Genomic DNA, 48,693 nt, shown 5'->3' with positions numbered 1-48,693 from the left:
AAGTAGCGAAAGCGGATTGTGAATGTCCGCTTTCGTAATAAGGAAAGCTGTAAAATAGAAATGGTGAGATGATATCACCGGTCTGTTTTACAGCTTTTCTTGTTTAAAACTTCCTGCCTTTTGTTTTTTTATCAATGCTTTTTGCAATGCCGGAATGCAGACCGTCAGCGGTCAGATCCGGGTTTGAATTGCTGTCAGAAGATCCTCCGGAGTGGTACCGGTGGTCTGCAGGGTATAAATCGGCTCATGGATTGCGTTCAGATCATGGGCATCGGAGCTGCACAGGTGATTGCAATGCTGCAGATAGGGGAATTGTTGCTGAAGCAATGGCCAGTCCGCATCATTTTTTGTTTCTGCACAGGAAAAGCGACTGTCTTCCGGAATAAAACCAAGATTTCCGAGAAGACTGGTACTTGGTTTGTTAATGTGAGCAGGAACCATAATGCCGTCAAACTGCTGTACCAGATCATATACGGAAGAGAAAGGAATATCCGTGGCTGAGATTAGCAGACGATTTTCCTGCCCCAGTATCTGATCTTCTTCATCGCAGATGCGTTGTTCGCCAAACAAAGCCGGTTTGTTTGGAATGTGTGGCAGATGTGATGATACATAGGAATCAAAATTCATGGCTGCATTCAGCTGTGGAAAATAGCACAGTACATGAACTTCTTCTGCAGTGGTCAGTTCCATTCCAGGCAGAAAAAGAATTCCGTACGCATTCGCTGCTTTCTGGATTGCAGGACAGTTTTTGCATGAATTGTGATCTGTCAGTGCAATCAGATCCAGACCAATGATTTTTGCCATGCCTGCAATGGTGGCAGGAGTCATTTCATTGTCTCCGCAGGGGGACAGACAGGAGTGGAGATGCAGATCATAAGTCAGGGTTTTCATGCAGTTTTTTATAAACCTCCAGGGCAGTAGTGAAGATTGGTTTTGCTGTTCGGAGTACATTCATATTTTCACTGACCGCTTTCAGCTTCATGTTTTCATCAATGGAAACGTTGTGACAGAGAATTACGCAGGCACATTCCGTTAGAGAGGCCACTGCCAGGGTGTTCATGTTGCTCATAACAGTGCACCAGGCAGAAGCAGCCGGTGCATTTCCCATGGCAATACTGAGAAGATCGCAACAATACGGTTCAGAGATTACAGCCTCCGGATTACCAAGATGTACGATTTCATAATTGTCCGTAAGGGTCAGTTCTTTTACAGTCATAGTTCTTTTTCCTCCTTTTTCCCGGTGTGCTTTTTCCATTGTTCCCGCATCAAATAGATACAGTCTTCCTTGCGGGCGGAATCTACACCTTTTACAATATCTTCGGCCAGGGCTTTGCAGGTCGGAGAACCGCAGGAACCACAATCCAGTCCGGGAAGTTCCTTTAGGATTTCCTGGCTTTCCAGAATTTTTTCCATACTTTCAAAAATATTTGCTCCCAGAGTGTACACAGGTTCATAAGCTACCGGTTCGGTCCAGCCAAAAATTTCAGGTGGTTCTTCCTGAAAATCCGCACAGTGCATCCGAAGTACCGGTTCGTATTTGGAAGATTGTTTTACTTTTGCTTTGGCAATATAGGGATTTTCTACGGTCAGAACGCCACCAACACAACCGGCGCTGCAGGCATTCAGCTCTACAAATTGCAGTCCCGGTAAGATTTTTTCATCTTCCAGATCTTCCAGTACACGGATTACATTTTCGATGCCATCGGCAGCCAGGTAATGATCGGAGATAATGCCATAGGCTTCGCCGCCACTGATGGCCCAGCCTTTTCCAATACGGCCGGAGAGTGTATAGGAAACCTTATTCTCCAACTGTTTCTGTGCTTCTTTCATATGAGAGAGCAGCAGCGGATAGATATCTTTAATGGCTAGTACCGCATCGACATTACTTTCGCGCATGCCCAGTGGATCATAGATAAATGTGATTTTGGAAGGGCAGGGAGACAAAAAAATGATGCCAATGTCGGATGGATCCAGACCGGTTTTGGCTGCGGCTCGTTTCCGGGCAATGATAGCTGCAGCTTCCATCGGTGGCAGAATTGGCAGCAAATGTGGAATCAATCCCGGAAAACGTACACGGATCAGACGTTCGACTGTCGGGCAGGCAGTGCTGATCAATGGGTAAAGTTCCGGATGTTCGCTGATATACTTTCGGGAAAGTTCAGAGATGATCTCTGCACCGGCACTTACTTCAAACACATCATCAAAGCCGGCCAGAACCAGTGCTGTCAGGATGATATTTGTGTCCTTGACATTATTGAACTGGCTGTACAGGGAAGGTGCCGGAAGTGCCACCGTATATTTATAATCTTTTAAAACCGGAATAAAATCCCGTTTTGTATGCTTGGCGTGATGTGGACAATGCCGGATACATTCGCCGCAGTCAATGCAAAATTCATTGATGATATGTGCTTTTCCGTCTCTAACGCGGATGGCCTGTGTAGGACATCGTTTCAGGCAAGTGATACATCCGGTACATTTGTCACTGTCCAGATAAACTGAGTGAAAAAATTTATTCATGATCAGATCGTCCTTATATAGATAGTCATGGTGACGGTAGTCCCGACACCAATGGAAGTGTCGATATGCATTTCATCGGAAGAACGCTTCATGTTTGGAAGTCCCATACCGGCACCGAAACCAAGGTTCAGGACTTCTTCACCGGCGGTGGAATATCCCTCCTGCATAGCAAGCGGCACATCAGGGATTCCGGGACCGTGATCCGTCAGCACCATGACAACTTTATCTGGAAAGATGTCTACGTCGATGATACCACCGTTTGCATGGATTACCATATTGATTTCTCCTTCATACATGGCAATGGCACAGCGGCGGATGATATCTGCATCCAGGTTCATTAGTTTTAGTGTCTGCTTTAAAGCACTGCTTGCTTCACCGGCCAGGGTGAAATCATCACCATCCACGGTGTATTGATAATGTATACTAGGCATCGTTTCGGCTTCCTCCCCGTAGTCCTGCATGATATAAAATGCCGCAGGCATCAAACATAGTGTGTTCCGTGGTCAGAACAGTTATGCCGAGATTTTCAGCCATCTGCAGCATCTCCGGCTGAGGTTGTTTGCCCCGTACAAAGACCAGACAGACAATATCAAGCATCTCAGCGGTGCGGATGACCTGCAGGTTATTCAGACCGGTCAGTAATAATGCATCTTTTTTGATAAATGCCAGAACATCACTCATCATGTCAGATCCACAGACACTTTCAATGGTGTGCTCAAGGTCCGGCGTGTCAGACAGAGAAGTGGCTTCCAGCAGCGAAATGATTTGTGCGATCGTCATAGCAGCCTCCAAAATTTCTGATTTTGTACTTTTTTAAATGCACAATATTTTTGAATTAGTATAGCATGTAATTTGTTATATTTCAACAAAAAAGACTTGTTATTTTTATAACATACTTGCACATGTATTGCAGTTTGAACAATTATGTGATAAAAAGTATATAAATTATACAAACCTAACCAGAAAAAATTGTTGATTATTGTGAAAACAGATGGTAGTATAAAAGACAGATGTATTAAAAAAAGTACATTGGATATTAGGAGGGATAATTTTGGAAAAAACAAAATCTGTTCCGTTTAACGGAACACAGGAACAGGAAGCGATGCTGCATGCAGTCATCGACGAACTGCGCGAAGATAAAGGCTGTTTGATGCCGATCATGCAGAAGGCGCAGGAAATCTACGGCTATCTTCCATATGAAGTTCAGAAAATGATCTCAGATGAACTGGATGTGCCAATGGAAAAAATCTACGGAGTAGCAACCTTTTACTCCCAGTTCAATTTATATCCGAAAGGACAGTACAAAATTTCTGTATGTCTCGGAACAGCCTGCTATGTAAAAGGCTCAGGTGATATCTATAACAAGCTTATGGACATTCTCGGAATTGCCGGTGGTCAGTGTACTGCTGATGGAAAATTCTCTCTGGATGCCTGTCGTTGTATCGGTGCCTGTGGTCTTGCGCCGGTTATGATGATCAATGATGATGTGTATGGTCGTCTGACTCCGGATGAGCTGGATGGTATTCTGGCAAAATACATGTAATGTTACCGGAAATATCATTAAATATTCTGGATATCTCACAAAATTCCATATCCGCAAAAGCGACACAAATTAAAATCATGGTTTGGGTAAATACGTTTAAACAGCAGATAAAGGTTCAGATCAAGGACAACGGAACAGGAATGGATGCAGAGACAGTGAAGCGGGTGACAGATCCTTTTTATACTACAAGGACTACTCGGAAAGTCGGACTCGGAATTCCGTTTTTTAAACAGGAAGCAGAATGTACCGGCGGCTCATTTTCCATATCATCCGTGTCGGGTCAAGGAACGGATATTCAGGCGATATTTTGTACAGATCATATTGACTGTATGCCGCTTGGAAATCTTAATGAGACCGTTTATTCACTGATCGTGATGCATCCGGATATTGAATTTTATTATGGCTACCAGGTGAATGAGGCAGAGTTCCATCTGGATACGAAGGAAATGCGGGAAATGCTTGGGGATATCCCTTTGAATACACCGGAAATTTCTTCCTTCATCAGAGATTATCTGGAAGAAAATGAATCGGATATTAATAGAATGCAGAATTACCCCGGGTAATTCGAAGGAGGGATCATATGAAATCATTAGAAGAATTGAAAGCCATTCGGGATAAAATGAAAGGGCAGATCGGAATGCGTTCTGAACATGCAGATGATACACGTGTTGTTGTCGGCATGGCTACCTGTGGAATCGCAAGCGGTGCGCGTCCGGTTTTAAATCTGCTCGTAAAAGAAGTAGAAGATAGAAAACTGGAGCATGTGACAGTCACCCAGACCGGTTGTATCGGATTATGTCAGTATGAGCCGATCGTAGAAGTATATGAACCGGGCAAAGAAAAAGTAACGTATGTGAAAGTAAACGAAGAAAAAGCAAAAGAAATTTTGGAACAGCATCTTGTAAGAGGTCAGGTGTTGGATAAATATTTACTTCACGTAGATGAGAATATGTAATGGGGGTGTGACTAAATGTATCGTTCACATGTATTAGTCTGTGGAGGAACCGGATGTACTTCTTCCGGAAGTCAGCAGATTATTCAGACTTTAAAAGAGGAATTAAAGAAAAATAGATTACAAAATGAAGTAGCGGTTGTTAAAACAGGATGCCATGGTCTGTGTGCAGAAGGACCGGTTATGATTGTTTATCCGGAGGCAGTGTTTTATTCCAAAGTACGTCCGGAGGATGTTGAGGAGATTGTTTCCGAGCATTTATTAAAAGGTCGTATCGTGGAACGTCTCGTATACCATGAGGCTCAGGCGCCGGAAGGAATCAAATCCTTAAATGAGACAACTTTCTATAAAAAACAGCACAGAATCGCATTGAGAAACTGTGGTGTCATCAATCCGGAAAGCATTGATGAATATATTGGAACCGGCGGCTATGAAGCACTTGGAAAAGTTCTGACAGAGATGACTCCGGATGAAGTTATCCAGACAATTTTAGACAGTGGTTTAAGAGGACGTGGTGGTGCAGGATTCCCGACTGGTCTGAAATGGAGATTTGCTTCCGGAAACCGTGGAAATGTGCAGAAATATGTCTGTTGTAATGCCGATGAGGGAGATCCGGGTGCATTTATGGATCGTTCTGTTCTGGAAGGTGATCCACATGTTGTACTTGAGGCTATGGCTATTGCGGGCTATGCTATCGGTGCAGATCAGGGTTACATTTATGTGCGTGCAGAGTATCCGATCGCGGTAGAACGTCTGCAGATTGCCATTAACCAGGCAAGAGAATACGGACTGCTTGGCAAAAATATTTTTGAGAGTGGATTTGATTTTGACATCGAACTTCGTCTCGGTGCGGGTGCGTTTGTCTGTGGCGAGGAGACCGCACTGATGACATCCATCGAAGGAAACCGTGGTGAGCCGCGTCCGAGACCGCCATTTCCGGCTGTTAAAGGATTGTTTGCGAGCCCGACCATTTTAAATAACGTTGAGACATGGGCTAATATCCCGCAGATTATCATCAACGGACCAAAGTGGTTTGCTTCCATGGGTACAGAAAAATCCAAAGGAACAAAAGTATTTGCACTTGGTGGAAAAATCAATAATACCGGACTGGTAGAAATCCCGATGGGAACGACATTGCGTACCGTTATTGAAGATATCGGCGGTGGTATTCCAAATGGCAAGAAATTTAAAGCAGCTCAGACCGGTGGACCATCCGGCGGATGTATCCCTGCAGAGCATTTTGATATTCCAATCGACTACGATAACCTGATCAGCATTGGTTCAATGATGGGATCCGGCGGTCTGATCGTTATGGATGAAGATACCTGTATGGTAGATATTGCAAAATTCTTCCTGCAGTTTACCGTAGATGAATCATGTGGTAAATGTACGCCATGTCGTGTCGGAACGAAACGTCTGCTGGAGTTATTAGAGAAGATTACAGACGGACGAGGAACCTTAGAGGACATCGATAAGATGGAAGAGCTGTGCTACTACATCAAAGACAATGCACTCTGTGGTCTGGGACAGACTGCACCGAACCCGGTTCTCTCTACCCTTCGTTACTTCCGTGACGAATATATTGAGCATGTCGTAAACAAGAGATGTCCGGCTGGTGTATGTAAGAAACTCATTACATATAAGATTGATCCTATGAAATGTAAAGGTTGTACATTATGTGCACGTAACTGTCCGGTAGATGCTATCGAAGGTCAGGTAAAAGTGGCACACAGCATTGACACAAGTAAATGTGTGAAATGTGGAACCTGTATCGATAAGTGTCGTTTTGGCGCTATTTATAAAGAGTAACGGAGGAATCAATCATGGAAAATATTACAATTAAAATAAACGGAAGAGAGGTATCCGCACCGCAGGGTTCCACGATTCTTGAGGCGGCTCGCCTTGCACAGATTGAAATCCCGACGTTATGTTACCTCAAAGAAATCAATGAGATCGGCGCCTGCCGTATGTGTGTGGTGGAAGTAAAAGGGGCTCGCAGTCTGGTGACAGCCTGTGTATATCCAATCAACGAAGGAATGGAAGTTTGGACAAATACACCGAAGGTTATTGCGTCCAGAAGAAAGACATTACAGCTTCTTTTATCCAATCACGATCGTAAGTGTCTGTCCTGTGTCCGCAGTGGTAACTGTGAACTTCAGACATTATGCCGTGAGTACAAAGTAGATGATGAGGCTTACTATGATGGTGAGCGTAATAAATATGAATTGGATACCAGTGCAGCCCATATGGTGAGAGATAATAACAAATGTATTTTGTGCAGACGGTGCAGTGCAGTTTGCGAAAAAGTACAGGGTGTGGGTGTCATCGGTGCAAATGAGCGTGGATTCAAGACTTATATCGGAACTGCATTCGATATGGATCTTGGTGATACAAGCTGCGTATCCTGTGGACAATGCATCGCAGTATGTCCGACAGGTGCACTATATGAGAAAGATAATACGGAAGAAGTATTTGCAGCCATTGCTGATCCAGAGAAATATGTGGTAGTTCAGTGCGCACCGGCAGTCCGTGCAGGACTCGGGGAAGCATTTGGCATGCCGATCGGTACTGATGTAGAAGGTAAACTGGCAGCAGCACTGCGCAGACTTGGCTTTGATAAAGTATTTGATACCACATTCTCTGCCGATCTTACCATTATGGAAGAAGCGCATGAATTCCTGGATCGTGTACAGAATGGTGGCGTATTACCGCTGATCACTTCCTGTTCTCCGGGTTGGATCAAATACTGTGAGCACTATTTCCCGGAAATGACAGAGAATTTATCTTCCTGTAAATCTCCGCAGCAGATGTTTGGTGCCATTGCCAAATCCTATTATGCAGAGAAAATGGGAATCCCGAAAGAAAAAATGGTGGTTGTAAGCGTTATGCCTTGTACTGCAAAGAAATTTGAAATCGGTAGAGAGGATGAGAACGGTGCAGGTGTTCCGGATGTAGATATCGCTATCACAACAAGAGAGCTTGGCCGCATGATCGAACGTGCAAGTATCCGTTTTACAGATCTTCCGGACGAAGAATTCGATATGCCGTTGGGTCTTGGAAGCGGAGCAGCAGTCATTTTTGGCGCAACCGGTGGTGTTATGGAAGCAGCTCTTCGTACTGCAGTAGAAAAACTGACCGGCGAAGAACTTGCAAAACTTGATTTTACGGATGTACGTGGTATCGAGGGAATCAAAGAGGCTGTTTACAATGTAGCAGGTATGGATGTGAAAGTTGCGGTTGTTTCCGGATTGAAAAATGCAAAAGAATTGTTGAAGAAAGTAAAATCCGGTGAGGCAGAGTATCATTTTATTGAAATTATGGGCTGTCCTGGCGGATGTGTCAATGGTGGCGGTCAGCCGCAGCAGCCGGGATATGTACGCAATACCGTGGATATTCGTGCAAAGCGTGCGGAAGTACTTTATAACCTGGATAAAAAGAACAAAATCCGTAAATCACATGAGAATCCGGCAATCATTGAATTATATGATACGTATCTGGGTGAACCGGGCAGCCATAAAGCACATGAGCTGTTACATACCACTTATGTAAAACGTACCGTAAATAAATAGATTTAATAATGATTTATATCTCTTTTATGAGAGGATACGAATGTTTATAAAAGGAGTCGTTGCATTTGCAGCGGCTCTTTTTTTACTATGAAAAAAGAAATGATAGAAGTACATTGAGAAAGGATACAATAATTATAAGAAAAAATTAAAAGATAAAATGTCATATTTGTGCTAAAATGATTCGAGAAGTATTGAAGGAGAGTTTTTTATGAATTTATTTTCAGCTGCATTTATTATATTTATAATTGCTTTGTTAGTACTGTATTATACTATATTTCGAAAGAAACAGTGGGTCTGCCTGCTTCTGTTCAGCATTGCATTTTATGCTTATTCGGGTATTTCCAATTTGATTTTTATGGCAGTTACCGGAGTGAGTGTTTTTATGGGTGGCATATGGCTGATGCGATTTTCTGACCAGTATCATAAAATCCGAAAAGACAAAAGCATTGACAGAGCCAGAAGAAAGGAAATAAAAGCTGCATTTGATAAGAAACGGAGAATGATTCTCTGGACAATCATTGTTATTAATTTTGGAATGTTGGCAGTATTGAAATATCTGCATCCTTTTTTTGAAGGTTTTCTAATACCGTTGGGCATTTCTTTTTATATGTTTATTTCCATAGGATATCTGGTAGACATTTATTTTGAAAAATATGAAGCGGAAAAGAATCCTTTTCGTTTTTTGCTGTTTGTTTCATTTTTTCCGCAACTGATTCAGGGACCGATCAATCGGTATGACCAGATGAAAGAGCAGTTGTATGGCAGACACACGCTGGATTGGTATCGTTGCAAAAGAGCGTTGATCTTAATTCTGTTTGGATTATTAAAAAAATATACAATTGCAAATCTGCTGGTTCATGAAATTGCAAATATTTTGGATGCACCTACGGAAAAAACGCCGGGTTCTGCAATCGTGTTTGCAATCTTATTGTATTCTGCACAGCAATATGCGGATTTTTCCGGTGGCATCGATATCGTTATGGGTGTTGCTGAATTGTTTGGAATTAAAATGATGCCAAACTTCAGGCAGCCGTATTTTTCCGTTTCATTGGGAGATTTCTGGCGGAGATGGCATATTTCTCTCGGTGCATGGATGAGAGATTATGTATTCTATCCGTTTGCACTTACGTCACCTATGCAAAAATTTGGAAAATGGGCGAAAAAGCATCTGAATGTTCATTTTGGGCGTGTACTTCCGGCATCTATTGCAAATATTCTGGTATTTTTCCTTGTTGGTATCTGGCATGGTTCCCAATGGCATTTTATTTTCTGGGGACTTTATAATGGTATAGTAATTGCTGTTTCGGATATTTGTGCACCGTTGTTTGCAAAAATAACAGAAAGATTGCACATTAATGTAAAAAGTAAGGCGTTTTATCTGTTCCGGATAATCCGTACTTTTATAATTGTAAATATTGGATGGTACTTTGACCGGATTTATGACATCAGAGACTGTTTTCTGTGTATGAAAAACACAATTTTCAATTTTCAGATGAGCCAATTGGATGAATTTCTGGGACCGATACTGAAAATAATGCCAACGAAAGCGTATGTCATCGTGACTGTGGCATTGTGTATTGTCTTTGCTGACAGTGTTATAAAAGAAAGAGGAAAGGATGCCATCACGTTATTGGATAATCGACCGTTGGTATTGCGCTGGCTGCTTTATTTTGGAATGATTTTCATGATTTTAGAATCGTTTAATTTTGCAGTTGACGCAGGAGGTTTTATGTATGCGAATTATTAAGGGTATAAAAGTGATATTATTTGTCATTCTGTTCATATTGATGAATTTGTTGCTGAGTTATTTTCTTGTGAAAGCAAATGGTCCAAGTGAAGTTATGTGGAAGGATTTCCGTAAAACAGAAAAAATAGATACGGTATATTTAGGTTCTTCGTTTTCACAGATGACATTTAATCCATATATTATAGATGAAAATACCGGATGGAATTCTTTTAATATGGGAACGCCGGGGCAGCCATTGGATCAGACCAAAGAAGCATTAACGGCAGCCATTCAGGAAAAACATATAAAAAGAGCGGTACTGATCTTCGGAATCCCATCTCTGGAGCTGACGCAGAATGCAAATGCAAGAGCAACTTTCGCAAGAGCAAGAAACTATGGGTGCTCATTGTTGGAAAAACTGAGACTGGATTGGAATTATGTAACAAACAGTGAAAATTTCAATACAGAAGCGTCATTGACATATTTTTTCCCGTGGGTCTATAATGGAGTTGATTTTGAACCGAAAAAGATTGCAGAAAATCTGAAAATCAGGAAAGAAAGCAAAGATGCGAATGCCAGTTCAAAAAAAGTGGCTGGATATATGGAATATATCGGAAAGGGATATGCGTATTCCAGTGGTGTTTTTGATTACAATACTGCTGCTGAAAATAATACGAAAAAGGCTTATTCAGGAAAAATTTCTGATAAGGCTTATAAGGAATTAGAAGCTATGTGCAAACTCTGTCAGGAAAATGGAGTAGATCTTATGGTTGTGAATACGCCAAAAGCACCGTATGATATTGCGGCATATGGCGCAGACGATTATTTTGCGATCAACCATAAAATTACTGGTATATGCAGTAAGTACGGTGCTGATTATTATGATTTTAATCTGGTAAAACCGGATCTGTTTTCCATTTGTCCGGAGTATCTGTCAAATTTTGAACATTTAAATAAAACCGGTTCTGAGGTTTTTTGTAATGCTTTTTCAAAATTTGTATTAAGCCGTGAGGCGGGAGAGGATATGTCTCAATATTTTTACAGTGAGGATGCTTATATGGAATCTGTCAAAGATATTGTAGCATCCTATCTTCCGGGATATGATAATAGATAGAAAAAAGAGGAAACAAAATGACGAATGTATTAGAATGGCTGGAACATATGGAAGGACAGGCTGGAGAAAAAATTGCAGTTGCAGATCCGAAAGAAAAATATTCCTTTACGCAGTTAAAAACGTATGCACAAAAAAGTGGAACATATCTGCGAAAATGGATGACAGGAACATTTCCGGTAGCAATCTATATGGAAAAAAGCTGTGCCACATTAAGTATTATGCTTGGAGCGGTATATGCAGGATGTCCGTACTGTCTGTTAGATCTGCGTCAGCCGGATGTGAGACTGCGGCAGATTCTGAAGGTGCTGCAGCCGGAAGTGATTGTTACAAAGGAAGAAAATCTGGAAAAAATCAGAAACTGCGTAGATGAAATGGGCGGTGATGTCCGGAACACAACAATTTTGTTAGCAGAAAATTGTCTGAATGAAATGGAAATTGATCAGAAACTTTTGAAACAGATAAGAAAAAAGCATACGGATCGGAATCCTTTGTATATTAATTTTACAAGTGGAAGTACAGGTTTACCAAAGGGAGTCGCGGTCAGTCACAGAGCGGTGATTGATTTTATCCGGATTTATGCGGATACGTTTGATATTACCAAGGAAGATATTATAGGAAATCAGGCACCGTTTGATTTTGATGTTTCTGTAAAGGATATTTATACCGGTCTTTTGACCGGTGCCAAAGTACAGATCATTCCGAGAGAATATTTCAGTGATCCTACTACGTTGATGGATTATATGGCTGACAGTAAGATGACAGTACTTACCTGGGCGGTCAGCGCGATGTGTTTTGTATCTGTTATGAATGGATTTGATTATCGGACACCGGACACTGTCCGAAAGGTTCTTTTCAGTGGAGAAGTGCTTCCGGTAAAACATTACAGAGTATGGAAAAAGTATTTGCCGCAGGCGATGTTTGTAAACCTGTACGGACCAACTGAAGTTACATGCAACTGCACGTATTATGTGCTGGATCCGGCAGATAAATATGAACTTACAGATGTGATACCTATTGGAAAATCTTTTCCGAATGAACGGGTCTTTCTTTTGGATGAGGCAGATCAGGAAGTAACGGAAGCAGGAATGAACGGGGAAATCTGTGTCAGCAGTTCAGAACTGGCTTTGGGGTATTATAATGCACCGGATAAAACGGCGCAGGTATTTGTACAGAACCCATTGAATCACCTGTATGATGAACGGATTTACAGAACCGGTGATCTGGCAAAATATGATGCAGAGGGAAATCTTGTATACATTTCCAGAAAAGATTTTCAAATCAAACATCTGGGGCACAGAATCGAACTTGGTGAAATTGAAGTGGCAGCCAATGCAGTAAATGGGATCAGCAGATCCTGCTGCATTTATGAAGCTGAAAAAGAGCGCTTGTTGCTTTTTTATACCGGAGAATGCGAAAAACGGCAGCTCATAAAACTATTACGTGGTGCATTGCCGCCTTATATGATTCCCAATATGGCTTTGCGGCTTGCGGAAATGCCAATGACCAAGAATGGAAAGATTGACAGAAATAAATTAATGAAGTTGTACGAGGAGAGTTTACATGCAAGACATTTTAAAAAGTAATACGCCGGCATTTGTGTTTGATACGGCAGCTCTGAAGAAGCGGGTTGCACAAATCAAAGAGATTGTCGGGGAAACAGTATCACTTTGTTATTCGATGAAAGCAAATCCGTTTTTTGTACCGGCCATGATAACGTGTGTGGATAAGTTAGAGGTCTGCAGCCCGGGAGAACTTACAATCTGTAAAAAGCTTGGGGTAGATGCATCCAGAATTATTTATTCCGGTGTCAACAAAGAAATCCCGGATATCAAAGAAGCCTATGAATATGGAGTTGGTACATTTACAGCGGAATCTGTCCGTCAGGCAGATCTGATCCAACAGGTCGTTGAAACAGCAGCTGCTGGTGAGAAAGCAGAAGTAATTCTTCGACTGAATTCCGGTTCCCAGTTCGGAATGTCCAAAGAGGATTTGCTTACGATTCTGCAGTCCAGAGAAAGCAAATACACAAGTTTGAATTTTACAGGAATACATTATTTTGTCGGTACACAACGAAAACGGGCCAAAAGAAAGATAAAAGAACTTCAGATGCTGCTGGAATTATTTGAAGAGATTCAAAATAAATATGGTCTGAAATTAAAAAAACTGGAATATGGACCGGGTTTTGCGGTTCCGTATTTTGAGGATGATGATTTTGAAGATACTTTGTATCCTGTGAAAGAGTTGAAAGATACCTTAAAACAGGTGGCACAACAAGTAGATCTGACGATTGAGATGGGGCGGTTTTTCACAGCCGAATGTGGAACATATTATACAAATGTTGCAGATTTGAAAACCGTGGGAAATGCACATTATTGCATTCTGGATGGTGGAATGAACCATCTGACTTATTTAGGGCAGATGATGGGGATGAAGACTCCAATCATAAAACATCATAAGAACACATCAAAACAGGATGAAAGGCCGGAAAAGAAAACATGGTGTCTTTGCGGAAGTCTGTGTACAACATCAGATATTCTCTGCAGAGAGGTGGAATTGAATCATTTGGAAATTGGTGATACACTAATTTTTGAAAATGTAGGTGCATATTCAGTGACAGAAGGAATTTATCTGTTTTTAAGCCGGACATTGCCTAGGGTTTATCTGAAAGATGAAAATGGGTACCTTACGCTGGTGAGAGATGCAATGGAAACAAGTGATATAAATATCTAGGATGTACTCCCGAAATCTTTCTAAATAAAGTATTAAAAAGATTCTGAGAATAAATGAAGTAGAAAAAGGAGATTTTGCAACATGGAAGAATTATTGGAACTGTTAAATGACATTAAAGAAGATGTGGATTTTGAAAATGAGAAGGCACTGGTAGATGATCACATTTTAGATTCGTTTGATATCCTACAAATTATCAGTGATATCAGTGATGAGTTTGATATCGTGATCCCGGCAGCTTATGTAAAACCGGAAAATTTCAACAGTGCTGAGGCACTCTGGAAAATGATTCAGGAATTGCAGGATTAATACTTTGCGAAACGGCTGGAAATAGTGAAAAAGGAATGTGCGATCAAAGATGGTACGTTCCTTTTTTCTTATAAAAAATAGCTTTTCTGAGACTTCATTTCACTGGTGATTAATGGTAAAATAAATCCATGGAGGGGGGAATCAGAATATGAATGTAATTAATTTTCAGGATGCAAACTGTGCGCATTGTTATAAATGTCTGAGAAATTGTGATGTCAAAGCAATCCGTATCAAACAAGGACAGGCGCAGATTGTTACAGATATGTGTATTTACTGTGGACACTGTATGGAAATATGTCCTCAGGAGGCGAAGACCTTTGACAGCGACCTGGCGTATGTGAAAAGCCTGTTGTATAAAAAAGAGCGTGTGGTAGTTTCGCTGGATCCATCTTACCGTGGGCTTCTGGATTACGAAGACTCCGGTCAGATCGTGGATGCACTGTTGAAGCTCGGATTTTCTCAGGTGCGTGAGACGGCAGAGGGGGCTGCGATTATTACACGGGAATATGTGCGTCTTATGAAGGAAGGAAAGATGGACAATATCATTGTCACAAGCTGTCCGGCGATTGTCTATCTGGTAGAGAAGCATTATCCAATGTTGATTCCTTATCTGGCACCGGTGGTTTCACCAATGATCGCTCACGGGCGCTGGATCAAAGACCGCATGGGACAGCATACGAAGGTGGTATTTATTGGTCCATGCGTGGCAAAAAAAATGGAGGCCGAGGCAGATAGCAGAACCCGTGGCTGTGTGGATGCAGTAATTGAGTTTAATGAATTGCAAAAATGGCTGGAGGAAGAAGGGATTGACTTAAAACATTGTGAGTCCCGTCCTTTTGCAAATCAGGATCCTATGGTAAACCAGCTTTATCCTATTACAAACGGTATTATCCGGGCAGTGGATGTCTGTGGTGCACCGGGAACATATAAAAAACTGACGGTCAGCAGTATTAAGAGCTGTCGAGAATTTCTGCACAGTATGAAACGAGGCTATATCGATCACTGTTTTGTAGAACTGAACCTGTGCGCCGGTGGGTGTGTCAACGGCCCGGGCGTGGATAAACGCCGTGGTTTTCGTTTTAAAGCAACTATGAGTATTGAAAACAATGCCCTGCTTGCGGCACCACCTGCCTATATTACACTGCCAAAAGAAGAATTGGAGCGTACTTATGTGCCGCGCCAGGTAGTAGATAAAATGCCGACAGAAGCGGAGATCAAAGAAATATTGAAGACGATCGGAAAGAGTAACAGTACCACGGAATTTAACTGTGGAGCCTGTGGCTATATGACCTGCCGGGAAAAAGCGATTGCAATCTATCAGGGAAAAGCAGAAGCAGCCATGTGTCTGATCCGTTCCTATGAAAACGCACGTTCCCAGGCAAACGTTGTTATGGAAACCACACCGAATCTGATCTTTATCTTTGACAAGGAGATGCGGATCAGAGAATTTAACCGTCGGGCGGAAGACGTATTTCATACATCCCGTCAGGATGCGTTGAGAATGTATCTGTTTGAACTGATTGATACAAAAGATTTCGAGGAAGTATACCATACTCATGAAAATAAACTGCGGGTAAAACAAAAATGGGAACAATACAATATGACAGTGCTGGAGACCATCGTATATATTCCGAGTTCTGACCGGGTACTGGCCATTATCGAGGATGTGTCTGCAGAGGAAAAACAGGCGGAACGCATGCTGGAACAGAAACTGAATACCGTAAAACTGGCGCAGGCTGTGGTAGAAAAGCAGATGACAACAGCACAGGAAATCGCAGGCCTGTTGGGCGAGACTACGGCAGAGACGAAGGCGATTCTGACGAAGCTGAGGGATACATTGCTGGAAAGCTAAAGGGGGCGTGGAAACATATGAAACAGTTCGCAATTGACATGGCATATAAAAGCCTGAACCACTACGGAGAAGAGCTGTGTGGGGATAAAGTTGAAATCGTGGACAAGGAAGATTCCCGGATCCTGATTCTGGCAGACGGCATGGGAAGCGGGATCCGTGCAAATATCCTGGCGACACTGACGTCCAAGATTATTGCTACCATGATGTACAACGATATGACCATTGACGAGGTTGTAGCTACGATTGCCAAGACGCTGCCGCTGTCTTCCATAAATGGAGTGGCGTATTCAACCTTCAGTATTATTCAGGTTTATCACACCGGAGAAATTTATGTAGCGGAATATGATAATCCGGAATGCATTCTGATTCGTCAGGGAAAATTGAAAGCGCTGCCTTTTTCTTATCGCAAAATTGAAGGAAAAAAGATCCGGGAATGTCGCTTTCAGACGGTCCCGGGGGATGCTTTGGCAATTATGAGTGACGGCTGTCTGTATTGCGGTACCGGAGATATCATGAACTATCGCTGGGACTGGAATGCACTGGCAAACTGCTGTGAAACCTGTGCGGATAAGACTCGTACAGCAGCTCAGATGGCAGATATGATGAACAAGGCCTGCGCGGATCTGTATGGCGGCCTGTGCAGTGATGATACGACGATTGCTGTAGCACGGATCATGGAAGAAGAAATCGTGAACATTCTGACCGGTCCGCCACAGAACAAAGCAGACGATGCCCGGATGGTGCAGGACTTTATGAAACAGGAAGGTATTAAGATTGTTTCCGGTGGCATTACCAGCCAGATCGTGGCACGGGAGCTTGGCACCCGTCTCATTACATCTGTCGGCGTGTTGGATCCGGAGATTCCGCCCACGGCAAAGATTGAGGGTATTGACCTGGTGACAGAAGGTGTCCTTACATTAAATAAAGCGATTGATCTGCTGGAACAGTATCAGCAGGATGAGGTATCAGAAGAATTTTTTGAGGAACTGAGTCGTGATAATGGTGCCACCCGACTGGCCTGCTATCTGATGGAAAACTGTACCACAGTAAACTTATTCATTGGAAAAGCAATCAATAAGGATTATACAACGAAAGAACTGCCCTTTGAAATCTCTGTGCGTCAAAACCTGATGAAACGGATGCAGACAGTGCTGACAGCTATGCATCGGACCGTACATGTGTATTACTATTGAAAAAAGAAAGTAAGATGTGGTATACTTATTCAGTTCACGACTACGGAACAAATGTTCCTGGTTGAATAATAAAAAATAGATAAGGATAAACATATGCAGATAGAACATTTTATTAATCAGATTGATCTGACACTGGATCCACCGGCAGAGGAACCACTGCGTCAGTATTATTTTATAGCAAAGGCTCGGACTTTGGTGGCTCAAATGGAGAAAGAAGCAGGTAGAAAGATGACGTTCTGCGTGAATACCTTTGGTTGTCAGATGAACGCCCGTGATTCTGAAAAATTATGTGGTATTTTAAATGCCATCGGGTATCAGGAATCTGAATCTGAGGATGCGGATTTTGTTATTTATAATACCTGTACTGTTCGTGAGAATGCGAACAATAAAGTATACGGACGGCTTGGTTATCTGCATGGATATAAGAAAAAAAATCCACACATGATGATCGCACTGTGCGGCTGTATGATGCAGGAGGAGAAAGTTGTTGCAAAAATCAAACAGAGTTATCGTTTCGTAGATTTGATCTTTGGTACACACAATATTTTCAAGTTTGCGGAATTGCTGGTACAGTCCATTGAAAATAATAAGATGGTTGTGGATGTGTGGGAAAATACCGATCAGATTGTAGAACAGCTGCCAAATGAGCGTAAATTTCGTTTTAAGAGTGGTGTTAACATCATGTTTGGCTGCAATAATTTCTGCAGCTACTGCATCGTGCCGTACGTAAGAGGCCGGGAGCGAAGCAGAGAGCCGCGGGAGATCATCCGTGAAATTGAGAACTTTGTGGCGGATGGTGTTGTGGAAGTTATGCTGCTTGGACAGAATGTCAATTCTTATGGAAAGAATCTGGATCAACCAATTACTTTTGCACAGCTTTTGGAGCAGATTGAACAGATTGAGGGACTGGAACGGATCCGGTTTATGACTTCGCATCCGAAAGATCTCTCGGATGAACTGATCGCTGTTATGGCAAAATCAAAGAAAATCTGCAGACATCTGCACTTGCCGTTACAGTCCGGCAGCAGCCGTCTGTTAAAAATCATGAATCGTCATTATGATAAGGAACAGTATCTGACGCTGGTGGAGAAAATCCGTGCTGCAATGCCGGATATTGCGCTGACCACAGATATCATTGTGGGATTCCCGGGTGAGACAGAAGAAGATTTTGAGGAAACCATGGATGTAGTACGAAAAGTACGTTACGATAGTGCATTTACTTTTATTTACTCCAAACGTACCGGTACTCCGGCGGCAAAAATGGAAGATCAGGTGCCGGAAGATGTGGTAAAAGTAAGGTTTGACCGTCTGTTAAAAGAAGTACAGGAGATTGCGGCAGAAAAATCTGCGGTATTGACCGGTCAGATACAGGATGTACTGGTGGAGAGCGTCAACCACCAGGATGACAGTCTGTTAACCGGACGTCTCGGCAACAATAGTGTCGTTCATTTTCCTGGAAGCAGGGAGCTGATCGGCCAGATCATTCCGGTCCGTCTGGATGAATGTAAAGGTTTCTATTATATTGGAAGCAGGGCATAACCATGGACAAAAAAGTCGGTAAAAAAGAAATTTTATTATTGCTTATTATCTTTGCAGCAGCAGTGATTGGGTACTTTGTGTTTCAGAAACTGCAGAGTACACCCGGCGCACAGGTAAAAGTGACGGTGGATGGAACGGTGTATGGTACTTATGACCTGTATACGACAGGGGAGAAAGCAAAGAAGATTCAAATTAAAAATGCGGATGGTACTGTGACAAATACACTTGTAATTGAAAACGGAAAAGCAGATATGATTTCGGCAGATTGTCCGGATAAGTTATGCGTAAATCAGCATGCGATTTCATCGAATGGGGAAACTATTGTATGCCTGCCAAACAAAGTGGTAGTGGAAGTGGAAGACGGGGAAGAAGCCCAGTTTGACACCCAGACAAAATAACAGAACGAATAAAATTAATATAGAGGCATTTCAGCAATCTGTGTAATCAAGATTTGGGTGTTTTGACACCCTGATCAGAAATAAAAAGACAGATTAAAAAAGAAAGCGCCTCTAAGATGGAGTTTTTTGATGTATTCATATATAAAAGGAACTTTGGAAGAAATCAGCGAAGACCAGATCGTTGTGGAAAATCATGGAATCGGGTATAATATCCGGATTTCAGCCAGAATGTTGGACGTACTTCCAACCAGAGGGGAAGAGATTAAAATCTATACTTATCTGTATGTAAAGGAAGATGCCTTTTCTCTGTTCGGATTTCCAAGCAGAGATGAACTGGAGATGTTTAAATTGCTGATCAATGTCAGCGGCATTGGCCCTAAGGGCGGTCTTGCAGTGCTGTCAGTGCTGTCAGCTAATGACTTGAGATATGCGATTGTAGCAGAGGATGTTAAGACGATATCTAAAGCACCTGGTGTTGGAAGCAAGACGGCAAAACGGCTAATCATCGAGCTGAAGGATAAGATTGATCTGGAGGAAGTTATTGAAAATGGATTTGAACAAGTGGAAGCATCCAATCCTGTATCCGGCAGCAATAACCGTATCCGAAAAGAAGCCGCAGATGCATTGGTTGCCCTGGGATACAGTGCTACAGAAGCCTCAAAAGTGCTTTCCGGCATTGAAATTACAGAAGACAGTGATGTGGAACGTGTGCTGAAGGCAGCACTGAAAAATATGGCATTTTTATAGATCGTATTTCAGTTTGATATGAAAAACGTATTTCTGCCTGAAGCAGGGATTCTGTTAAAAACGACTAGAGTGATTGAAACGAGGAAATTCATGGAAAAACGAGTGATTTCGACGCAGGTTCAGGAAGAAGATATGCAGACAGAATTCAGTCTGCGCCCAATGTCTCTGGAAGAATACGTCGGACAGGAAAAAATAAAAAGCACGTTGCGTGTATATATAGAGGCGGCATGTCAACGACAGGAACCGTTGGATCATGTGCTGTTTTACGGTCCGCCGGGACTTGGTAAAACAACGCTTTCCGGGATTATTGCCAATGAGATGGGTGTACATATGAAAATCACCTCAGGACCGGCGATCGCAAAGCCCGGAGAGATGGCTTCTATTTTAAGTAACCTGCAGGAAAATGATATATTATTTGTGGATGAGATCCACCGGTTAAACCGCCAGGTAGAAGAGGTATTGTACCCGGCGATGGAAGATTATGCCATTGATATTATGATCGGAAAGGGGGCTTCTGCCCGTTCCATCCGGTTGGATCTTCCAAAATTCACGCTGGTGGGAGCAACTACCAGGGCAGGACTTTTATCTGCACCGTTGCGGGATCGCTTTGGAGTGATCCAGCATCTGGAATTTTATACTCCGGAGGAATTGCAGACCATTATTGTACAGTCTGCAAAAAAACTTGAGGTGGAGATAGAGCCGGAAGGTGCTGCGGAACTGGCAAAACGATCCCGTGGTACCCCACGTCTGGCAAACCGTCTGCTGAAACGCGTCCGTGATTTTGCACAGGTAAAATATGATGGTGTGATTACGAAGGAAGTAGCTTCTTTTGCATTAGATCTTCTGGAAGTGGATCGCTGTGGATTGGATAAAAATGACCGGCTCATTCTGATGACGATCATTCAGAAGTTTGGGGGCGGTCCTGTGGGACTGGAGACGTTGGCAGCAGCTGTAGGCGAAGATTCCGGAACGATTGAGGATGTGTACGAACCGTATCTGGTGAAAAATGGATTTTTGAACCGGACACCGAAGGGGAGGGTGGCGACCGCTCTTGCCATCGAACACTTTAAACAGTAAAATGCGGAATCGAAGCAAAAAGAAGGGAATGGAAATGACAAAGAAATCAATGGTGCAGGTTGTGATTGGCGGAAAAGTGCTGACTATGGGAGGATATGACGATGAAACCCATATTCAGCGAATTGCATCCTGTGTGAACCGGGTAATGCGGCAGATGGAAGATGCGGACGAATATCGTTGCCTTCCGGCTGATCTGAAACCAATCTTTATTCATATCAATATTGCAGATGAGTTGGTGACGGCACAGGAACTGATTGACCAGCTGGAACAGGAGCTGCAGGAAAAGGAAAAAGAACTGGCGGAGCTGAAACAGGAACTGGCAGAGACAGAAGTAAGACTTGAAAAACTGGAAGGACATAAAAAGTGATGAAACATGAATTGTTATCACCGGCGGGTTCTCTGGATATCTGCAAGGCGGTTATAAATGCAGGGGCAGATGCAGTGTATCTCGGAGGCGATAAGTTTGGTGCACGGGCATTTGCAAAGAATTTTACACAGAGTGATATCCGGGAGGCTTTGGATTTTGCACATTTACGTGGAAAAAAAATCTTTCTTACCGTAAATACATTGTTAAAAAACAAAGAAATTGAGACGGAACTATTTACTTATCTGAAACCGTTGTACGAATATGGTCTGGATGCTGTGATCGTGCAGGATTATGGTGTATTTCAGTTTATTTACAGAAATTTTCCCAGTCTGGCATTACATGCAAGTACCCAGATGTCTGTGGCAAATGTAGCCGGCGCGAAATTCTTGATGGATCATGGCGCAGAGCGGATCGTTACAGCCAGAGAACTTTCCAGTGCGGAAATCCGGCGTATTTATGATGAAACGGGTGTGGAGATTGAAAGCTTTATTCACGGGGCATTGTGCTATTGTTATTCCGGACAGTGTCTGATGAGCAGTATGCTGGGTGGACGCAGCGGTAATCGTGGACGATGTGCACAACCCTGTCGTCTTGCGTATCAGGTGACGGATGACAGAGGAAATGTACTTCATAAAAAAGAAAAATATCCGTTGAGCCCAAAAGACCTGTGTACGATTGAACTGTTACCGGAGCTGTGTGAATCCGGTATTTATTCTTTCAAAATTGAAGGAAGAATGAAAAAACTGGAGTATGCAGCCGGAGTGACTTCTATTTATCGAAAATATCTGGATTTGTATGAAGAATCACCGGAGGATTATAAAGTAGAAGCAGCTGATATGGAGCGTCTGCTCTGTCTTGGAAACCGGAATGGATTTACAAAAGGTTATTATGAAATGCGAAACGGACGTTCCATGATGACATTGACGGATTCTTCTCACAGCAGCAATGATGCAAAAACAGCTTATGAAGCGGCAGAGGAACGAAAACTGCCGATTGTTATGCGTGCTGTCGTGCATGCAGAAAAACCAATGGAATTGTCTGCTGCTGTCTGTGAGCAGGAGACAATGCAGGGGAACGGAGCACCGGTGAAAACAGAAAGCCTGATGTGGGGCATGGCGACTGGCGCCTGCCCGGGACAGGCACAGAATCGTCCGTTATCCAGAGAAGAACTGGAAAAGCGCCTACGCAAGACCGGAGATACACCATTTGTGGTGACAGACATAGATATTGATCTGGAAGACGGGCTGTTTGTTCCGGTGGGACAGTTAAATGAGCTGCGTCGCAGCGCATTGGAACAACTGCAGGAGCAGATGTTGTCTGTAAGTCGCAGACCGTCTGTAGGTGAACAGAAGCAAAATCCATATCAAACAGAAGAACCAGCTTCTTTGAAAAAGAGTCGTCAGCCATTTTTGAATGTATGGATTTCAACAGAAAAACAGCTTCCACTGTTGCTGAAGCATCCGTATGTGGCAATGGTCACGTTAGATGGATGTGGAAATGCTGCAAAACTTGCAGAACAGATTCATCAGGCGGGAAAGCAGACAGCCTATGCATTACCTCATGTGTTGCGGGAAACTTCTGAACAGCTTCTGGAAAAAGGCATGGATTGGAAACAGTTTGACCGGATCTGGGTGCGCAGCTATGATGGCATTGGATTTGCAAAAGATACACTTGGTATTCCGGTGGAAAAATTGGCATTGGATGCCGGACTGTATGTTTTTTCCAGGGAAGCGTCAGCAGATTTTCTGGCAGAAGGATTCGTCGGATATACGGCTTCCATGGAATTAAACCACAAGGAACTGACACATATGGAGAACAGCCAGGCAGAGCTGATGCTGTATGGTTATGCACCGCTGATGGTTTCTGCCCAGTGTGTTTATAAAAATTATGCATCCTGTATAAAAGAAAGGAAGAATGGCAGTAAATCGCAGCCGGAGCATCTGTATCTGAACGATCGTTATCAGAAACAATTCGAAGTGTCAAGAAACTGTACACATTGCTACAATGTGATCTATAACAGCCAACCGACCAGCCTGCTCCACCAGGCGCGGGAAATTCGCGGTTTAGTTTTCGGCTCTTACCGGATTGTGTTCCGGAATGAAACTGAGCAGGAGCTACAATATATATTACAGCAATATACGGATGCGTTCGTAAACGGAAAAGAAATTCTTCCGCCAAAGGAAGGAACTTTTACAAACGGACACTTCCGTCGTGGTGTTGATTAGAAAAAAAGGAGAAGATATGATACATTTGATCACAGAATTATCCAAATATGTGATGATCATTCTTTTTGCAATCTATACCTGGTACAGTTATGTGGTATTGGCAGTCAGAAATGAGGAACGGCAGAAACGGATGTACAAGACGCAGACGACCTGTATGTTTCTCATTCATCTGGATGCTTTTATGGTATTGTTTGCGGTGACGAAGGAACTGAAAGTATTGATTTTTTATGGCGCGCAGGTGCTGTTTGTGCTGTTTTTGTTCCTAATCTACCGGATTGTCTATAAAAAAGCGGCACGGCTTGTTATAAATCACATGTGCATGCTGATGCTGATCGGATTTATTATTCTGACAAGACTGAATTTTGACAATGCGGTGCGGCAGTTTGAAATTGCCGTTGCAGCAGCAGTGGTATCGGCATTTGTTCCGATGCTGGTGCGGAAATTAAAGTTTTTGCGCAAATTTACGTGGTTTTACTGCGCCGTAGGTGTTGTAGCTTTAGGGATTGTGCTTGTGATGGGAAAAATGAGCGGCGGTGCACATCTGTCTTTTACTGTGGCAGGTGTGACATTGCAGCCGTCGGAATTTGTAAAGATTATTTTTGTATTCTTTGTGGCCTGCATGCTGTATGAGGCGACGGATTTTCGCCAGGTATGCATCACGACCATTGCAGCAGCAGTTCATGTGGGAATCCTTGTATTGTCCACAGATCTTGGTGCGGCATTGATTTTTTTCCTGACTTATGTGGTCATGTTGTATGTGGCAACGAGGAAGCCATCGTATTTTTTCGGCGGTCTTGGTGTGGGATGTCTGGCGGCACTGGTCGGTTCGAAACTGTTTTCTCATGTGCGGGTTCGTATTGAAGCATGGAAAGACCCATTTGCGTCGATTCATGGTGGCGGATGGCAGGTAGCACAGGCGCTGTTTGCCATTGGAACGGGTGGATGGTTCGGCCTTGGGCTGTATCAGGGTATGCCGGATAAGATTCCGCTCGGGGCATCTGATTTTGTGTTTGCATCCATTTCCGAGGAGATGGGTGGTGCTTTTGCCGTGTGCATTGTGCTGGTATGTTTCAGTTGTTTCCTCATGTTTTTAAATATCGCCATGCAGATCAAAGATCAGTTTTATAAGTTGATCGCACTGGGGCTTGGCTGCGTGTATGGTGTGCAGGTCTTTCTGAATGTGGGTGGTGTTATCAAATTTATTCCGTCCACAGGACTAACACTTCCGTTGGTCAGCTACGGCGGAAGTTCCATTTTGTGTACTATTGTCATGTTTGCCATTATTCAGGGACTGTATATTATGCGGCAGGACGAAGAAGGAGAATTGAATGAGCAGAAAAATCGAGGACGAAAACAGAAAAAGAACGACCGGACGAAGAAAAATAGCAGCCGGAAGCCGAAGAACAAATCAGGTCAGACAGGGTATAGAGGTCATGAATCTGGATCAGAAAGAAACGGAACGTCCTCGCAATTCAATGAGGAGATCGAAGAAATCTGGTAGAAATCTGGAATTTTTGATCATTACCTATTTATTTTTGGCAATTTTTATCGGAATGATCAGCTATTTTATTTATTTCCAAATGGTGAAAAGCGAAAGTGTGATCAATAGTTCCTATAATTCCCGTCTGGATCTGTATGCGGAGCATGTAATCCGTGGAGATATCACTACTGCGGATGAAACAGTACTTGCAAAGACAACGGTCAATGATGATGGAAGCGAGACCCGGGAATATCCTTACGGCAGGATGTTTGCCCATGTGGTGGGATATACAAACAACGGAAAAGGAGGACTGGAGTCCCAGTATAATTTTAATCTGCTGCGTTCTCATTCTTTTTTCCTGACACAGATTATCAATGATCTGAAAAACAAGAAGAATATCGGAGATACGCTGGTCACAACGCTGGATTATGATGTCCAGGAGACTGCGTACAAGGCATTGGGAGACCGGGACGGAGCGGTGGTTGTCATGGAAGTAAAGACAGGCAAGATTCTGGCACTGGTGTCAAAACCGGACTTTGATCCGAATACGCTGGCGGAACGGTGGGATGATATTGTGTCAGATGAAAACAGCAGTGTGCTGTTAAACCGTGTAACATCCGGATTATATCCGCCGGGATCAACCTTTAAGATTTTTACTACACTGGAATATGTGCATGAAAATTCAAACTATCAGGATTATAGTTTTGACTGTGAAGGTGAACTGAATGTGGATGGCAATGAGATCCATTGTTATCATAAAGCGGTTCATGGAAAGGAAACGCTGAAGGATTCCTTCGCGAATTCCTGTAATACTTCTTTTTCAAATATCGGTTTGTCGTTGGATATTTCCGGTTTTCGTAATCTCTGTGAGGATATGCTGTTTAATAAGAAACTGCCGGGCAGTCTGGCTGGCAGCAAGAGCAGCTTTACACTGACAGCAGATGCGGACAAAGGCAAGATCATGCAGACTGCGATCGGTCAGGGTGATACGTTGGTGTCTCCGCTTCATATGGTCTTTGTGGCAGGAGCTATCGCCAATCAGGGTATTGCCATGGAACCGTATGTGGTGGATCATGTGGAAAATGACGGTGGTGTACATGTCAAGAATTATAAAGGGAAAGAATACGGGGAACTTCTGTCTGCTTCCGATGCGGCACTGTTGCAGGATTATATGCGCGGCGTGGTGGAAAACGGAACCGGAAAAAAATTGAACGGTCAGAGTTATACTGCTTATGGAAAAACCGGTTCGGCCGAGTATAACAGTGCTGGAGATAGTCACGGATGGTTCGTCGGATATGGAAGCAAGGAAGGGTACAAAGACATTGCGATCGCAGTGGTTGTAGAAGATGGCGGTTCCGGAAGCCAGTCAGCCGTGCCTGTGACAAAACAGATATTTGACGTATATTTTAACAAATAAAGCAATGGGAAGGTATTGCAAGTTAACCTCAAATAGCGTATACTTAAAAACAGATTTGAGACCGCATCGGGAGGGCTTGCAATGATAGAAGCAACCAGTTGTGGCGGTGTGGTTATATTCCGTGGAAAGATTCTGTTATTGTATAAGAATTATCGTAACAAATATGAAGGATGGGTTTTGCCGAAAGGAACGGTAGAAGCCGGCGAGGAGTATAAGGATACTGCTGCAAGAGAAGTCAGAGAGGAGACTGGCGTAGATGCCTCCATTATCAAATATGTGGGAAAGAGCCAGTATACATTTACTGTTCCTGAGGATACAGTGGAAAAACAGGTGCATTGGTATCTGATGATGGCAGACAGTTATTATAGTAAACCGCAGCGCGAAGAATATTTTGTGGATTCCGGATACTATAAATATCATGAAGCTTATCATCTGCTGAAATTTGCAAATGAGAAACAGATTCTGGAAAAAGCTTATAATGAGTACCTTGATTTGAAACGGAGCAATCTGTGGGGAACAAAAAAGTATTTTTAGAATCCGGGAAAAACAGAATTAGCAAAACAATCTTTTCCAGATGGTTTTGTTAATTCTGTTTGCATATAAGCAAAAATATCAGTCTAAAATAACATTGAGGAAACATTTGGATGTATTGGTATAACTATTTGTATGCAGATAAGAAAGTGCATCATATCAGTCGCTTGAAATATAAGATTGAAAAAGGGATGCCGCATAAAGGTGTGTATCTCATTCATTTACCGGAATGCGGGAGCACGCTGCTGGAAGTGATTCCAAGTGTCCTGCTGCAGCAGAGTCACTATCCTAAGGAGTCGCTGTGTATTGTGGGAATCGGCAGCAGCAGGGGAGCCGCATTGGAACTGATCCGGAAGATCATTGATGAAGTTTACCGGGAACAGGGAAATTTTGACATTCCATCGTATCTGCAGATTGGTCGAGGATCTATGCCGGAGAGCGGGGTGACGCAACCATGATGATTTTTATGTTAATATTAAAGATAATCGGCATCGTGCTCTGCGTTATAATCGGAATCCTGGCTATCATCCTGTTTGTGCCGGTTTGTTATAAGGTAGATGCGGATATTGATGAGATGGATTATACGGTCCGTGCCCGTTGGTTAGGCTGGCTGATCCGGTTTGAATTCCGCTGGAAAGAAAAAGCACATGCTGTGCTGAAAATCTTGTGGTTTGTGATTGATTTGACCGATCCTGAGGCGGTGGCTGTCAGAAAAGCAAATAAGGAAGTAAAAGCCCGGAAAAAGCAGGAAAAGAAGCAAAAGAAGGAAATGCGCAAAAGCAGGAAAGAGCAGCGTAAGAAGCGGAAAAAAGAAGTACAGCAGGTATCAGAACAGGAAAAACGTGCAAAGCAGCGGGAAGAGTTTCGAAGACAGCAGGAAGCAGAAGAGCTTTCTGATGCAATAGAAAATGCACAGGATTCAAAAGGGAAAACAGCGGAAGCAGAACCTGAGATGGCGGGAACAGATGTAAATGCTGAAAAATATACATCTGAAGTGAATGAAAAAAATGCTTCAGAAGAACCAGATATTCTTAAATCAAAGTCAAAAGCCGGGAATGGTGCAGAAGAAAAAAAGTCTGTATTGAACAAATTGAAATCTGTTCAGGAAAAGACCGGTTCCGCGAAAGAAAAAATAAATAATGGCATAGCAGTTTTTCGCTTTTTGCGGGAACAGGAACTGATTCCGGCTGTCTGGACAAAGTTAAAAACATTTTTGCTGCATATCCGGCCCAGAGTATTGCAGGGGCATCTTCAGTTTGGCTTATCTGATCCGGCAAATACCGGACAGGTACTGGGTGGAATTGCGATGATACCGTTTTTGTATCAGACAGAGCTGCAGATCAAACCGGATTTTGAAGCAGACGAAAATTATATAAAAGGACAGTTATACACACGAGGGCATATATGCTGTATTCATCTGGTGGTATTGCTTATCAGATTGTTACTGGACAAGAAGCTCCGTGGTGTGATCCACATGATAAGAGAGAACAAATAACAGGAGGTATTGGAAAATGGCAGAGAATAAAAATACATTTCAGACAACCGTAGAATCTCTGATGAAAGGAATGGACAGCTTTGTTTCTTCCAAAACAGTCGTCGGTGAGCCGATCCAGGTCGGAGAAACCATCATTCTTCCGTTGGTGGATGTGTCTTTTGGTATGGGTGCCGGTGCATTCTGCGGAGAAAAAAAGAAAAACAGCGGTGGTGGTATCGGGGGCAAGATGTCTCCGAGCTCCGTTCTGGTGATCCAGAATGGAAGTACCCGTCTGGTCAGTGTGAAAAATCAGGATGGTATTTCAAAGCTTCTGGATATGATTCCGGATTTTGTAGATAAATTTATGAAAAAAATGGATGAAAAGAAGAATCCGGAAGAGGCCGCTGCCAGAAAAGAGGCAAAAAAGGAAGCTGCAGAAGAAATGAAAGATATGCTGGATATGGAGGAAGACTAAATCCGGACAGAATTTTTGAAGAGATATAAGTAATCTGGAAGAAAATAATTTGTTGAATCATAAAATCCCCCGCAGTATCGTAGGATAGAGCAGGGGATTTTTTATGTGTAACAGAACATCAAAACAACTGGCTGGATTTATCCTGTTTTGGATTGGTATCGGTATGATTGTGATGCTGTTTATGCCAAATGATTTTGTTGGGATATTGATTTCCGGCGGATTCCTGTTGCTGGGATACACGTTGTATCAGATGTAAGATACATCTCACAGCAGGGACATTTTCTATCAAACAAGAAAGTGTGCTATCATACACTCTCGCAGACAAAATCATCAACAGCACATCTTTCTTGTCCGCGCCGAACACGCTTGCGAAGCAATCATTTCTTCTCGTGCGAGTGTGCATTGTTTGCACGAAGTGCTTTTATTTGATAGGAAATTCAACGTAATTTCCTATCAAATAAAAATAGCTGGCAGATATCTGCCAGCCATCTCAATGTTTTTCTTATGCTCTTTCAACTTTGTTGGATCTCAGACAAGAAGCACAAACGTATAATGATTTTGGAGTACCATTAACATTACATTTAACTTTCTTGATGTTTGATTTCCACATTCTATTAGATCTTCTATGAGAATGACTCACATTGTTTCCGAAATGAGCGCCTTTTCCACAAACACTGCACTTTGCCATGATTGCACCTCCTTGTGTTTACTAAGCTCGTATGTTCTGCGAACTCACAACAAATGTATTCTATCAGATGAATCAAAATAATGCAACAATTATTTTGAAAAAAATCAAAAAAATTCCGAAAACTTGATATATTTTTGATTTCACTATTCCTTTTTTGTGAAAAAATGGGTATAATAAGTCATATATGAAAATATGGGCAGGAATGCGTGTATGAAAGAAGGAGTATCGCCTTTATATACAGTATGAAGCATATGCCTGAAAATAAAAAGTGTGGAGGAGCAAGTATGAGAGGTCAGTTTGAAAATTCTCTTGGAACGGTTAGTATAGATTCGGAAGTGGTCGCAACCTATGCCGGTTCTGTGGCCGTAGAATGTTTTGGTATCGTAGGAATGGCAGCTGTCAATATGAAAGATGGTCTTGTAAAATTATTAAAAAAGGATTATCTTCATCATGGTATCTCAGTAAAAATCGAAGAGAATAACCGGATCACATTAGATTTCCATGTGATCGTATCATACGGTGTAAGTATTTCCACCGTATCAGATAATCTGATTTCCACTGTAAAATATAAAGTGGAAGAATTCACCGGCATGAAGATTGAGAAGATCAATATCTTTGTAGAAGGTGTCAGAGTCATTGATTAAGGAGGAATTGAGTGTGGATATACAGACAATAGATGCAGCACTTCTGTCAAAAATGTTTTTAGCGGGAGCGAAGAATCTGGAAGCAAAGAAAGAGTGGATCAACGAGCTGAACGTGTTTCCGGTTCCGGATGGTGATACTGGTACAAACATGAGTATGACAATTATTTCTGCAGCAAAAGAAGTTGCTGCTGTGGAGAAACCGGTGATGAAAGATCTTGCAAAAGCAATTTCTTCCGGATCACTGCGCGGGGCAAGAGGAAACTCAGGTGTTATTCTTTCCCAGCTGCTCCGTGGGTTTACAAAGACGATCAAGCATTATGATCAGATTGATAAGATTGTTCTTTGTGAGTCTTTCCAAAAAGCATGTGAAACTGCATACAAGGCAGTTATGAAACCAAAGGAAGGAACAATTCTTACGGTTGCCAAAGGCGCTGCTGAGAAGGCACTGGAACTTTCCTGTGACGACAGCTATAACATGGAGCAGTATATTGCTGCTATCATTGCTGAAGCAGAGCGTGTACTCGCATTGACGCCGGAGATGCTTCCGGTATTAAAACAGGCCGGTGTAGTGGATTCTGGTGGACAGGGACTGGTAGAAGTTCTGAAAGGTGCGCAGGATGCATTCCTTGGAAAAGAGATTGATTATACAATTGAAGCTGCTCCTGCATCTTCCGGTGTTGTAAAAATTTCTGCACAGACAGAGGCTGAGATTAAATTCGGTTACTGCACGGAATTTATCATTGTATTAAATAAAACGCTGACAGAAGCGCAAGAGGACGAGTACCGTGCGTTCTTGCAGTCTATGGGTGATTCTATCGTACTGGTAGCTGATGAGGAAATTGTCAAAACTCATGTACATACCAACGATCCGGGACTGGTATTACAGAAAGCACTGACTTTTGGATCTTTAAGCCGCATTAAGATTGACAATATGCGTGAAGAGCATCAGGAAAAACTGATCAAAGACGCAGAGAAACTCGCAAAAGAACAGGAAAAAGAAGCGGAAGGAAAAGCAAAAGCAGCTGTAGGTCCGAAGAAGGATATGGGATTTATTGCTGTTTCCATCGGAGAAGGAGTCAACGAAGTATTTAACGGACTTGGTGTGGATTATCTGATCGAAGGTGGACAGACTATGAATCCGAGTACCGAGGATATGTTAAATGCGATCGAACATGTCAATGCAGATCATATCTTTATTTTCCCGAATAATAAAAATATTATTCTGGCAGCAAATCAGGCAGCAATGCTGTTGGAGGACAAAGATATCATTGTTATTCCGACCAAAACGATTCCTCAGGGTATTTCTGCCATGATCAACTTTATTCCAGAGCAATCTCCTGAGGAGAACCGGGAAAATATGCTGGAAGCGATTGCAGCAGTAAAAACCGGACAGGTTACTTATGCAGTGCGTGATACTGTGATTGACGACAAGGAAATCAAAGAGGGCGACTACATGGGAATCGGTGATTCCTCTATTCTTTCTGTAGGTGCAGATCGTGAAGATGTTACAAAAGATATGGTAGCGCAGATGATTGATGAGGAATCTTCCTTTATCTGTATTTATTATGGAGAAGAAGTGCTTCCGGAAGCAGTCAATGCATTACAGAAATATTTTGAAGAAACCTATCCGGAATGTGAAGTAGAAGTACAGTTTGGCGGTCAGCCGATTTATTACTATGTCATTTCTGTAGAGTAAGGAGACAGTATGAACTTAAACTCCCCTATTCGTGAAATAAAAGGGATCGGGGTAAAAACAGAACAGTTATTTCAACAGTTAGGAGTATACACCGTCGGTGATATACTCCTATATTTTCCCCGTGATTATGAAAAATATCCAGCCTTGTGTGAAGTAGAACAGTTATTAGAAGACAGAAAAAATGCCCTTTATATCTGCGTGAAAAAGTCTCCCACCGTAAATACCCATTCCCGCCAGCAGGTGGCACTGCTGGATGTAAAAGGAGAAACGAAGGCACTGCGTCTGATCTGGTTTCGCAGTCCTTATATCCGTTCCCTGATCCGCCCCGGAGGCTGGTATGTTTTTTATGGAAAAGTAAGCCGGAAAGAGGGGCGGCTTGTAATGGAACAACCACAGATCTTTAGCCTGGGGCAATATGAGGCATTACAAAAGACGTTGCAGCCTCATTACAGTCTGACAAAGGGTATTACTAATAATCTGATCGTAAAGACAATGCATGCAGCCATGGCGGAGATTCCGTTGGAGATGGAGTATCTGCCTGAGGACATCCGTGTCCGTAATCATTTGAGTGAATATAATTTTGCTTTAAAAAATATGCATTTTCCGGAAAGTGAGGAGAACTGTATCATTGCAAGAAACCGTTTTGTGTTTGATGAGTTTTTCTTTTTCCTGCTCAGCATGCAGTTGTCAAAGGAGAATACACAGAAACTAAAAAATGAATTTACTTTTGCAGAAGATTCTTTTGTGGAAGATTTGATGAATCATCTTCCTTATGAACTGACAAGTGCACAGAAGCGGGCAGTGGCACAGATTCGTTCTGATCTGCGGGAAGCCTGCATTATGCAGCGGCTGGTACAGGGAGATGTTGGGTCTGGTAAGACAATTGTGGCTTTCCTGGCAATGCTGGAAGTGGCACATAATGGTTATCAGGCGGCACTCATGGCACCTACGGAGGTGCTGGCGCAGCAGCATTATGAAAAACTGACACATTTTTTGGAAACCAATGGCATCGAAATCCCGGTAGTTTTGCTGACCGGATCCATGGGAGTAAAAAAACGTCGGGCAGCCTATGCAATACTGGAATCGGATCAGCCGGCTCTGGTAGTGGGAACTCATGCACTTATTCAGGAAAAGGTACAATATCGTAATCTGGCGCTGGTCATTACCGATGAACAGCATCGTTTTGGCGTAAAGCAGCGGGAAACCTTTTCGTTGAAAGGTTCGCATCCGCATATCCTGGTTATGAGTGCAACACCAATTCCGAGAACATTGGCTATCATATTATACGGAGATCTGGATATTTCAGTAATTGATGAAGTGCCGGCGAAGCGTCTGCCCATCAAAAATTGTGTGGTAAATACAACGTACCGTAAGACGGCGTACAAATTTATGGAAAAAGAAATCCGTGCAGGACATCAGGTGTACATCATCTGTCCACTGGTGGAAGAAAGTGAACTGGCAGAAGGTGAAAATGTTCTGGATTATGCACTTCAGCTTCAGCAGATTTTTCCGTCGGATATTCAGGTTGGTATACTTCATGGAAAAATGAAACCGGATGAGAAAAATGCTGTGATGCAGGCATTTCAGACTGATCAGATCCAGATTCTTGTATCAACGACAGTCGTGGAAGTCGGTGTAGATGTACCGAATGCCACAGTTATGATGATTGAAAACGCCGAACGTTTCGGACTTGCACAGCTGCATCAGCTGCGTGGCCGTGTTGGTCGTGGCGATGCACAGTCTTATTGCATTCTGATGCAGGGAAAAGAAGAACAGACAAAGAACAAACGTCTGGAGATTTTAAATAAGTCTAATGACGGATTTTATATAGCAGGAGAAGATCTGAAACTGCGCGGCCCCGGAGATTTTTTCGGAATCCGTCAGAGTGGGGATTATCAATTCCGGCTTGCAGATGTCTTTCAGGATGCGGATGTGCTGAGTAAGGCGTCCTATGAAGTATCTGTTTTGATGAAAGAAGATCCACATCTGGAGAAGGAAGAACATAAACGGTTGCTCATTCGTCTGCGACAGTATGCCGGGGAGCAGTTCTCCTTGCTGAATTTGTAAACAGCCAAAGTTCAAGAATGCCTGGGTATTCCTGCTGCTAGATACGAGTCATTAATGTGTCTTCCGGTTGATATATTCTGTTTTGTATTTGGAATAGATGATCTTCTGACTGCTGTACAGTCCGTAATATCCGGAAAGCATATAGCTTAAGGCAATGGCAATAAGAAAATACGGCATTCCATCAAAACCAAACAGTTCGAAACAGATCATGAGAGAGGTGATCGGACTGTTAGTGACTCCGCAGAACACGGCTCCCATGCCGACGGCAGCACACAGTGGGATAGAACATCCGAAAGCGGAGGCAAAAAAAGTTCCGAATGTGGAGCCGATGAAAAGGGTTGGTACGATTTCACCGCCTTTATATCCGGCTCCCAGGGTTGCCGCAGTAAAAACCATTTTTAACAGGAAAGCCAGTGGAAAGACAGTTTTTCCTTCCATACATCCGGTGATGATATTCATGCCGGTTCCATTATATGTCTGATTCCCCACCAGCATGGTCAGACCAATTACAATGAGACCACCTGCCAGTGCACGTACATACGGATTTTTAAAAAAGCGTTTGTACAAGCGTTCCGCATTGTGAAGTGTCGTGCAGAACAGGATGCTGACCAAGGCACACAATACAGCAAAAATCCCGATGATCAAGGCGTTTTTTGCTGTGAAAGCCGGGATGGATGCGATTGGGAAGATTTCCGGTGTAATACCGCAGGCAGATGCGATGCCATGAGCCGTCAGGGATGCGATCACACAGGGAACCAGTGCGGAATAGTGCATGATACCGACACTGACTACTTCCATAGAAAAAACCGCCGCTGCCAGTGGTGTGCCAAACAGTGCGGAGAATGCAGCACTCATCCCACACATGATCATGATATGTTGGTCTTTTTCGTCAAAATGAAATAGTTTTCCAAGTGAATTTCCAATGCTGCCTCCTAGCTGCAGGGCAGCGCCTTCGCGTCCGGCAGAACCACCGAAGAGATGGGTCAGCAGAGTGGCGATGAAAATTAGTGGTGCCATGCGCAGGGGGATGTTTTCATTGGAATGAATGGCTGATAATACCAGATTCGTTCCGGTATCTTTTTCATCGTGCAGCAGATGGTAGAGCCAGACAATCAGAACACCGGCCAGCGGCAGAAAAAGGATCAGCCACGGATGATCCAGCCGCATGGCAGTGACGGTCTGCATACCATAGTAAAAGGCTGTACCTACAAATCCCAGTACAATCCCAGTTAAAACGGCAAAAATGATTGCCCGCAGTGATGTCACCAGATGGGAACCACCTCTTTTTAGTACATTTTTATATGATTCAAACATATCTTTTTCTCCCCGTAATAGAAAAAACTCCTGTCGTACAGCGGACTGCGAACGTCCACTTAACTACTTAACTATAGAAAGCATATTTTCTTATTTTCCTGACATTGCAAGAAAATTCAAAATGATTTATACTTTACTATTATAGAGAAAACGGGAAAAAAAGCAAACAAAAAAACAAAATCCCGGGAAGCAGGTTATATAAATGAAGAGAAAATTGCAGGAAATCATACAGGAAAAATTTAATTATGAAGAAACATGTCTGCTGCTGCCAGATATGGATCTGAGATTTTCAGCGGTTGAAAACGAAGTGTTTGAGGGAACGTTTCTGTTTCACAGCAGCAGTGCACAGGAAGTGCGCGGAATAGTAACCTGCGAAAATCCCCATGTGATATGTGAGACAAGGGAATTTCACGGAACCGAAATCCAGATTCGGTTTCAGTATCATGCGGATGCTATGTTTGAGGGGATGTCTGATCAGGGAGTTTTTGTGATCACAAGTAATGTGGGGGAGTATTTGCTGCCATTCAGGGCCGATATCACCAGACATTATCTGTCATCTTCTATCGGAACAATTAAGACGTTAAATGATTTTACAAATCTGTGCAAGCTGAACTGGGAGGAGGCACTGCTTGTTTTCAAGTCCCCTTATTTTGTGAATGTATTGCAGCATGACAATGGTTATCTGCAACTGCTGTATCGTGGACTGACTCAGCACGGCAGAGGAACTCATGAGATGGAAGAGTTTCTGGTAGGATGCGGCAAAAAGAAACGAAACAGTATCCGTATTGCACGACCGGAGCGGATTTATAAGGCAAGTCATAAGATACAGACCGATTTTCTGGATATTGAGAAACAGGAGTGGGGAGCCATTAATCTGGAAGCTTCCTGTGATGCATCATTTATCCGATTAGAAAAACATCAGATCGGAATGTATGATTTTATCGGAAAACATGCGGAACTTGCTTATCAGATTATTCCCGGTAAGCTCCATGCAGGAAAAAACTATGGCCAGATCACACTGAAAACGGCCTTTCAGACAGAGGCGGTGCATATTGAGGTTACTTTGCCTGTACAGCATCCGGAAAAATCTGCTGAGTGGAAAAGTACAAGACTACGTGCGCAGATGGAACAGAATTATCTGGAGTTCTGCCGGGAAAAATTAACGGCAGCAGAATGGAAAACGGAGATGGAACTGTTGTTTACAGAAGCTGAACACATTCATCCGGATAATGAGTGGACGTTGCTGTATCGAATCTATGTCCGCTTACTTTGTGGGGAAAAGGAAGAAGCAGACCGGCTTTCACGTAACATGGCAAGAACGATCACGAGCCAGCGTACGCCGCTGAGTGCATTTTATCTGTATCTGACAACCATAGGAGAGACGCCATCCTATATCCGGAATGTGACGAAGCGGATCCGTGAGATTTATCTGAAATATCCCAATCATCCGGTGCTAATATGGATTTTGCTTCGGACAGATGAAGCATTGGTGCGTAATCCGGAGCGGAAATATCAGTGGCTACGTAAATATATGATTTCCGGAAGCAGCAGTCCGGTATTTTATGAAGAGACAGCAAAGCTTCTGTGTAATCACCCGGAACTGCTGCGGCAGTTTGATATTTTTGAACGTCGTGTACTTGTATGGATGATGAAACAGGGGCGGCTTACAAGTGGACTTGTACAGCGCATTTTTGCAATGGCACCCGGTCAGAAGCAGTTTGAACCGCTTTTTTTCCAGCTTTTATGCCGGGGATATCGGATGGCTCCGGAAGAGCAAGCGGTAAGAACCATCTGCGGATATTTGATTAAATGCAACCAGTATGGAGATGTGTATTTTTCATGGTTTCAGAAAGGAATTGCACAACATCTGAAAATTGCCGGATTGTATGAGGCATACATTCTTTCCTGGAACAAGGCAAACGGTATGCTGCCCAATGAGGTTTTACATTATTTTTCCAGAAACAGCTCCCTTCCGGTAAAACGGAAAGCCATGCTGTATGCACACATGGTGAAAAACAGGAATCGGCTTGGAAAAAGCTGGGATGCTTATCTGGTTTTGATCCGTAATTTTGCAAAACAGGAACTGATGGCAGGAGAAATGAACGAAGATCTGGCAGTGATCTATGAAGAAGTGCGGCGTCACTGCACAAAAGCGGAATGGGACAGCTGGAAGAAACAAGCGGAGTGTTGCTATCGTATCCGTGTCATGAACGATGTGATGCCAAATCTTCATGTTTTGCAGGCAGGAAAGAAAGATATCCAGCGGGTGCCTGTGTTTGATCAGGGGACTTATATTTACCTGGAGAAAAAGCCTTTTGTAGTTCTGTATGAGAGTGTCGGCGGAAGGTTATATACGGCGCGTGATCAGTTCCATTTGAAAAAAATGCTGTCCGGCACACACATTTATCAGAAAGATGAGGAACCGGAGCAGAAATTATCTTCAGAACCGGTAACAGACAGTCAATCCTTAAAAGAACAGCTGGAGCTGTTTGCCGCACCGTTGTCTGTGATGGCAAAGCGGATTCGGAAGGCCAGAGATCTTGGAATGGACGTGCAGCCTTATGAAGAAAAACTTATGTTGTATATGCTGTTTACCGGAACTTTTCTTCCGGAGCATGAAACAGTTTATCAGAATCTGGCAGAATGTGAGACGGAAGAACTGCTTTTACGTGCATATGAGACATGGTTTTCCTGGCAGTATATGATAGGAAAAGAACCGCTGCCGCAGGCAGTCAGTGTACATCTGTGTCAGATATTTACAAAAGAACCGGTTTGGCAGAAATTTTGCAGAGCAGCGTTTTTGAAATTTTGTGTATGCAGTGGTCAGAATCAGACAAAGGAAGCGTGGGAGATTGCAGAAAGGATTCTGAAAGGTTTTGTATTAGAGCAGAAATCTTTTGCATTCTATGCAATGCTGCCGGAAAAACTGCAGCGGAAGTATCTGCTCTTTGGATGTGATACGGTGACCTGTGTGGCGGTTCCCGGAAAATATCTGCGTATTTACAGAAAGAAACCGGGACAGCCGGATAAAACCGGGGATATGAAAGAAGTACTCCCGGGAATTTACAGCTATACCTGTCGGGAAATCCGTTCCTGTCCGGAGCAGTATGTGATCCGGGCAAAAGATGGCAGCTGTGTAGTACAGGGAACACTTGCAGCATCAGAGACGGAACGCTGGAGAGATACCAGGTACGGAAAACTGGTACATCTGTCGGCAGCAGGGAATACACAGGATGCTTATCAATATGCAGAATTAACAGATTTGACAGATGTACTGTTTCAGGCAATAGAGGAGTAAATGACTGGTGGAACAGAAGAAAATATTATATATGGGAATTGATCTTACCGATGAACAGGCTATGGTAAGCCTGTTTGGCAGGGGAATGGAAGAACCGGAAACTATAATGACCGGAGCTTCAAAAGAGCGGTATGGCATTCCGGTGGCCATGTATCTGGCAGATTCCGGACATATTTTTTATGGGGAAGAAGCATTGCGGCGAAAGGAGAATCCTCAGGGTGATTTTTTTGATCATCTGTATCAGCGGGCACTGGATGAAACAGAGAGTGAATCGAAGTTTTATCAGGGACTGCTTCGTCAGTTTGTCCAGCGGCTCATTCAATTAAAAGATAGGTATCGTTTTGACGCACAGGAGTTGTGTGTATGTATTACAGTTCCGGAGATTACAAAACAGGTGGTGACAGTTTTTCAGTGGATGTGCAAGGAGCTGGGACTTTTCGGAGAACAGTTTTTTCTGATGGATCATGGAGAAAGTTTTTTTGGACACACCTATCATCAGGAAGCACTTTTATGGCAGCATGATGTGGCATTGTTTGACTTTTCATCAGAGCACGTTACCTTTTATCTGCTGCACCGGAGGCATGGCGCGAAGATTCAGATAGTGACCGCAGAGAAAAAAATGTGGAATGTTCCGGCATATGTGCATCAGGATGCAAGTGTGAAAGATGAATTTTTCGCTAACATCATCCGGGAGGCATTTGCCAGTCATATGATTTCTGCGGTGTATTTCGTGGGAGATGGATTTGACGGGGATTGGCTGAAAGAATCCTTGCGGGTGCTTGGCGGCAACAAACGAGTATTTTTAGGCAAAAATCTCTTTACAAAAGGGGCTTGTTATGCAGGGTACCGATATACAGATGCTTCTTTCTGGGGATTTTTCTATAACTGCGATTACAAAATGCAGGGAGAGATTCGGATGCAGGTGCAGTGCGGAGAAGAAAATATAGAAATCCGCCTGGTGGAAGCCGGGAAAAACTGGTTTGCGTCGATGCCGGAATATGTGTTGCTGTATGATGGAACACCGGAACTGTCTGTGACAATCGGTGAAATCGGACAGATCCATGCACAGACCCGTGTATTTCCGTTAACGGATCTGCCGGACCGGCCGGAAAAAACATTGCGTTTTCGAATCCGGGCAGTGGCTGAAAATGGACGCAAGGTTGTATTGCACCTGGAGGATGACGGATTTGGTGAACTGTTTGAAAGCTCCGGAAAAGTCTGGGAGTTTCCAGTCACATTTGAGCCGGAGGAAAAACGATCCTTGTACGACCGAAAATACAGAAAAAATAGTTGAGACAGGAAGGGTAGACAATGGGTGCATTGAAGTTATGTACATATAAGAAAGCGGAATATCCGCTGTATCTGGAGATGTTATCTTTACATGTATACACGATGGAAGAATTGTGTTATGCCATGGAATCCAGTCTTTTCCTGCTGGATGAAAGCTGGATGGGAACAGAATTTTTTCAGTGGATTGCAGAGGGAGTTGGGAATGTAGAACTGGCGGGACAGTTGAGACGCCTGTATCAGCGGCATCGGGATGTGTATGAATGTGCCGCATTTCTGTTTTCAGCATCTGGGTTCTATTCCCGGCAGGAACAAAAAGAACTGGAACGGATCATTGAAAAAATGAAGGGAAAGAACTCCATGGAACGCAGAAAGATGAAAGCGGATTACTATCTCGCAAAAAAGAGATACCGCTATGCCGCTTGTGGGTATCTGGAACTACTTCAGCCGGAGTTCCTGCAACAGATGACAGAAGAACTGCAGGGGCATATTATGCATAATCTCGGTGTGGTTTATGCCAGATTGTTTTTGTTCCCGGAGGCCGCCAGGATGTTTTCGATGGCATATCAGAAATCGCACACGGAATCTTCACGACTGTGTTATCTGTATGCCATGAATTATATTACAGAGGATGATTCTGCGGACACAAGAGTGCCGGAACTTCAGTTCAAAACGATGAAAGAAGCATATGCCCATTTTTCCGATGTATCGGATCAGGAGGAATATTATACTGAGCGAAAAAAAGTGGCAACGGCTTCCCATGCTTTTAACTGGAAGGGACGGGAAGCGGAAATTCGTCATCGATGGATTTCGGAATATGAGCAGATGTATTCCTGATGAATTATTCATCTCAGTCTGAGTTGAGACTCCCACTTCTGCAAGTGGTGAGTAATAACAGGTGTTGTGAATGTTATGAAAAAACGTTAAAAAGGTGGTTTAAAAATTCCTTTACGAAAACCACTTGCAGTGGTATAATGTCGAGCGGATGGTATTCCGAAAGGAAACGATACCTTGTATTTATTATTTTGAAACGGAGCTTGTATTGCCGGATGCAAACGAGACTCACTGTCCCGCCATGAAGAATGGAGGGATGCTTATGAATATTGGATTTATTGGCGCAGGAAAAGTCGGATTTTCCTTGGGAAAATATCTAACCGAGCGCAACGTCAGGGTGACCGGATATTATAGTCGTAATCCGGATTCATCCAGAGAAGCAGCAGATTTTACGAATACCAGACAGTATATGAATTTGCGACATCTGGTAGAGGACAGTGATGTCCTTTTTGTAGCAATCCCGGATTCGGCGATTGCTCCAATGTGGGAACAGTTAAAAATGCTTCCGATTCAGAATAAGATTATAAGTCATTTCAGCGGCTCCTTAAGTTCCGCTGTCTTTTCGGATATTGAGCGTTATCACGCTTATGGATATTCTATCCATCCGCTTTTCGCCATTAATGATAAGTATGAATCTTACAAAGTGATCTCCCAGGCTTTTTTTACCATTGAGGGTGATCCGAAATATCTGAACTGGTTTCAGAAACTTTTTGAAGGTTTTGGAAATCCGGTGGAGATTATTTCCGGGCAAGACAAAGTGCGATATCATGCGGCGGCAGCCATGGTCAGCAATCTGTATGTGGGATTGGCAAATTTGTGCGAGGAAATGTTGCGGAATTGCGGATTTTCCGCTGCAAATGCGCATCGTGCATTGTCACCGCTGATGATGGGAAATACGGAAAACATTGTTGAATACAGACCGGTTGGAGCCTTGACAGGCCCAATTGAGCGAAATGACCTGTCAACGGTTATGGATCATCTGGACAGCTTATCCGGCGAGGCACGGAAAATCTATCAGGATCTTTCTGTGGAAGTGCTGAAAGTTGCCAGAGAGAAACATCCGGAGCGGGATTATTCTGAGATGGAAAGGATTATTAGATCATGAAAACGACAGTTTCTACATTGAAAAAACAAAAAGAGAATAAAGAAAAAATTACAATGCTTACCTGTTATGATTATTCTATGGCAAAACTCATGGATGAAGCAGGGATTGAGATATTGCTGATTGGTGATTCCCTTGGAAATACTATGCTTGGGTATGACACTACTTTACCGGTTACCATGGAAGATATGATTGCTCATACAGCAGCAGTCAGCAGAGGCGCAAAAAATGCTTTTGTGCTGGCAGATATGCCATTTATGTCCTATCAGACTTCTGTCTATGATGCAGTTGTAAATGCGGGACGCCTGATGAAAGAGGGTCATGCACATGGCGTAAAACTGGAAGGTGGAGCCAGAGTGTGTCCACAGATTGAAGCAATTGTGGCAGCAGACATCCCGGTGTGTGCACATATCGGACTGACCCCTCAGTCCATCAATGCCTTTGGTGGATTCAAGGTACAGGGCAAAAGCGAGGAAGCAGCCCGTCAGCTGGTGGAGGATGCCAAAAAAGTTGAAGCAGCAGGTGCCTCTATGCTTGTTATGGAGTGTGTTCCGGCCAAGCTTGCGGAGATTATTACAAATACGATTTCGATTCCGACAATCGGAATCGGAGCAGGTGCAGGCTGTGATGGACAGGTACTGGTAAACCAGGATATGCTTGGTATGTTTCATGATTTTACTCCGAAATTTGTAAAACAATTTGCAAATGTAGGTGAGATCATGATGCAGGCATTTAAAGATTATTCCGCGGAAGTAAAAGCCGGTACATTTCCGGCACAGGAACATACCTATGCGATTTCAGACGAAGTCATTGATAAATTATATTAAAAATGATTGCTGATCGTGTCAGTTAACTTTACAAGTTATTATTTAAGATTAAAAATATGAACGAGGTGCAAAGCGACTGCGTTCATGAGCAAGGAGCGAAAGCGGATTGCGAATGTCCGCTTTACATTTAAAACAGGTAACAGAGGAGAATAAAACATGCAGGTTGTATCAACAGTAAAAGAAGTAAGAGATATTGTGGCAGAATGGCGAAAAGAAGGAAAAACCGTCGGATTTGTTCCGACTATGGGTTACCTTCATGAGGGACACGGCAGTCTGATCAGCAAAGCCGTAGAACAGAATGACAAAGCAGTTGTCAGTATTTTTGTCAATCCGATGCAGTTCGGACCGACAGAGGATCTGGAGAGCTATCCGAGAGATCTGGAAAAAGACAGCAAATTCTGTGAGAGCCTCGGCGCAGATCTGATCTTCCATCCGGAACCGGAAGAGATGTATCATGAAGGATTCAGTTCCTTTGTGGATATGACAGTTCTGACGGAGGAACTCTGCGGACTGAGCCGTCCGGTTCATTTTCGTGGTGTTTGTACCGTAGTCAGCAAATTATTCAACATCGTTCAGCCGGATCGTGCATATTTTGGTCAGAAAGATGCACAGCAGCTGGCAGTCATCAAACATATGGTGGATGATTTGAATATGAACGTGGAAGTTATTGGATGCCCGATCATTCGTGAAGAAGACGGACTGGCAAAGAGCTCCAGAAACACATATCTGTCCGCAGAGGAGAGAAAAGCAGCTCTGATTCTGAGCAAAACCATTTTTATGGGACAGAAAATGGTTGAAGAAGGCGAGACAGATGCAGTAAAATTAGTAGAAGCAATGAAAAAGAACATTGAGACAGAACCGCTGGCAAAAATTGACTATATCAAAGCGGTAGATGGTATGACCATGCAGCAGGTAACAGAACTGAAGAGTCCGGTACTGGTAGCAATGGCAGTGTATATTGGAAAAACACGTCTGATTGATAACTTTGTATGTTAATGAGCAGTGCAAAAATTCATAGGATTTCAATTTGGCTGTTGTACAGACAAGATTGAAAGACTGAATTTTTATTCGGCGAATGCCGATCAATGAGAAAAATCAGAGATTTTTCGAATGTGCACTGCGAAAAAAAGTAAAAGAGAGAGGAAAAAGTTTTATGACCCTTCAGATGTTAAAAGGAAAAATTCATCGTGCAACTGTGATACAGGCGGCACTTGATTATGTAGGAAGTATCACCATTGACGAAGATCTTCTGGATGCTGCCGGCATTCTCGAATATGAGAAAGTTCAGATTGTAGATGTCAATAATGGCGCACGTTTTGAGACATACACCATTGCCGGAGAGCGTGGAAGCGGAATGATCTGTCTGAACGGAGCAGCAGCCCGCTGTGCCTCCGTCAAAGATAAAGTTATCATTATGTCTTATGCGGATATGACGCCGGAAGAAGCAAAGGTACACAGACCATCGGTTGTCTTTGTAGATGAAATCAATCGGATTGACCGTGTGACCAATTATGAAAAACATGGTCAGTTATTTGATAAAGCAAGACTGGATGAGGAGTAGAAAGATATCATGTTAAAAGGAAAAACCGTTGTACTTGGTGTGACAGGAAGTATTGCAGCTTATAAAATTGCATCACTGGCAAGTATGTTGATCAAACAGCATGCAGATGTGCATGTGATTATGACGCAGAATGCGACAAATTTTATTCATCCGACAGCATTTGAGACATTGACAAGACATAAATGCCTGGTGGATACGTTTGACCGGGATTTTCAGTTTAATGTAAAGCATGTAAGTCTGGCACAGCAGGCGGATGTGATGATGATTGCACCGGCTTCTGCAAATGTGATCGGAAAGCTGGCACATGGTATCGCGGATGATATGCTGACGACCACAGCGATGGCATGTAAGGCACCGATGCTGATCGTGCCGACGATGAATACAAACATGTATGAAAATCCGATTCTGCAGGATAATTTAAAGGTGCTGGCTTCTTATGGTAAGAAAATTATTGAACCAGCCAGCGGTATGCTTGCATGCAGAGATGTGGGAAAAGGAAAAATGCCGGAACCGGAAGTGCTGTTTCAACATATTCTGCGCGTGATCGCCTTTGATAAAGATCTGGCTGGCAAAAAAGTGCTGGTGACTGCCGGACCGACGCAGGAAGCGATTGATCCGGTGCGTTATATCACCAATCATTCTACCGGGAAAATGGGTTATGCCATTGCAGAAAATGCCATGCTGCGTGGTGCGGATGTGACTTTGGTAACAGGTCCGTGTGCCGTGGAGCCGCCGATGTTTGTTAAGGTAAAACCAGTGATTTCCGCACAGGACATGTATGAGGCAGTGACAGAGGAATATGATCAAACGGATATTGTAATCATGACTGCTGCAGTGGCGGATTATCGTCCGGCACAGGTCAGCACGGAAAAAGTCAAGAAACAGGATAGTGATCTTTCTATTCCACTGGTACGGACAAAAGATATACTGGCAACGCTTGGTGCATCCAAGACACATCAGTTTTTGTGTGGTTTTTCCATGGAGACACAGAATATGCTGGAAAACTCCAGAGCAAAGATTGCAAAGAAAAATCTGGATATGATCGTGGCCAACAATTTGAAGGTAGCAGGTGCCGGATTTGGCACGGATACCAATGTGATAACACTCATTACAAAGGATTTTGAGAAAGAACTTCCGTTGATGAGCAAGAAAGAGGCTGCAGGCTGTATTCTGAATGCGATTCTGGAAAGAATGTAGGTGTTAAGAACGCGACCGGAAAATACATTTTTGATATTTTTTATCATTGATGTATTTTCCGGATTTTTATGCTTGACATATACCCTGAGGGGGTATAGTATAGGCAGGAACAAAGGCATATCGATTATTTGAAAGGAAGTGGATTGATTTTTATGGAGCAAATGAAAAGTACTCCGGAGCAGGAAGCGGTTTGCTGCTGTCATAAGAAAAAAGAGCGGGATGAGAAAGAGTATAAAGACCTTATGAATCGGCTCAGCCGGATTGAAGGACAGGTACGCGGCGTGAAAGGAATGCTTGAGCGGGATGCATACTGTGTGGACATTCTGACGCAGGTTGCAGCTATTAATGCCGCACTGAATAGTTTTAACAAAGTACTTCTGGCAAATCACATCAAAAGCTGTGTGGTGGAGAATGTGCGAAACGGAGATGACAGTATCATTGACGAGCTTGTTGTAACGATACAGAAGCTGATGCGATAATGTATGCGGATAAATCAGTAGCGATTAAATTATTAGAAGCGCAGACAGGAAAAAGCATATAACCAGAAGGGATGATGAGGTGGATTTTTATGAATAAATTTTCAGTAACAGGCATGAGTTGTGCAGCCTGCAGCGCTCATGTGGAGAAGGCAGTGTTGGAGGTGCCGGGTGTGACATCTGTTGCGGTAAGTCTGCTGACAAATTCTATGAATGTGGAAGGAACAGCAGCACCGTCAGATGTGATTCAGGCTGTTATCACGGCAGGATATGGTGCATCTTTACAGGGGGGTGAACGGAATAATGTTACACCGGGATTTGATGAGGAAGGACTGAAAGATCATGAGACACCGAAATTGAGAAAACGTCTGATTGCATCTGTTGTGATCCTGATCCCGCTGATGTATGTATCTATGGGACATATGATGTGGAACTGGCCATTGCCGTCCTTTCTGGCAGGCAATCATGTGGCAATGGGATTATATCAGATGCTTCTGACTATTCTGGTCATGGTCATCAATCAAAAATTTTTTATCAGTGGCTTTACAAGTTTGCTGCATAAAGCTCCGAATATGGATACGCTGGTAGCACTGGGATCCGGCGCATCTTTTGCGTACAGTACGTATGCATTGTTTGCTATGACCGGTGCTCAGGTGCGTATGGACATGGATGCTGTGATGCACTACATGGATGAGTTCTATTTCGAGTCTGCGGCCATGATCCTGACTTTAATCACAGTGGGAAAAATGCTGGAAGCATATTCTAAGGGAAAAACGACCAATGCACTAAAGAGCCTGATGGAACTGGCTCCGAAAAAGGCAACCATTTTCCGGGATGGCGAAGAGGTATTGGTTCCGGTGGAGCAGGTACAGATCGGCGATATCTTTGTCGTACGCCCGGGTGAGGGGGTTCCGGTGGATGGTGTGATTCTGGAAGGAAACAGTGCTTTAAACGAATCCACCCTGACCGGTGAGAGTATTCCGGTGGACAAGACAGAGGGAGACAGTGTATCTGCGGGTACGTTAAATCAATCCGGATTTTTAAAATGCCGGGCAACCAGAATCGGAAATGACACAACATTATCCCAGATTATTCAGATGGTCAGCGATGCGGCAGCCACCAAGGCACCGATTGCAAAAGTGGCAGATAAAGTATCCGGTGTGTTTGTACCTGCAGTGATTACCATTGCAGCAGTGACCATTATTGCATGGCTTCTGGCAGGAGCAGACTTTGGTTTTGCTTTGGCGCGCGGTATTTCCGTACTGGTTATCAGCTGTCCGTGTGCATTAGGTCTTGCCACACCGGTTGCTATCATGGTTGGTAATGGTGTTGGGGCGAAAAACGGTGTATTGTTCAAGACAGCAGTATCGCTGGAAGAAACAGGAAAAGTAGATATTGTGGTTCTGGATAAGACAGGAACTATTACCCGTGGTGAGCCAAAGGTGACAGATATAATACCAGGTGAGGGTATTGCGAAAGATGCTCTGGTGCGGACTGCATTGGCGCTTGAGTTAAAGAGCGAACATCCGCTGGCGAAAGCCATTGTAGTTTATGGAGAGGAACAGAAGATTGCAATGACAGCTGCAGATGAATTTCAGGTGATGCCGGGAAATGGTCTGTCAGGACTCGTATCCGGCGTGCGCGTATTTGGAGGGAGTCTGAACTTTATTTCTGAAAAGTCGACTGTATCCAAGAATATGCAGCATCAGGCAGAAGAACTTGCAAAACAGGGAAAAACAACGCTGTTTTTTGCGACAGAACAGAAATTGCTTGGCATCATTGCGGTAGCGGATGTGATCAGGGAAGACAGTCCGCAGGCGATTTCACAGCTTCAGAATATGGGAATTCAAGTCGTTATGCTGACCGGAGATAATGAATGTACGGCACAGACCATCGGTGCACAGGCAGGAGTAGATCAGGTCATCGCGGGTGTTCTTCCAGAAGGAAAGGATCGTGTGATCTGTGAACTACAGCAGCGTGGAAAAGTTGCTATGGTTGGTGACGGAATCAACGATGCTCCGGCACTGACCCGTGCAGACATGGGAATTGCGATAGGTGCAGGTGCGGATGTGGCACTGGATGCGGCAGATGTGGTTCTGGTAAAGAGCAGCCTGTCTGATGTACCTGCAGCAATCCGATTAAGTCGTGCAGTACTTCGAAATATTCACGAAAATCTGTTCTGGGCATTTATTTATAACGTAATAGGTATTCCGATTGCCGCCGGAGTGTGGTATCATTGGTTTGGGTTGAAATTAAATCCGATGTTCGGTGCGGCAGCTATGAGCCTGTCCAGTTTCTGCGTAGTGACAAATGCACTGCGTCTGAACTTTGTAAAAGTATACAGTACCAGAAGAGACAGCAAGAAAAATAAGAAAAAAAATCAGCAACAGTCAGAATTACAGATTGTCGTAAATACAGATGTAATGTCTGAAAAACAGAAGGAGACCAGCTATGAAAAGTCAACCATAAA

At 43.2% G+C, this 48,693-nt stretch carries 45 protein-coding genes; 38 read left to right on the top strand and 7 right to left on the bottom strand.

What is annotated here, in order from left to right; translation table 11 throughout:
* Positions 1–171 precede the first annotated feature (171 nt).
* The 5 genes from HMPREF0373_RS11830 to HMPREF0373_RS11810 are packed head-to-tail and all read right to left on the bottom strand — an operon-like array spanning position 172 to position 3,297.
* On the bottom strand, positions 172–891 hold the full coding sequence (locus HMPREF0373_RS11830; RefSeq protein WP_044964212.1) for a PHP domain-containing protein: 720 nt from the start codon (positions 889–891) through the stop codon (positions 172–174).
* Positions 872–1,216, bottom strand: coding sequence for a hypothetical protein (locus tag HMPREF0373_RS11825; protein ID WP_021739963.1), 345 nt, complete (start codon positions 1,214–1,216; stop codon positions 872–874). The genes HMPREF0373_RS11830 and HMPREF0373_RS11825 overlap by 20 nt, the downstream gene beginning before the upstream one ends.
* Complete coding sequence (locus tag HMPREF0373_RS11820) at positions 1,213–2,517, bottom strand: [Fe-Fe] hydrogenase large subunit C-terminal domain-containing protein (protein ID WP_021739962.1); 1,305 nt, start codon at positions 2,515–2,517, stop codon at positions 1,213–1,215. Before HMPREF0373_RS11820 ends, HMPREF0373_RS11825 begins: the two co-directional genes overlap by 4 nt.
* Before the next feature lie 2 nt (positions 2,518–2,519).
* Positions 2,520–2,948, bottom strand: a complete 429-nt coding sequence (locus tag HMPREF0373_RS11815; RefSeq protein ID WP_021739961.1) for an ATP-binding protein — start codon at positions 2,946–2,948, stop codon at positions 2,520–2,522.
* Positions 2,941–3,297 carry a DRTGG domain-containing protein gene (locus HMPREF0373_RS11810; RefSeq protein WP_021739960.1) on the bottom strand — a complete coding sequence of 119 codons (357 nt, stop codon included), beginning with the start codon at positions 3,295–3,297 and terminating at the stop codon, positions 2,941–2,943. Before HMPREF0373_RS11810 ends, HMPREF0373_RS11815 begins: the two co-directional genes overlap by 8 nt.
* A gap of 322 nt (positions 3,298–3,619) precedes the next feature.
* Here HMPREF0373_RS11810 and HMPREF0373_RS11805 point away from each other — a divergent pair, with 322 nt between their 5' ends.
* The 25 genes from HMPREF0373_RS11805 (at position 3,620) to HMPREF0373_RS17040 (ending at position 29,488) form a co-directional block, all read left to right on the top strand.
* Entirely contained in the window at positions 3,620–4,060 is a 441-nt protein-coding gene (locus HMPREF0373_RS11805) for an NADH-quinone oxidoreductase subunit NuoE family protein (RefSeq protein WP_154301415.1), read from the top strand.
* Entirely contained in the window at positions 4,060–4,623 is a 564-nt protein-coding gene (locus tag HMPREF0373_RS11800) for an ATP-binding protein (protein WP_021739957.1), read from the top strand. The genes HMPREF0373_RS11805 and HMPREF0373_RS11800 overlap by 1 nt, the downstream gene beginning before the upstream one ends.
* Positions 4,624–4,640: 17 nt before the next feature.
* A complete protein-coding gene (locus tag HMPREF0373_RS11795) occupies positions 4,641–5,015 on the top strand; it encodes a (2Fe-2S) ferredoxin domain-containing protein (RefSeq protein ID WP_021739956.1) in 375 nt (124 codons plus the stop codon).
* 15 nt (positions 5,016–5,030) lie between these two features.
* On the top strand, positions 5,031–6,821 hold the full coding sequence (nuoF, locus tag HMPREF0373_RS11790; RefSeq protein ID WP_021739955.1) for an NADH-quinone oxidoreductase subunit NuoF: 1,791 nt from the start codon (positions 5,031–5,033) through the stop codon (positions 6,819–6,821).
* Between the two features lie 14 nt (positions 6,822–6,835).
* Positions 6,836–8,581, top strand: a complete 1,746-nt coding sequence (locus HMPREF0373_RS11785) for an NADH-dependent [FeFe] hydrogenase, group A6 (RefSeq protein WP_021739954.1) — start codon at positions 6,836–6,838, stop codon at positions 8,579–8,581.
* A 208-nt stretch (positions 8,582–8,789) separates the two neighbouring features.
* Positions 8,790–10,328, top strand: coding sequence for an MBOAT family O-acyltransferase (locus tag HMPREF0373_RS11780; protein ID WP_021739952.1), 1,539 nt, complete (start codon positions 8,790–8,792; stop codon positions 10,326–10,328).
* Entirely contained in the window at positions 10,315–11,421 is a 1,107-nt protein-coding gene (locus HMPREF0373_RS11775) for a hypothetical protein (protein ID WP_021739951.1), read from the top strand. Before HMPREF0373_RS11780 ends, HMPREF0373_RS11775 begins: the two co-directional genes overlap by 14 nt.
* Before the next feature lie 17 nt (positions 11,422–11,438).
* The gene (locus HMPREF0373_RS11770; protein ID WP_021739950.1) at positions 11,439–13,004 is read left to right on the top strand and encodes an amino acid adenylation domain-containing protein; all 1,566 of its coding nucleotides are present in this window, start codon (positions 11,439–11,441) and stop codon (positions 13,002–13,004) included.
* Positions 12,982–14,151, top strand: a complete 1,170-nt coding sequence (locus tag HMPREF0373_RS11765) for an alanine racemase (protein WP_021739949.1) — start codon at positions 12,982–12,984, stop codon at positions 14,149–14,151. Before HMPREF0373_RS11770 ends, HMPREF0373_RS11765 begins: the two co-directional genes overlap by 23 nt.
* An 81-nt stretch (positions 14,152–14,232) precedes the next feature.
* Positions 14,233–14,457, top strand: a complete 225-nt coding sequence (locus HMPREF0373_RS11760; RefSeq protein WP_021739948.1) for an acyl carrier protein — start codon at positions 14,233–14,235, stop codon at positions 14,455–14,457.
* A gap of 148 nt (positions 14,458–14,605) precedes the next feature.
* A complete protein-coding gene (locus HMPREF0373_RS11755; protein WP_021739947.1) occupies positions 14,606–16,309 on the top strand; it encodes a [Fe-Fe] hydrogenase large subunit C-terminal domain-containing protein in 1,704 nt (567 codons plus the stop codon).
* A 17-nt stretch (positions 16,310–16,326) separates the two neighbouring features.
* Positions 16,327–17,502 (top strand): SpoIIE family protein phosphatase, encoded by a 1,176-nt coding sequence (locus tag HMPREF0373_RS11750; protein ID WP_021739946.1) that lies wholly within the window; start codon positions 16,327–16,329, stop codon positions 17,500–17,502.
* A 93-nt stretch (positions 17,503–17,595) separates the two neighbouring features.
* A complete protein-coding gene (miaB, locus tag HMPREF0373_RS11745) occupies positions 17,596–19,041 on the top strand; it encodes a tRNA (N6-isopentenyl adenosine(37)-C2)-methylthiotransferase MiaB (protein WP_021739945.1) in 1,446 nt (481 codons plus the stop codon).
* A 2-nt stretch (positions 19,042–19,043) separates the two neighbouring features.
* Positions 19,044–19,439 carry a NusG domain II-containing protein gene (locus HMPREF0373_RS11740; protein WP_021739944.1) on the top strand — a complete coding sequence of 132 codons (396 nt, stop codon included), beginning with the start codon at positions 19,044–19,046 and terminating at the stop codon, positions 19,437–19,439.
* A gap of 129 nt (positions 19,440–19,568) precedes the next feature.
* A complete protein-coding gene (gene ruvA / locus HMPREF0373_RS11735) occupies positions 19,569–20,186 on the top strand; it encodes a Holliday junction branch migration protein RuvA (RefSeq protein WP_021739943.1) in 618 nt (205 codons plus the stop codon).
* A 90-nt stretch (positions 20,187–20,276) separates the two neighbouring features.
* On the top strand, positions 20,277–21,263 hold the full coding sequence (gene ruvB / locus HMPREF0373_RS11730; protein ID WP_022036724.1) for a Holliday junction branch migration DNA helicase RuvB: 987 nt from the start codon (positions 20,277–20,279) through the stop codon (positions 21,261–21,263).
* Positions 21,264–21,297: 34 nt separating this feature from the next.
* Complete coding sequence (locus tag HMPREF0373_RS11725) at positions 21,298–21,630, top strand: cell division protein ZapA (protein ID WP_022036723.1); 333 nt, start codon at positions 21,298–21,300, stop codon at positions 21,628–21,630.
* Entirely contained in the window at positions 21,630–23,855 is a 2,226-nt protein-coding gene (locus HMPREF0373_RS11720) for a peptidase U32 family protein (protein WP_021739940.1), read from the top strand. The genes HMPREF0373_RS11725 and HMPREF0373_RS11720 overlap by 1 nt, the downstream gene beginning before the upstream one ends.
* Before the next feature lie 16 nt (positions 23,856–23,871).
* Entirely contained in the window at positions 23,872–25,356 is a 1,485-nt protein-coding gene (locus HMPREF0373_RS11715) for an FtsW/RodA/SpoVE family cell cycle protein (RefSeq protein ID WP_044964205.1), read from the top strand.
* Positions 25,238–26,752 (top strand): peptidoglycan D,D-transpeptidase FtsI family protein, encoded by a 1,515-nt coding sequence (locus tag HMPREF0373_RS11710; protein ID WP_409337768.1) that lies wholly within the window; start codon positions 25,238–25,240, stop codon positions 26,750–26,752. Before HMPREF0373_RS11715 ends, HMPREF0373_RS11710 begins: the two co-directional genes overlap by 119 nt.
* Positions 26,753–26,833: 81 nt before the next feature.
* The gene (locus HMPREF0373_RS11705; protein ID WP_021739937.1) at positions 26,834–27,286 is read left to right on the top strand and encodes an NUDIX hydrolase; all 453 of its coding nucleotides are present in this window, start codon (positions 26,834–26,836) and stop codon (positions 27,284–27,286) included.
* A 110-nt stretch (positions 27,287–27,396) separates the two neighbouring features.
* Positions 27,397–27,741 (top strand): hypothetical protein, encoded by a 345-nt coding sequence (locus HMPREF0373_RS11700; protein WP_021739936.1) that lies wholly within the window; start codon positions 27,397–27,399, stop codon positions 27,739–27,741.
* Positions 27,738–28,778 (top strand): DUF2953 domain-containing protein, encoded by a 1,041-nt coding sequence (locus HMPREF0373_RS11695; RefSeq protein WP_021739935.1) that lies wholly within the window; start codon positions 27,738–27,740, stop codon positions 28,776–28,778. Before HMPREF0373_RS11700 ends, HMPREF0373_RS11695 begins: the two co-directional genes overlap by 4 nt.
* A gap of 16 nt (positions 28,779–28,794) precedes the next feature.
* On the top strand, positions 28,795–29,232 hold the full coding sequence (locus HMPREF0373_RS11690) for a GerW family sporulation protein (RefSeq protein ID WP_021739934.1): 438 nt from the start codon (positions 28,795–28,797) through the stop codon (positions 29,230–29,232).
* Between the two features lie 103 nt (positions 29,233–29,335).
* A complete protein-coding gene (locus HMPREF0373_RS17040) occupies positions 29,336–29,488 on the top strand; it encodes a hypothetical protein (RefSeq protein WP_022036715.1) in 153 nt (50 codons plus the stop codon).
* A gap of 246 nt (positions 29,489–29,734) precedes the next feature.
* Here the strand turns inward: HMPREF0373_RS17040 and rpmB are convergent, their stop codons facing one another.
* Complete coding sequence (rpmB, locus tag HMPREF0373_RS16545; RefSeq protein ID WP_021739932.1) at positions 29,735–29,920, bottom strand: 50S ribosomal protein L28; 186 nt, start codon at positions 29,918–29,920, stop codon at positions 29,735–29,737.
* A 284-nt stretch (positions 29,921–30,204) separates the two neighbouring features.
* On the opposite strand from rpmB, the gene HMPREF0373_RS11685 reads away from it, so the two are divergent.
* From HMPREF0373_RS11685 to recG, 3 genes are read left to right on the top strand one after another with little or no spacing between them, the layout of a single operon-like run.
* A complete protein-coding gene (locus tag HMPREF0373_RS11685) occupies positions 30,205–30,564 on the top strand; it encodes an Asp23/Gls24 family envelope stress response protein (protein ID WP_022036706.1) in 360 nt (119 codons plus the stop codon).
* Positions 30,565–30,577: 13 nt separating this feature from the next.
* Positions 30,578–32,260 carry a DAK2 domain-containing protein gene (locus tag HMPREF0373_RS11680; RefSeq protein ID WP_022036705.1) on the top strand — a complete coding sequence of 561 codons (1,683 nt, stop codon included), beginning with the start codon at positions 30,578–30,580 and terminating at the stop codon, positions 32,258–32,260.
* 9 nt (positions 32,261–32,269) lie between these two features.
* Positions 32,270–34,327, top strand: coding sequence for an ATP-dependent DNA helicase RecG (recG, locus tag HMPREF0373_RS11675; RefSeq protein ID WP_021739929.1), 2,058 nt, complete (start codon positions 32,270–32,272; stop codon positions 34,325–34,327).
* Between the two features lie 51 nt (positions 34,328–34,378).
* On the opposite strand, the gene HMPREF0373_RS11670 is transcribed toward recG, so the two are convergent.
* Positions 34,379–35,641: a chloride channel protein gene (locus HMPREF0373_RS11670; protein WP_021739928.1), complete on the bottom strand. Its 1,263-nt coding sequence runs from the start codon at positions 35,639–35,641 to the stop codon at positions 34,379–34,381.
* Positions 35,642–35,843: 202 nt separating this feature from the next.
* Between HMPREF0373_RS11670 and HMPREF0373_RS11665 the strand changes: the two genes are divergently transcribed.
* From HMPREF0373_RS11665 to HMPREF0373_RS11620, 10 genes are all read left to right on the top strand, one after another.
* On the top strand, positions 35,844–38,939 hold the full coding sequence (locus tag HMPREF0373_RS11665) for a DUF5717 family protein (RefSeq protein ID WP_021739927.1): 3,096 nt from the start codon (positions 35,844–35,846) through the stop codon (positions 38,937–38,939).
* A 7-nt stretch (positions 38,940–38,946) separates the two neighbouring features.
* Complete coding sequence (locus HMPREF0373_RS11660) at positions 38,947–40,233, top strand: DUF5716 family protein (protein ID WP_021739926.1); 1,287 nt, start codon at positions 38,947–38,949, stop codon at positions 40,231–40,233.
* Between the two features lie 17 nt (positions 40,234–40,250).
* Entirely contained in the window at positions 40,251–41,063 is an 813-nt protein-coding gene (locus HMPREF0373_RS11655; protein ID WP_021739925.1) for a hypothetical protein, read from the top strand.
* 259 nt (positions 41,064–41,322) lie between these two features.
* Positions 41,323–42,165: a Rossmann-like and DUF2520 domain-containing protein gene (locus HMPREF0373_RS11650; RefSeq protein WP_044964201.1), complete on the top strand. Its 843-nt coding sequence runs from the start codon at positions 41,323–41,325 to the stop codon at positions 42,163–42,165.
* Positions 42,162–42,989 (top strand): 3-methyl-2-oxobutanoate hydroxymethyltransferase, encoded by an 828-nt coding sequence (gene panB, locus HMPREF0373_RS11645; RefSeq protein WP_021739923.1) that lies wholly within the window; start codon positions 42,162–42,164, stop codon positions 42,987–42,989. Before HMPREF0373_RS11650 ends, panB begins: the two co-directional genes overlap by 4 nt.
* A 156-nt stretch (positions 42,990–43,145) precedes the next feature.
* On the top strand, positions 43,146–43,985 hold the full coding sequence (gene panC, locus HMPREF0373_RS11640; protein ID WP_021739922.1) for a pantoate--beta-alanine ligase: 840 nt from the start codon (positions 43,146–43,148) through the stop codon (positions 43,983–43,985).
* A 157-nt stretch (positions 43,986–44,142) separates the two neighbouring features.
* The gene (panD, locus tag HMPREF0373_RS11635; RefSeq protein WP_022036698.1) at positions 44,143–44,550 is read left to right on the top strand and encodes an aspartate 1-decarboxylase; all 408 of its coding nucleotides are present in this window, start codon (positions 44,143–44,145) and stop codon (positions 44,548–44,550) included.
* A gap of 9 nt (positions 44,551–44,559) precedes the next feature.
* Positions 44,560–45,747, top strand: coding sequence for a bifunctional phosphopantothenoylcysteine decarboxylase/phosphopantothenate--cysteine ligase CoaBC (gene coaBC / locus HMPREF0373_RS11630; protein ID WP_021739920.1), 1,188 nt, complete (start codon positions 44,560–44,562; stop codon positions 45,745–45,747).
* Positions 45,748–45,899: 152 nt separating this feature from the next.
* Positions 45,900–46,226 carry a metal-sensing transcriptional repressor gene (locus tag HMPREF0373_RS11625; protein ID WP_021739918.1) on the top strand — a complete coding sequence of 109 codons (327 nt, stop codon included), beginning with the start codon at positions 45,900–45,902 and terminating at the stop codon, positions 46,224–46,226.
* Between the two features lie 89 nt (positions 46,227–46,315).
* Positions 46,316–48,693 (top strand): heavy metal translocating P-type ATPase (locus HMPREF0373_RS11620; RefSeq protein WP_049946835.1); only part of this gene is annotated, 2,378 nt, incomplete at its 3' end.

Origin of the sequence: Eubacterium ramulus ATCC 29099 (genome assembly GCF_000469345.1) — a bacterium.
Taxonomy (GTDB): Bacteria; Bacillota; Clostridia; order Lachnospirales; family Lachnospiraceae; genus Eubacterium_I; species Eubacterium_I ramulus.
The sequence above is the reverse complement of the archived record's forward strand: the minus strand, read 5'-3'. Positions and strand labels throughout refer to the sequence as shown.

What these genes read in the sequence shown, in the direction of transcription:
- HMPREF0373_RS11830 (WP_044964212.1), bottom strand. Translation starts at nt 891, where the DNA reads ATGAAAACCCTGACTTATGATCTGCATCTCCACTCCTGTCTGTCCCCC.
- HMPREF0373_RS11825 (WP_021739963.1), bottom strand. Translation starts at nt 1,216, where the DNA reads ATGACTGTAAAAGAACTGACCCTTACGGACAATTATGAAATCGTACAT.
- HMPREF0373_RS11820 (WP_021739962.1), bottom strand. Translation starts at nt 2,517, where the DNA reads ATGAATAAATTTTTTCACTCAGTTTATCTGGACAGTGACAAATGTACC.
- HMPREF0373_RS11815 (WP_021739961.1), bottom strand. Translation starts at nt 2,948, where the DNA reads ATGCCTAGTATACATTATCAATACACCGTGGATGGTGATGATTTCACC.
- HMPREF0373_RS11810 (WP_021739960.1), bottom strand. Translation starts at nt 3,297, where the DNA reads ATGACGATCGCACAAATCATTTCGCTGCTGGAAGCCACTTCTCTGTCT.
- HMPREF0373_RS11805 (WP_154301415.1), top strand. Translation starts at nt 3,620, where the DNA reads ATGCTGCATGCAGTCATCGACGAACTGCGCGAAGATAAAGGCTGTTTG.
- HMPREF0373_RS11800 (WP_021739957.1), top strand. Translation starts at nt 4,060, where the DNA reads ATGTTACCGGAAATATCATTAAATATTCTGGATATCTCACAAAATTCC.
- HMPREF0373_RS11795 (WP_021739956.1), top strand. Translation starts at nt 4,641, where the DNA reads ATGAAATCATTAGAAGAATTGAAAGCCATTCGGGATAAAATGAAAGGG.
- nuoF (WP_021739955.1), top strand. Translation starts at nt 5,031, where the DNA reads ATGTATCGTTCACATGTATTAGTCTGTGGAGGAACCGGATGTACTTCT.
- HMPREF0373_RS11785 (WP_021739954.1), top strand. Translation starts at nt 6,836, where the DNA reads ATGGAAAATATTACAATTAAAATAAACGGAAGAGAGGTATCCGCACCG.
- HMPREF0373_RS11780 (WP_021739952.1), top strand. Translation starts at nt 8,790, where the DNA reads ATGAATTTATTTTCAGCTGCATTTATTATATTTATAATTGCTTTGTTA.
- HMPREF0373_RS11775 (WP_021739951.1), top strand. Translation starts at nt 10,315, where the DNA reads ATGCGAATTATTAAGGGTATAAAAGTGATATTATTTGTCATTCTGTTC.
- HMPREF0373_RS11770 (WP_021739950.1), top strand. Translation starts at nt 11,439, where the DNA reads ATGACGAATGTATTAGAATGGCTGGAACATATGGAAGGACAGGCTGGA.
- HMPREF0373_RS11765 (WP_021739949.1), top strand. Translation starts at nt 12,982, where the DNA reads ATGCAAGACATTTTAAAAAGTAATACGCCGGCATTTGTGTTTGATACG.
- HMPREF0373_RS11760 (WP_021739948.1), top strand. Translation starts at nt 14,233, where the DNA reads ATGGAAGAATTATTGGAACTGTTAAATGACATTAAAGAAGATGTGGAT.
- HMPREF0373_RS11755 (WP_021739947.1), top strand. Translation starts at nt 14,606, where the DNA reads ATGAATGTAATTAATTTTCAGGATGCAAACTGTGCGCATTGTTATAAA.
- HMPREF0373_RS11750 (WP_021739946.1), top strand. Translation starts at nt 16,327, where the DNA reads ATGAAACAGTTCGCAATTGACATGGCATATAAAAGCCTGAACCACTAC.
- miaB (WP_021739945.1), top strand. Translation starts at nt 17,596, where the DNA reads ATGCAGATAGAACATTTTATTAATCAGATTGATCTGACACTGGATCCA.
- HMPREF0373_RS11740 (WP_021739944.1), top strand. Translation starts at nt 19,044, where the DNA reads ATGGACAAAAAAGTCGGTAAAAAAGAAATTTTATTATTGCTTATTATC.
- ruvA (WP_021739943.1), top strand. Translation starts at nt 19,569, where the DNA reads ATGTATTCATATATAAAAGGAACTTTGGAAGAAATCAGCGAAGACCAG.
- ruvB (WP_022036724.1), top strand. Translation starts at nt 20,277, where the DNA reads ATGGAAAAACGAGTGATTTCGACGCAGGTTCAGGAAGAAGATATGCAG.
- HMPREF0373_RS11725 (WP_022036723.1), top strand. Translation starts at nt 21,298, where the DNA reads ATGACAAAGAAATCAATGGTGCAGGTTGTGATTGGCGGAAAAGTGCTG.
- HMPREF0373_RS11720 (WP_021739940.1), top strand. Translation starts at nt 21,630, where the DNA reads ATGAAACATGAATTGTTATCACCGGCGGGTTCTCTGGATATCTGCAAG.
- HMPREF0373_RS11715 (WP_044964205.1), top strand. Translation starts at nt 23,872, where the DNA reads ATGATACATTTGATCACAGAATTATCCAAATATGTGATGATCATTCTT.
- HMPREF0373_RS11705 (WP_021739937.1), top strand. Translation starts at nt 26,834, where the DNA reads ATGATAGAAGCAACCAGTTGTGGCGGTGTGGTTATATTCCGTGGAAAG.
- HMPREF0373_RS11700 (WP_021739936.1), top strand. Translation starts at nt 27,397, where the DNA reads ATGTATTGGTATAACTATTTGTATGCAGATAAGAAAGTGCATCATATC.
- HMPREF0373_RS11695 (WP_021739935.1), top strand. Translation starts at nt 27,738, where the DNA reads ATGATGATTTTTATGTTAATATTAAAGATAATCGGCATCGTGCTCTGC.
- HMPREF0373_RS11690 (WP_021739934.1), top strand. Translation starts at nt 28,795, where the DNA reads ATGGCAGAGAATAAAAATACATTTCAGACAACCGTAGAATCTCTGATG.
- HMPREF0373_RS17040 (WP_022036715.1), top strand. Translation starts at nt 29,336, where the DNA reads ATGTGTAACAGAACATCAAAACAACTGGCTGGATTTATCCTGTTTTGG.
- rpmB (WP_021739932.1), bottom strand. Translation starts at nt 29,920, where the DNA reads ATGGCAAAGTGCAGTGTTTGTGGAAAAGGCGCTCATTTCGGAAACAAT.
- HMPREF0373_RS11685 (WP_022036706.1), top strand. Translation starts at nt 30,205, where the DNA reads ATGAGAGGTCAGTTTGAAAATTCTCTTGGAACGGTTAGTATAGATTCG.
- recG (WP_021739929.1), top strand. Translation starts at nt 32,270, where the DNA reads ATGAACTTAAACTCCCCTATTCGTGAAATAAAAGGGATCGGGGTAAAA.
- HMPREF0373_RS11670 (WP_021739928.1), bottom strand. Translation starts at nt 35,641, where the DNA reads ATGTTTGAATCATATAAAAATGTACTAAAAAGAGGTGGTTCCCATCTG.
- HMPREF0373_RS11665 (WP_021739927.1), top strand. Translation starts at nt 35,844, where the DNA reads ATGAAGAGAAAATTGCAGGAAATCATACAGGAAAAATTTAATTATGAA.
- HMPREF0373_RS11655 (WP_021739925.1), top strand. Translation starts at nt 40,251, where the DNA reads ATGGGTGCATTGAAGTTATGTACATATAAGAAAGCGGAATATCCGCTG.
- HMPREF0373_RS11650 (WP_044964201.1), top strand. Translation starts at nt 41,323, where the DNA reads ATGAATATTGGATTTATTGGCGCAGGAAAAGTCGGATTTTCCTTGGGA.
- panB (WP_021739923.1), top strand. Translation starts at nt 42,162, where the DNA reads ATGAAAACGACAGTTTCTACATTGAAAAAACAAAAAGAGAATAAAGAA.
- panC (WP_021739922.1), top strand. Translation starts at nt 43,146, where the DNA reads ATGCAGGTTGTATCAACAGTAAAAGAAGTAAGAGATATTGTGGCAGAA.
- panD (WP_022036698.1), top strand. Translation starts at nt 44,143, where the DNA reads ATGACCCTTCAGATGTTAAAAGGAAAAATTCATCGTGCAACTGTGATA.
- coaBC (WP_021739920.1), top strand. Translation starts at nt 44,560, where the DNA reads ATGTTAAAAGGAAAAACCGTTGTACTTGGTGTGACAGGAAGTATTGCA.
- HMPREF0373_RS11625 (WP_021739918.1), top strand. Translation starts at nt 45,900, where the DNA reads ATGGAGCAAATGAAAAGTACTCCGGAGCAGGAAGCGGTTTGCTGCTGT.